Source organism: Pseudomonas sp. BF-B-30, assembly GCF_019956305.1.
Lineage (GTDB): Bacteria > Pseudomonadota > Gammaproteobacteria > Pseudomonadales > Pseudomonadaceae > Aquipseudomonas > Aquipseudomonas jessenii.
The window spans coordinates 1-46,582 of sequence record NZ_JAHBDG010000042.1 but is presented as its reverse complement, the minus strand read 5'-3'; the positions used below and the strand labels follow the sequence as shown (position 1 = coordinate 46,582).

The 46,582-nt window shown below is 61.6% G+C and carries 48 protein-coding genes; 22 read left to right on the top strand and 26 right to left on the bottom strand.

Going from position 1 to position 46,582, the window contains the following annotated elements; genetic code table 11:
• Nucleotides 1-234: 234 nt before the first annotated feature.
• Both KGB29_RS20545 and KGB29_RS20540 read right to left on the bottom strand, forming a co-directional pair.
• Nucleotides 235-1,113, bottom strand: coding sequence for an SDR family NAD(P)-dependent oxidoreductase (locus KGB29_RS20545; protein ID WP_150814203.1), 879 nt, complete (start codon nt 1,111-1,113; stop codon nt 235-237).
• Nucleotides 1,110-2,852 carry an FAD-binding protein gene (locus KGB29_RS20540; RefSeq protein WP_223616479.1) on the bottom strand — a complete coding sequence of 581 codons (1,743 nt, stop codon included), beginning with the start codon at nt 2,850-2,852 and terminating at the stop codon, nt 1,110-1,112. The genes KGB29_RS20545 and KGB29_RS20540 overlap by 4 nt, the downstream gene beginning before the upstream one ends.
• Nucleotides 2,853-3,118: 266 nt before the next feature.
• Between KGB29_RS20540 and KGB29_RS20535 the strand changes: the two genes are divergently transcribed.
• From KGB29_RS20535 to surE, 3 genes are all read left to right on the top strand, one after another.
• Nucleotides 3,119-4,696, top strand: coding sequence for a DUF1302 domain-containing protein (locus tag KGB29_RS20535; RefSeq protein WP_057714061.1), 1,578 nt, complete (start codon nt 3,119-3,121; stop codon nt 4,694-4,696).
• A 23-nt stretch (nt 4,697-4,719) separates the two neighbouring features.
• The gene (locus KGB29_RS20530) at nt 4,720-6,099 is read left to right on the top strand and encodes a DUF1329 domain-containing protein (RefSeq protein WP_057714060.1); all 1,380 of its coding nucleotides are present in this window, start codon (nt 4,720-4,722) and stop codon (nt 6,097-6,099) included.
• Nucleotides 6,100-6,178: 79 nt separating this feature from the next.
• A complete protein-coding gene (gene surE, locus KGB29_RS20525; protein WP_150814205.1) occupies nt 6,179-7,156 on the top strand; it encodes a 5'/3'-nucleotidase SurE in 978 nt (325 codons plus the stop codon).
• Between the two features lie 197 nt (nt 7,157-7,353).
• Here surE and KGB29_RS20520 read toward each other — a convergent pair whose 3' ends face one another.
• The 4 genes from KGB29_RS20520 to KGB29_RS20505 form a co-directional block, all read right to left on the bottom strand.
• Nucleotides 7,354-7,812: an REP-associated tyrosine transposase gene (locus KGB29_RS20520; RefSeq protein WP_150814206.1), complete on the bottom strand. Its 459-nt coding sequence runs from the start codon at nt 7,810-7,812 to the stop codon at nt 7,354-7,356.
• A 138-nt stretch (nt 7,813-7,950) separates the two neighbouring features.
• Nucleotides 7,951-9,066: a 3,4-dihydroxy-2-butanone-4-phosphate synthase gene (locus KGB29_RS20515; RefSeq protein ID WP_150814207.1), complete on the bottom strand. Its 1,116-nt coding sequence runs from the start codon at nt 9,064-9,066 to the stop codon at nt 7,951-7,953.
• Nucleotides 9,063-9,989, bottom strand: a complete 927-nt coding sequence (locus KGB29_RS20510) for an alpha/beta hydrolase (protein WP_150814208.1) — start codon at nt 9,987-9,989, stop codon at nt 9,063-9,065. The genes KGB29_RS20515 and KGB29_RS20510 overlap by 4 nt, the downstream gene beginning before the upstream one ends.
• Nucleotides 9,976-10,815, bottom strand: coding sequence for an SDR family NAD(P)-dependent oxidoreductase (locus KGB29_RS20505; protein WP_150814209.1), 840 nt, complete (start codon nt 10,813-10,815; stop codon nt 9,976-9,978). Before KGB29_RS20505 ends, KGB29_RS20510 begins: the two co-directional genes overlap by 14 nt.
• 146 nt (nt 10,816-10,961) lie before the next feature.
• Between KGB29_RS20505 and KGB29_RS20500 the strand changes: the two genes are divergently transcribed.
• From KGB29_RS20500 to KGB29_RS20485, 4 genes are all read left to right on the top strand, one after another.
• Nucleotides 10,962-12,005, top strand: a complete 1,044-nt coding sequence (locus tag KGB29_RS20500; RefSeq protein WP_057714054.1) for a Rieske 2Fe-2S domain-containing protein — start codon at nt 10,962-10,964, stop codon at nt 12,003-12,005.
• Nucleotides 12,006-12,141: 136 nt separating this feature from the next.
• Nucleotides 12,142-13,272, top strand: coding sequence for a helix-turn-helix transcriptional regulator (locus KGB29_RS20495; protein WP_057714053.1), 1,131 nt, complete (start codon nt 12,142-12,144; stop codon nt 13,270-13,272).
• An 87-nt stretch (nt 13,273-13,359) separates the two neighbouring features.
• A complete protein-coding gene (nudE, locus tag KGB29_RS20490) occupies nt 13,360-13,908 on the top strand; it encodes an ADP compounds hydrolase NudE (protein WP_150814210.1) in 549 nt (182 codons plus the stop codon).
• Between the two features lie 213 nt (nt 13,909-14,121).
• Entirely contained in the window at nt 14,122-14,289 is a 168-nt protein-coding gene (locus tag KGB29_RS20485; RefSeq protein ID WP_167362873.1) for a hypothetical protein, read from the top strand.
• Between the two features lie 62 nt (nt 14,290-14,351).
• Here KGB29_RS20485 and dmpG read toward each other — a convergent pair whose 3' ends face one another.
• From dmpG to KGB29_RS20465, 4 genes are read right to left on the bottom strand one after another with little or no spacing between them, the layout of a single operon-like run.
• On the bottom strand, nt 14,352-15,386 hold the full coding sequence (dmpG, locus tag KGB29_RS20480; RefSeq protein WP_057714051.1) for a 4-hydroxy-2-oxovalerate aldolase: 1,035 nt from the start codon (nt 15,384-15,386) through the stop codon (nt 14,352-14,354).
• A gap of 13 nt (nt 15,387-15,399) precedes the next feature.
• Nucleotides 15,400-16,308: an acetaldehyde dehydrogenase (acetylating) gene (locus KGB29_RS20475; RefSeq protein ID WP_090456759.1), complete on the bottom strand. Its 909-nt coding sequence runs from the start codon at nt 16,306-16,308 to the stop codon at nt 15,400-15,402.
• A gap of 19 nt (nt 16,309-16,327) precedes the next feature.
• The gene (locus KGB29_RS20470) at nt 16,328-17,119 is read right to left on the bottom strand and encodes a fumarylacetoacetate hydrolase family protein (protein ID WP_057714049.1); all 792 of its coding nucleotides are present in this window, start codon (nt 17,117-17,119) and stop codon (nt 16,328-16,330) included.
• Nucleotides 17,116-17,943, bottom strand: a complete 828-nt coding sequence (locus KGB29_RS20465) for an alpha/beta fold hydrolase (protein WP_150814211.1) — start codon at nt 17,941-17,943, stop codon at nt 17,116-17,118. The genes KGB29_RS20470 and KGB29_RS20465 overlap by 4 nt, the downstream gene beginning before the upstream one ends.
• Before the next feature lie 275 nt (nt 17,944-18,218).
• Between KGB29_RS20465 and KGB29_RS20460 the strand changes: the two genes are divergently transcribed.
• Together KGB29_RS20460 and KGB29_RS20455 are read left to right on the top strand one after the other, a co-directional pair.
• Nucleotides 18,219-18,995, top strand: coding sequence for an SDR family oxidoreductase (locus KGB29_RS20460; protein WP_090456762.1), 777 nt, complete (start codon nt 18,219-18,221; stop codon nt 18,993-18,995).
• A gap of 13 nt (nt 18,996-19,008) precedes the next feature.
• The gene (locus tag KGB29_RS20455; protein WP_150814212.1) at nt 19,009-19,503 is read left to right on the top strand and encodes an SRPBCC family protein; all 495 of its coding nucleotides are present in this window, start codon (nt 19,009-19,011) and stop codon (nt 19,501-19,503) included.
• 324 nt (nt 19,504-19,827) lie between these two features.
• Here KGB29_RS20455 and KGB29_RS20450 read toward each other — a convergent pair whose 3' ends face one another.
• The 7 genes from KGB29_RS20450 to KGB29_RS20420 are packed head-to-tail and all read right to left on the bottom strand — an operon-like array spanning nt 19,828 to nt 25,500.
• Entirely contained in the window at nt 19,828-20,262 is a 435-nt protein-coding gene (locus KGB29_RS20450; protein WP_150814214.1) for a nuclear transport factor 2 family protein, read from the bottom strand.
• Nucleotides 20,259-20,648: a steroid Delta-isomerase gene (locus tag KGB29_RS20445; protein WP_150814215.1), complete on the bottom strand. Its 390-nt coding sequence runs from the start codon at nt 20,646-20,648 to the stop codon at nt 20,259-20,261. The genes KGB29_RS20450 and KGB29_RS20445 overlap by 4 nt, the downstream gene beginning before the upstream one ends.
• Nucleotides 20,649-21,851 (bottom strand): acetyl-CoA C-acyltransferase, encoded by a 1,203-nt coding sequence (locus tag KGB29_RS20440; protein WP_150814216.1) that lies wholly within the window; start codon nt 21,849-21,851, stop codon nt 20,649-20,651. It abuts the gene before it with no gap.
• A 29-nt stretch (nt 21,852-21,880) separates the two neighbouring features.
• On the bottom strand, nt 21,881-22,339 hold the full coding sequence (locus tag KGB29_RS20435) for a MaoC family dehydratase (protein WP_154908787.1): 459 nt from the start codon (nt 22,337-22,339) through the stop codon (nt 21,881-21,883).
• 2 nt (nt 22,340-22,341) lie between these two features.
• Nucleotides 22,342-23,124 (bottom strand): SDR family oxidoreductase, encoded by a 783-nt coding sequence (locus KGB29_RS20430; RefSeq protein WP_150814218.1) that lies wholly within the window; start codon nt 23,122-23,124, stop codon nt 22,342-22,344.
• Nucleotides 23,125-23,137: 13 nt separating this feature from the next.
• Nucleotides 23,138-24,331 carry an acyl-CoA dehydrogenase family protein gene (locus KGB29_RS20425; RefSeq protein ID WP_154861412.1) on the bottom strand — a complete coding sequence of 398 codons (1,194 nt, stop codon included), beginning with the start codon at nt 24,329-24,331 and terminating at the stop codon, nt 23,138-23,140.
• A complete protein-coding gene (locus KGB29_RS20420; protein WP_150814220.1) occupies nt 24,328-25,500 on the bottom strand; it encodes an acyl-CoA dehydrogenase family protein in 1,173 nt (390 codons plus the stop codon). The genes KGB29_RS20425 and KGB29_RS20420 overlap by 4 nt, the downstream gene beginning before the upstream one ends.
• Nucleotides 25,501-25,672: 172 nt before the next feature.
• Here KGB29_RS20420 and KGB29_RS20415 point away from each other — a divergent pair, with 172 nt between their 5' ends.
• Nucleotides 25,673-26,317 carry a YceH family protein gene (locus tag KGB29_RS20415; RefSeq protein ID WP_057714038.1) on the top strand — a complete coding sequence of 215 codons (645 nt, stop codon included), beginning with the start codon at nt 25,673-25,675 and terminating at the stop codon, nt 26,315-26,317.
• A 195-nt stretch (nt 26,318-26,512) separates the two neighbouring features.
• On the opposite strand, the gene KGB29_RS20410 is transcribed toward KGB29_RS20415, so the two are convergent.
• Together KGB29_RS20410 and KGB29_RS20405 are read right to left on the bottom strand one after the other, a co-directional pair.
• Nucleotides 26,513-27,031, bottom strand: coding sequence for a cupin domain-containing protein (locus tag KGB29_RS20410; RefSeq protein ID WP_150814221.1), 519 nt, complete (start codon nt 27,029-27,031; stop codon nt 26,513-26,515).
• A 9-nt stretch (nt 27,032-27,040) separates the two neighbouring features.
• Nucleotides 27,041-27,859, bottom strand: coding sequence for a shikimate 5-dehydrogenase (locus KGB29_RS20405; RefSeq protein ID WP_150814222.1), 819 nt, complete (start codon nt 27,857-27,859; stop codon nt 27,041-27,043).
• A gap of 246 nt (nt 27,860-28,105) precedes the next feature.
• Here KGB29_RS20405 and KGB29_RS20400 point away from each other — a divergent pair, with 246 nt between their 5' ends.
• The 3 genes from KGB29_RS20400 to KGB29_RS20390 all read left to right on the top strand — a co-directional run bounded on the left by KGB29_RS20400 (nt 28,106) and on the right by KGB29_RS20390 (nt 29,196).
• A complete protein-coding gene (locus tag KGB29_RS20400; protein ID WP_150814223.1) occupies nt 28,106-28,459 on the top strand; it encodes a hypothetical protein in 354 nt (117 codons plus the stop codon).
• Between the two features lie 235 nt (nt 28,460-28,694).
• Complete coding sequence (locus tag KGB29_RS20395; protein WP_008052996.1) at nt 28,695-28,889, top strand: hypothetical protein; 195 nt, start codon at nt 28,695-28,697, stop codon at nt 28,887-28,889.
• A gap of 115 nt (nt 28,890-29,004) precedes the next feature.
• Nucleotides 29,005-29,196, top strand: a complete 192-nt coding sequence (locus KGB29_RS20390) for a hypothetical protein (protein WP_057714034.1) — start codon at nt 29,005-29,007, stop codon at nt 29,194-29,196.
• Here the strand turns inward: KGB29_RS20390 and KGB29_RS20385 are convergent.
• On the bottom strand, nt 29,193-30,254 hold the full coding sequence (locus KGB29_RS20385; RefSeq protein WP_150814224.1) for an AI-2E family transporter: 1,062 nt from the start codon (nt 30,252-30,254) through the stop codon (nt 29,193-29,195). The genes KGB29_RS20390 and KGB29_RS20385 overlap by 4 nt on opposite strands.
• 164 nt (nt 30,255-30,418) lie before the next feature.
• On the opposite strand from KGB29_RS20385, the gene yegQ reads away from it, so the two are divergent.
• On the top strand, nt 30,419-31,744 hold the full coding sequence (yegQ, locus tag KGB29_RS20380) for a tRNA 5-hydroxyuridine modification protein YegQ (protein ID WP_150814225.1): 1,326 nt from the start codon (nt 30,419-30,421) through the stop codon (nt 31,742-31,744).
• A gap of 103 nt (nt 31,745-31,847) precedes the next feature.
• Here yegQ and KGB29_RS20375 read toward each other — a convergent pair whose 3' ends face one another.
• Nucleotides 31,848-32,711 carry a LysR family transcriptional regulator gene (locus KGB29_RS20375; protein WP_150814226.1) on the bottom strand — a complete coding sequence of 288 codons (864 nt, stop codon included), beginning with the start codon at nt 32,709-32,711 and terminating at the stop codon, nt 31,848-31,850.
• 96 nt (nt 32,712-32,807) lie between these two features.
• On the opposite strand from KGB29_RS20375, the gene KGB29_RS20370 reads away from it, so the two are divergent.
• A complete protein-coding gene (locus tag KGB29_RS20370; RefSeq protein ID WP_150814227.1) occupies nt 32,808-33,719 on the top strand; it encodes a DMT family transporter in 912 nt (303 codons plus the stop codon).
• 162 nt (nt 33,720-33,881) lie between these two features.
• Here the strand turns inward: KGB29_RS20370 and KGB29_RS20365 are convergent, their stop codons facing one another.
• The gene (locus tag KGB29_RS20365) at nt 33,882-34,592 is read right to left on the bottom strand and encodes a FadR/GntR family transcriptional regulator (RefSeq protein WP_090456787.1); all 711 of its coding nucleotides are present in this window, start codon (nt 34,590-34,592) and stop codon (nt 33,882-33,884) included.
• A 278-nt stretch (nt 34,593-34,870) separates the two neighbouring features.
• Between KGB29_RS20365 and KGB29_RS20360 the strand changes: the two genes are divergently transcribed.
• The 3 genes from KGB29_RS20360 (at nt 34,871) to ampC (ending at nt 38,855) form a co-directional block, all read left to right on the top strand.
• Nucleotides 34,871-36,217, top strand: a complete 1,347-nt coding sequence (locus KGB29_RS20360; protein ID WP_057714028.1) for an MFS transporter — start codon at nt 34,871-34,873, stop codon at nt 36,215-36,217.
• 24 nt (nt 36,218-36,241) lie between these two features.
• Nucleotides 36,242-37,585, top strand: a complete 1,344-nt coding sequence (gene gudD, locus KGB29_RS20355; protein ID WP_150814228.1) for a glucarate dehydratase — start codon at nt 36,242-36,244, stop codon at nt 37,583-37,585.
• Between the two features lie 130 nt (nt 37,586-37,715).
• Nucleotides 37,716-38,855 (top strand): class C beta-lactamase, encoded by a 1,140-nt coding sequence (ampC, locus tag KGB29_RS20350; protein ID WP_150814229.1) that lies wholly within the window; start codon nt 37,716-37,718, stop codon nt 38,853-38,855.
• 148 nt (nt 38,856-39,003) lie between these two features.
• On the opposite strand, the gene KGB29_RS20345 is transcribed toward ampC, so the two are convergent.
• On the bottom strand, nt 39,004-39,555 hold the full coding sequence (locus KGB29_RS20345; protein WP_150814230.1) for a DUF4174 domain-containing protein: 552 nt from the start codon (nt 39,553-39,555) through the stop codon (nt 39,004-39,006).
• A 180-nt stretch (nt 39,556-39,735) separates the two neighbouring features.
• Between KGB29_RS20345 and KGB29_RS20340 the strand changes: the two genes are divergently transcribed.
• On the top strand, nt 39,736-40,104 hold the full coding sequence (locus tag KGB29_RS20340; RefSeq protein ID WP_057714024.1) for a VOC family protein: 369 nt from the start codon (nt 39,736-39,738) through the stop codon (nt 40,102-40,104).
• Nucleotides 40,105-40,124: 20 nt separating this feature from the next.
• Here the strand turns inward: KGB29_RS20340 and KGB29_RS20335 are convergent, their stop codons facing one another.
• On the bottom strand, nt 40,125-40,910 hold the full coding sequence (locus KGB29_RS20335) for a sulfite exporter TauE/SafE family protein (protein WP_057714023.1): 786 nt from the start codon (nt 40,908-40,910) through the stop codon (nt 40,125-40,127).
• A gap of 218 nt (nt 40,911-41,128) precedes the next feature.
• Nucleotides 41,129-41,878 carry a hypothetical protein gene (locus KGB29_RS20330; protein ID WP_150814231.1) on the bottom strand — a complete coding sequence of 250 codons (750 nt, stop codon included), beginning with the start codon at nt 41,876-41,878 and terminating at the stop codon, nt 41,129-41,131.
• A 207-nt stretch (nt 41,879-42,085) separates the two neighbouring features.
• Between KGB29_RS20330 and KGB29_RS20325 the strand changes: the two genes are divergently transcribed.
• Together KGB29_RS20325 and KGB29_RS20320 are read left to right on the top strand one after the other, a co-directional pair.
• On the top strand, nt 42,086-42,907 hold the full coding sequence (locus KGB29_RS20325; protein ID WP_150814232.1) for an aldo/keto reductase: 822 nt from the start codon (nt 42,086-42,088) through the stop codon (nt 42,905-42,907).
• A gap of 29 nt (nt 42,908-42,936) precedes the next feature.
• Entirely contained in the window at nt 42,937-43,407 is a 471-nt protein-coding gene (locus KGB29_RS20320) for a DUF1810 domain-containing protein (RefSeq protein ID WP_150814233.1), read from the top strand.
• On the opposite strand, the gene KGB29_RS20315 is transcribed toward KGB29_RS20320, so the two are convergent.
• Nucleotides 43,372-45,732 (bottom strand): DNA polymerase II, encoded by a 2,361-nt coding sequence (locus tag KGB29_RS20315; RefSeq protein ID WP_191626122.1) that lies wholly within the window; start codon nt 45,730-45,732, stop codon nt 43,372-43,374. The genes KGB29_RS20320 and KGB29_RS20315 overlap by 36 nt on opposite strands.
• A 330-nt stretch (nt 45,733-46,062) precedes the next feature.
• On the opposite strand from KGB29_RS20315, the gene KGB29_RS20310 reads away from it, so the two are divergent.
• The gene (locus KGB29_RS20310; protein WP_007976812.1) at nt 46,063-46,503 is read left to right on the top strand and encodes a CBS domain-containing protein; all 441 of its coding nucleotides are present in this window, start codon (nt 46,063-46,065) and stop codon (nt 46,501-46,503) included.
• Nucleotides 46,504-46,582 lie beyond the last annotated feature (79 nt).

Below are 46,582 nucleotides of genomic sequence, written 5' to 3'. Positions count from 1 at the left end.
CGATGAATTCCTTATCGGCGCTTTAGGTAGAAAGGGCGGAACGAGAAGTCTCCCACGGTCCGTACTGGCTAGAGTCGGAATCGAGCTGTTAGTCCCGCCCACCCCTTCAAGTCTAAACATACAAGCGGGCTTGCTCGCGAAGGGGTCATCAGCCTCAACATTATTGTTGACTGACATACCGCTTTCGCGAGCAAGCCCGCTCCCACAGGGTTTTGTGTTTTACCTGGTACCGAGTTAAACCACCCGCGCCGGATGCTGCTGGCGCGGGTCGCCGAGCATGGCGCGGTGGGACGGCGGCTGGCGGCCTTCGGCTTCGCTGATGCCGTAGCCAGGGGCGATTTCGGCGGTGATCAGGGTCTGCCCGGACAACGCCATCAACTGCGGATCATTGAGCAAGGCATGAATCACCCGCCCGTTGAATTGCGGGGTTTCGGCGTGGGCCAGAAACGCCTGGTACTGCTCGCCATGCTGTTCGCCGGCAATCTTCGTGCGTTCGGTCAGTTGCGGGCCGAGCCACAGCGACAATGCCGCCACGCCCTGCCCTTCGAAATCGATCGCCATGTCCGCCGCCAGCTTGTCGACGCCGGCCTTTTGCGCGCCGTACGCCGGGCCATGCATGTAGCACCCGGCACCGAACGACGAAGTGAAGCAAATCAGCCCTTGTGCACTTTTGAGCAACAGCGGCGCGGCGTAGAAGCTGGCGATGTAGGCCGAGCGCAGGCCGACGTCGAGAATGCGCACCAGGTCCAGCGATTTAGTCCAGAACGGCCCTGGTTCGATCAACTGGTCATGGATGAACGCGGCGTTGTTCACCAGCAGATCCAGATGCCCGCACTCATTTTCCACACGGGTAAACAGCGCCTGAACCTGCGCGTCATCGGCGTGATCACAGACCACCGCGATACCGCGCCCACCGGCGTCGGTGATCGCGGCGGCGGTGTCCTCCAGCGAGCCGCGCAAGGCATGCCCGTACAAATTCGACCCGCCCTGCGCCGGGGCGCGACCGGTGACATACACCGTCATGCCCGCCGCCCCAAGGGCCAGGGCAATACCCTGCCCGACTCCGCGACTGGCGCCGGTCACTACGGCGATCTGTGGACGCTGGTTGTTCATTCGACACTCCCGAACAAGGTTTTCGCCGAAGCGGTTTCGCTCTGGCGCTTGATGTGATTGGCTGCCAGGTAACCGAAGGTCATGGCCGGGCCGATGGTCGAACCGGCACCCGGATAGGTGCGGCCCATCATCGAGGCGGCGCTGTTGCCGATGGCGTACAGACCGTTGATCGGTTCGCCGTCTTCATGCAACACGCGGGCGTGCACGTCGGTCAGCAGGCCACCCTTGGTGCCGATGTCGCCGGCGTCGATGCGCACGGCGTAGAACGGCCCTTTGAGCAACGGCGCCAGGCACGGATTGGGTTGCACGTTCGGGTCGCCGTAGTAGCGATCGAACAGTGATTCGCCCTTGTGGAAATCCTCGTCGACGCCCTGCACGGCCATGCCGTTGAAACGCTGCACGGTGCGCACCAGCCCGCCAGCGTCGACGCCGATTTTCGTCGCCAGTTCTTCCAGGCTCGACGCCTTGTGGAAGTAATCACGCAAATGCTCGGGCAATTGCCAATCGCGCTGGGCATAGCCCGGCAACAAGGCGCCGCACGGGTATTTGCGGCGGAACTCGGCGTCGAACACCATCCAGCACGGCACGCTCGCGGCGCCTTCACGGTTGTTGGCGTACATCGCGTAAACGATATCGGTATAGGGCGCGGCTTCGTTGACGAAACGCTCCCCCGCCGCGTTGACCATCACGCACCCCGGCAAGGTGCGTTCAACGAACAGCGCCCGCTGTTTTTCTTCACCCTTGACGTAAGTGGTCGGCGCCCACCAGCTGTGCTCCATTAACGCGGTCCGAGCACCGATGGCCTGGCCAGCGCGAATACCGTCGCCGGTATTGTTGGGTGGCGTGGCACTCCAGTTGGCCCGGGACGGCTGCGGCAGGTACTGCTCGCGCATCGCCTGGTTACGCTCGAAACCACCGGCGGCGATGATCACCCCGTAGCGCGCCTTGACGTTGAGCAACTGACCGTTGCGATTGACCCGTGCCCCGCCGACCCGGTCGCCGACCAGCAGCAGCTCTTCGAATGCACAGTTGAGCCACAGCGACTTGCCGCGATCCTGCAACGAACAGCGCAAGGCACCGATCAAGGCATTGCCCAGGGTCAGGAAACGGTCGCGACGGGATAAACGCCGCCCCTCGCGATCACGCCAGTAGCGCCACATCACCCGCAGGGTCAGGCGCAACCAGCCGGGGCCACGGCACAGCAGCACTTGCGCCTCTTTCATGGTCATCGCCATGCGTCCCATCATCAGGGTGCCGGGGGACGGTGCGCGCATGCGCAAAAATTCTTCGCCGAGTTCGGCGGCATCGAACGGTTGCGGATCCATCGAACGATAGCCCGGTTTTCCGCCCTCGACTTCCGGGTAGTAATCGGCGTAGCGCGGTTGCGCCTCGAAGCGCACGCGGGTGTGTTGTTCCAGGTACTCGACCATCTCCCGGCCGTGTTCGACATAGGCTTCGATGCGCCCGTCGTCGATCTCGCCGTGGGTCACGGCGCGGATGTAGGCAATCGCTTCGGCCGCCGAATCACTGCCGCCAATGGCGTTGATCCGGTGGTTGTTGGGGATCCAGATGCCGCCGCCGGACACCGCCGAGGTGCCGCCGTACTCGCCGCTCTTTTCGATCAGCAGCGCATTCAGGCCCAGGTCGTGGGCGCGCAGCGCTGCGGTCATGCCCCCGGCTCCCGAGCCAATCACCAACACATCACAGCACTCGTCCCATTTGATCCCGGCAGTGTTCATGCGATCACCCTTGTTCAGCGCCCATCAGGCAGAAACCGCCACCGCCGGATCTTCGCCCGGTGCAGTCGGTCTCGGGATTGTTCGCCCCGTGCGCCGGGTGTTCATCGTCCGATAAGACTAAGGCCGGGACTGCGCCCGCCCCGTACAAATCGCTTAGTCCGCTTGGACGATGTTGCGCGCAAGTCGTGACTCCATAGTCGCCCACAGCACCAATCACTCCCCTGAAATGCAGGTCGGGCAGGTCTGACCTGGGCCATGAGGACGACATGATAAAAACAATAATCGCCCCACCAACACAGCACCCTCGCACACAGCTTGTTCTATTGATGCTGGCTGGTGGACTTAGCGCTCACGTTAACGCCATGAGCTTTCAGCCAAGCGAAGACTTGAGCATCGACTGGGACACCACACTGACCTACAGCCTCGCCTGGCGGACCGAGTCTCGCGATCACAAGCTGACCGCCAATGCCAACGGCAATGACGGCGACAACGCGTTCGACAAAGGCAGCCTGATCAACAACCGCAGCGGCTTTCTCACCGAAGCCAACATCAAGTGGCAAGACGACTACGGCGTGTTCGTCCGGGCGACGGGCTTCTACGACAACGTCTACGATCAGGACAACGACAACACCACCGGCACTTCCAACTGCTTCGCCGGCGGCCATTGCAGCAAACCCGACCGTTTCTCCCAGGACACCATCGACCAGCATCGCAATGAGTTGCGCATGCTCGACTACTACGCCTATGGCACCTGGGACGTGAGCGGCCATGCCCTCAACGCGCGCCTGGGTAATCAGGTGGTGAGCTGGGGTGAAAGTCTGTTCTATCCGGGTATTTCCGCGGCCCAGAGCCCGGTGGACGCGACCAAGGCGACCACCCCGGGCGTCGAGGTCAAGGAAATCCTGCTGCCGGTCGGCCAACTGTTCACCCAGTTCGCCCTGACCGAAAGCCTGGGTATCCAGGCCTACTACCAATACAAGTGGGAGAAAACCGAGCTGTTCGGCGTGGGTAGTTACTTCTCCACCACCGACTTCATCGACGAGGGCGGCTTCAACGACGCCTCCGGTTTCGTCACCCGCCTCAAGGACGACAAGCCGAGCGACAGCGGCCAGTACGGTGTGGCCTTCACCTACGCCGCGGAGTCACTGAACAACACCGAGTTCGGCCTCTTCTACTCGCGCTATCACGACAAGACGCCGTCGCTGGACTTTGCGACGAACCTGGGCCGCTACCAGGTGCGCTACTTCGACAACATCGACCTGTTCGGTGCGAGTTTCGCCACGGTGCTGGGCGATGTCAGCTGGGCCGGTGAAGTCAGCTACCGAGACGGCACGCCAGTGATGGTCGACAACGGTTTCTCCAGCCCCGTGCGCGGCAAGACCATACAAGCGCAAACGTCGATGATCTATGTGCTCGGCCCGACCTCCTTCGCCGACAACACCAGCCTGACCGGCGAGCTGGTCTACAACACCGTGGTCAGCAACGACGAGTCGCAGCCAGTGACCCTGGCCCCTGGTTTCGCGCTGCCGGGCACCGACAGCCTGGTCTATGACCGCGATGCCTGGGGCTACACGGTGCAGGCGAACTTTGACTACAACGACGTGTTCAGCGGATGGGACATGTCGGTGCCTGTCACCTTCAGCGCCGCCGCCCACGGCGACAGCTCGATGGTCGGCTCGATCAACGCCGGCCAGAACGATAACCGCGCCAGCATCGGCAGTTCGTGGCGCTACCTGGGCAACTTCACCGTCGAGGCCCGCTACAACGCCTACCTCGGCAGCGCCAACAACAGCCCGTTGGCCGACCGCGATAACGTCGCGCTCAACTTCAAGTACCGGTTCTGATTCCCCTGTCGGAGGAGCACAGCATGTCCAGATTCACCCAAACATTATTGAGCACTGCGCTGACCGTCGGCCTGCTCGGCAGTGGCCTGGCCTACGCCAAGGTCAGCCCCGAAGAAGCCGCCCGCCTGGGCCAGGACCTGACCCCGATGGGCGCCGAAAAAGCCGGCAACGCCGACGGCAGCATCCCGGCCTGGTCCGGCAAATGGCGCGGCCTGCCGCCAGGACTCAAATACGCCGGCCCCGGCACGCCGTACCCGGACCCGTACGCCGCGGAAAAACCGCTGTTCGTGATCGATTCGAAGAACATGGACAAGTACGCCGACAACCTGACCGATGGCCAGAAGGCGCTGTTCAAGCGATACCCGGATACCTTCAAGATCCCGGTCTACCCGAGCCACCGCGACTTCCGCCTTGATCAGCGCCTGGAAGACCAGATCAAGAAAAACGCCGTCACTGCCGAACTCGAGAATGACAACAACGACACCAAAAACGCCTGGGGTGCCTCGCCGTTCCCGATCCCGAAGAACGGCAGCGAGTTGATGTTCAACCATACCTTGCAGGGGCGCGCCAACACTGAAGAGGCCAACTACGGCCAGGCGGTGGTGTACTCCAACAAGGAAAAGGTGCTGGAAGAGGTCAACTACAAGATCTTCTCGATCTGGTCGAGCCCGGACAAAACCCTGGAGGCCGCGAACGGTGTATCCACCCACTTCCTGCTCACCACCCTGGAACCGGTGCGCAAGAAAGGCGAGATCGTGGTCGGTCACGAGTTCATCAATCCGACCGCCTCCCCGCGCCAGGCCTGGCAGTACAGCCCCGGCCAACGCCGGGTACGTCGCGCGCCGACCGTGGGTTATGACTCGCCGACCGGCGCGGGAGGTTTTCGCGTGTACGACGAAGACCGCTTGTTCAACGGTGCGCCAGACCGCTACAACTGGACCATCGTCGGTAAGAAGGAAATCTACATTCCGTACCACAACTACAAGATCGACGACCCGAGCGTAACGGCCGACCAGATCCTGGACACCACCGGCCACGTCGATCCGCAGTACATGCGCTACGAGAAACACCGCGTCTGGGTGTTGCAGGCCAACCTCAAGGAAGGTGCCCGCCACGTATACGCCAAGCGCGTGCTGTACCTGGACGAGGACACCTGGTCCGCGACCATGGCCGACAACTACGACAGCCGTGGCCAGTTGTGGCGCACCAACATGCAGACCTCGATCTACGCCTATGAGATGCAGCGCTACCACGCTCGTCTCGGCATCTACCACGACCTGATCGCCGGCTCTTACCTGGTTGACCGCATGCTGATCGATCAAAAGCCGGCCAAGCTCAATGCCACCGCCTTCACTGAAGACGAATTCACCCCTGGCAACCTGCGCAAACTCGGCACCCGCTAAACTCACCGCGCCCCGACCGAATCATTCGGTCGGGGCGTTGTGCTTTGTAAAATCCGCTGCGCCCACGGAAGACTTCGCCATGAACAAACTCCTCACCGGCATCATCGCCATGGCCAGCGTTGGCCTGTCGATGCAAGCCAACGCCCTGAACATCCTGCTGACCAACGACGATGGCTGCCGCGCGCCCGGCATCGATGCGATGTACCGGGCGCTGACCGCCGCCGGGCACAAGGTCACCCTGGTCGGCCCGTTGAACGACAGCAGCGGCATCAGCGCCGCCAGCGTGGTCGTACCCGGCCAGGCCCTGGCGGTGACCGAACTGGCGCCAGGCAAGTTTTGCGTCGGGCCACCACAGGACTACACCCCGCCCGCCGGCAAGACCTCCGCCATCGGCACGCCGGTGGATGCGGTCAACGTCGGCCTCGATGTGATCCTCAAGGATTCGCCGCCGGACCTGGTGGTGTCAGGCAGCAACTTCGGCGAAAACGTCGGCCCGCTGACGCAGATGTCCGGCACCCTCAACGCCGCCGTTCGCGCGATGTTCAAGGGAATTCCGGCGGTGGCGGTGTCCACGGGTATCGACATGGACCTGATCATCCGCGACCAGCAGGCCGGCTACCGCAAGACCCTCGGCGCCATGGACGACACGGCGCGCTTTGCCGTGAAGGTCATCGAACAGGCGGGCCTGGCCGGTACAGACGCCAAACAGGCCTGTGCCAGGAACAAACATCAGTGTGATTTGAACGTGCTCGGCCTGCCGGGCGTCAGCGGCCTGAACCTCAACTACCCGCCCCTCAAACCCGATGAAGTCAAAGGCGTGCGCTTTGCGCCGATCGGCAATTGGGATCGGGTCAACTTCACCTCCCAGCGCGGCGCCGACGGCGTGGTCCACGTCAACCTGGCTGCCCCGTCGACACCGACCGAAACCCAGCAAAAGGCCGATGCCTATCAACTGTGGCAAGGCCACGCGGTGATCACCGTGATCGACGGCAACATGACCGCGCCAGAGGCGGTGCAAGATCAGGCGAAGAAAATGTTGCGGGGTGTGAAGCCTTAAGCAAGCACGGAACGGTGTTAATCACAAAACCATTGCTCGCGATGAGGCCGACACATTCACCATTGATGTCGACTGACAGTCCGCCATCGCGAGCAAGCTCGCTCCCACAGGGTTACCGGGTGTACGCAACATCTGCGGCTATCCAAAAATCATTGTGGGAGCGAGCTTGCTCGCGATGGTGGCTACGCGGTTACGGATCAAACCCAGATCGCATCCCACAACGGATAGTCGCCAAGCTTCTCAACCAACCCAGCCCGCAACGGGTTCGCGACAACATATCGAGCAAGCTTGACCAGGTCCTCATCCCGCCTCAACGCCCGATCGTGATAGCCCTGCTGCCATAGACTGCCTTTACGTCCGACGGACATGTTCACGGCCCGCGTACTCAATGATTTGGTTTTTTGCATCAGCTGACTGAGTGAGCACTGCTGCAACTCGATCAACCAATGAAAATGATCGGGCATGACGACCCACGCTAAAGAGTTCGCCCAGTATTGTTCCCGTGCATATTGAAATTGCTTGACGACCAGCCTGCCCAAACCGAAATCCTTGAAAACCGGTTCTCGATCCAGCGTGTTGCTCGTCAACAGGTAAACCCTGTTGGGCTCGGCATAGCGGCCGATGCGCAGACGAAATGAAGCAGGTAAATCAGGCATTCCTTTGCCCCCTCCGTAGTGAATTCAGGAGCAAGGCTAGACCGGTGGATGCTTGGGCGTTGGGTCAACCTTTGACCGGATGTGACTAATCGATAGCTATCGCGAGCAAGCTCGCTCCCACTGGGTTTTGTGTTGGCTTCAGACTGTCGGCTGAAACGGCACAAACTCCGTCACTTCCAGATCAAACCCGGACACGGCGGTGTACGGCACCGGCGAACTCATCAGGCGCATTTTGCGCACGTTCTGGTCGCGCAGGATCTGCGCGCCAATGCCCAAAGTCCGTTGCGGAAACTGTGGCGCCCGGTGCTTGCCGCCGCTGCGCTGACGCAGTTGCTCAAGCACGCCCTCGGCGGATTCCTTTTGCGCCAGCAGCACCAGCACACCGCTACCGGCCGCCGCGATACTGGCCAGCGAACGCTCCAGCGTCCACTGTTGCGGCCCGCCTTCGCTTTCACACCCCAGCACGTCACGCAACGTCTCGATGCTTTGCACCCGCACCAACACCGGTTGCGTGCTGTCGATCCGGCCCTTGACCAGCGCCAGGTGCAGCGAGCCCTGGTAGGTGTCCTGATAGGTGGTCACCTGGAACTCACCGTGGCGGGTATGCAGCGGATACTCGCCGCCGCGCTCGATTGTGCCTTCATGCAGGATGCGGTAGTGAATCAGGTCGGCAATGGTGCCGATCCGCAAGCCATGACGTTGGGCGAACTCATGCAATTCGGCACCACGGGCCAGTTCGCCGTCCTCGTTGAGAATGCCCACCAGGGTTGCCGCCGGTTGCAGCCCCGCCAGACGTGTCAGGTCGCAAGCGGCCTCGACATGTCCGGCCCGCTGCATCACGCCACCGGGCAAGGCTTGCACCGGGAAGATATGCCCCGGTTGCACCAGGTCCGTCGGAACGCTGGCCGGGTCGACCGCCACCTGGATCGACCGCGCACGGTCCGCCGCCGAGATACCCGTGGACACCCCGGTGGCGGCTTCGATCGAGCGGGTAAAACCCACGCCATGTTGCGCCCGGGAGTTGGGCACCATCAGGTCCAGGCCCAGCGCGCGACAGCGCTGCTCGGTCAGGGCCAGGCAAATCAGCCCGCGTGCCTGCACCGCCATGAAAGTGACGGCTTCGGCCCCGGCCTGTTCGGCGGCCATCAGCAACGAGCCTTCGCCGTTGTGTTCGTCGTCGGTGATCACCACCATCCGACCGGCGCCGATGGCCTCGATCAGTTGCGGTACCGTGTTGAAAGCCAGGCCGTTCATTTGAGCGCCCCGCGCAGGTCGGCTGCCGCATCGGACAAGGCATGTGCCGCCCCTTCGACAAATGGCGCCATGCTGATAAAGCCGTGGATCATGCCGTCACAACGCTGTACGCGCACAGGCACGCCGGCCTCGCACAAACATTCGGCCATGGCCTCGCCCTCATCGCGCAACGGGTCGAATTCGGCGGTCATCAGGGTGGTTGGCGGCAATCCCGCCAGGCTCTCGGCACGCAACGGCGAGGCCAATGGGTCATCCGCCTGCCCGACGTCTTGCAGATACTGCTGCCAGAACCAGCGCATCATTGCGGCGGAAAGCAGGTAGCTCTCGGCAAAGTCTTCGAAGGACTGAGAGTCGCAACCCGCATCGGTGACCGGGTAAAACAGGCACTGATAGCTGATCTTCGGTCCTTGGCGTCGTGCCGCCAACTGACTGACCGCCAGCGCCAGATTGCCCCCGGCGCTGTCTCCGGCCACAGCCAGCCGGCTGCCATCGACACGCAATTCAGCCGCGTGCTCGACCAGCCAGCAGGTGGCCGCATAACAATCGAGAGGCGCAGCGGGGAACTTGCTTTCCGGCGCCAGTCGGTAGGCGACCGACACCACCACCGCTTCGGTCTGGCGGGCCAGCGAGCGGCAGAGATTGTCGTGGGTATCGAGGTTGCCCATGACAAACCCGCCACCATGGAAAAACACCAGCAACGGCAGGTCGGGTTCTTCCGATGGCCGGTACAGCCGTGCGTCCAGTTCCCCGTCCGCGCCGGCCACCCGCAAGTCGCGCACTTCGCTCATCGGATCGCCGGGGATGGCCGGCAGCAGGTTGTCGGAGAACTGCCGGTACTGAGCGGCATCGACCTGGCTGAAATCGGGCTCGGGGATGTCGCGAAATTGCTGGAGCACCCCAGCGATCTGCTTATCGAGCGGCATGGGCATCGTCCTCTACGTCGGCCATTTGAAACTGCGGATTGGTCTCGCCCAGGATGCTTTGTACCCGGCGCTCAAGGGCCGGCTTGAAACCCTTGTGGGGCAGGATCCAGAAGCGTTTTTGCGCGATGGCGGCGAACACTTGCGCGGCCAGTTCCGCCGGGGTCATGCCCTGGCGAATGGTGCTGTCGAGCAGTTGGCTGAAGTCGGACCCGGCAGTGTCCACCACCTGGTTCGACGCCATGATTTCACTGGCCACCGGCCCCGGGCACAGCACCGAAACCGATACCGGCGCACCGATCATGGCGAGTTCGTAATGCAGGGTTTCCGAGAGCGCGACCACCGCCTGCTTAGTCACGTTGTACGGCGCCATCAGCGGACTGCTGACCAGCCCGGCTAGGGACGCGGTGTTGACCACATGCGCTGCCCGACCCTGACTGAGCAGCAACGGCACAAAGGTGCGAATGCCGTTGATAACGCCGTTGAGGTTGACGTCCAGCATGCGCTGCCATTGCGTCTCGGTGATTTCCCAGCTGAAGCCGGTTTGCATCACCCCGGCATTGTTGAACAGCAGGTCGACCCCGCCAAAGTGCTCGACAGCCCGGTCACGCAAGCGCTCGACCTGTTTCACATCACCGACATCGGTGACGCAGGCAATCGCTTGCACACCGCTGGCCTTCAATTCGTCGCACAGGGCTTGCAGGCCCGCTGCATCCCGATCCGCCAGCACCAGGCGCATGCCCAGTGTCGCCGCGTGTTCGGCCAGGCCACGGCCAATACCACTGGCGGCCCCGGTAATCACCGCTACCGGCCCTTGTTCATTACTCATCGCCAACTCCTGCCATGGGTCCAATGGCGCCAGTAGAGCGGGCCTACTTAAAGCAGCCATCGTCCATTCAGACGATGCCCGCTTTTACAGGGGCGGCAGAATCCGTTACATGCGCCAACCCCGTGATCCCTTGGGAGAATAATAAGATGAGTACCCTGCACCGCATCGAAGCCAAACTGCTGGAAGACCGCTACGCCCGCGGCTGGCATTGCCTGGGCCTGGCCGCGCAATACCGCGACGGCAAGGCCCATCGCCTGGAGGTGTTCGGCACCCGTCTGGTGGCGTTCCAGGGTGAAGACGGCGAGCTGCATATTCTTGATGGCTACTGCCCGCACATGGGCGCCGACCTGAGCACCGGTTGCGTTGAAGGCAACTCGATCCGCTGCCCGTTCCACGCCTGGCGTTGGGGCGCCGATGGCGTGTGCGATGACATCCCCTACGCCAAGCGCATCCCGCCACGGGCCAAGATCAAAAGCTGGCCGATCATGGAAGAGAACCAGTTGCTGTTCGTCTGGAATGACCCCGAAGGCAACCCCCCGCTGCCGGAACAACGCATTCCGCGCATCGACGCCTGCTACAGCGACGAATGGGCGGCGTGGGAAGTCGCTGAGCTGCAGATCGACACCAACTGCCGCGAACTGATCGACAACATCGCCGATATGGCGCACTTCGGCACCGTCCATGGCGCACCGGTCGACGAGTTCATCAATATTTTCCAGGGCCACCTGGCCACCCAGATCATGCGCGCCCGCAGTGAGCGCCTGTCCGGTGACAGCGTGCTGACCACCGAAGCCACCTATTTCGGCCCGGCCTATCAGATCACCGAGATGAACGGTGCCATGAACGGCCAGCCGATCCACTCGATCCTGCTCAACTGCCATGTGCCGGTCGACCTCGACAGTTTCACCCTGCGCTACGGCGTGCTGGTGAAGAAGATCCCGGGCTTGAGCGAAGAGCAGAACCAGGCGATGGCCAAGGCCTACGTGGCGCAGGCGCAGGCAGCCTTCTACGAAGACGTGGCCATTTGGCACAGTAAGACCCGCGTCGATAACCCGCTGTTGTGTGATGGCGACGGCCCGGTCTATCAGCTACGCCGTTGGTACGAGCAGTTCTACACCGACGTCGAGGCACTGTCGGCGGACGTTGCCGAACACAAGAAGTTTGTCGTGCGCGCCAGCGAACGGGTCTGACGCCAGCGGCTTTTCGCCCGCCATGGGCCTGTTCGGCAGCCGCCGGTCAGGCCCTGAGCCCGAGCGTTGCAAGGAGTCGATACCGGCGCTTATTCTCGGCCACCGCCAACGCTAATAATAAAAACGGTTTTTCCCTATGCAGCAGAGCCTCAGCCTCGATACGTTCAGTGATTTGATCGGCAACCTCTATCAGGGTCCGCTGGAAACCATTCCCTGGGCTACTTTTCTCAATCAGCTCAATGTGCATCTGAACAGCAAGTACGTGACCTTCATCCTGCGTCCGCCCAGCGCCCACGTGGACGGCTTGATGGTCAACACCACCGGCACCTCGACCGAGGCGACCGCGTCGTACAACAAACACTTTTTCAGCCTAGATCCGTTTGTCGACCTGCCCAACCGTCAGGTGGTGACCCTCGCCGAGTTCGTCTCCAACGACGACTGGCAGAATTCCGAGTTCTACAAGAACTTCCTTGAACCGGTGGACGTGTTCCACATCCTCGGTGCCGACATCAACACCGTCGACGGCGCCCAGTGCCGCATTCGCATCAGCCGCGGACGTGACGACAAGCCGTTCGGCAATGAAGAAAAGGCCATGCTCACGCATTTCATTGCGCACCTGGAACGTTCGATCAAGATCCACATGCAGCTCAACCGCATCGAAGCCGAACGCAATCTGTACGCCGGCGCGGTGAACCAGATGGCGGTCGGCACGATCATCCTCGATGAGGCCGGCAAGGTACTGCAGACCAACCAGGTCGCAGACCGGCTGATCCAGGAAAAGGACGGCATCAAACTGGTCAACGATGGCCTGCAGGTCGGTACGGCCCGGGACACCCAAGAGTTCCGTCGCCTGGTCAAGCAGTCGCTGCTGTCGCAAAAAAGCAGCAACCCCTCGGTGGTCGAAGCCCTGCGCGTGCAACGGCCGTCCGGCAAAGCGGACCTGGGGATCATCGTGCGCTCGGTGCCATTGACCGACTGGAGCGAAGGCAAGCAGTGCCCGACCGTGGTGATTTTCATCAGCGACCCGGAACAACAATCCACCGCACCGCAGGAAATCGTTCGCGCGCTGTTCGACTTCACCCCGGCGGAAACCCAGCTGGCGATGTTGCTGGCCAACGGCTTGACCCTCGACGAAGCCTCGGAGGAGCTGGGCATCAGCCGCAACACCTCGCGGGCACACCTGCGCTCGACCTTCTCCAAGACCGGCGTGACCCGCCAGACCATGCTGGTGCGCCTGATCCTGCGCAGCGTGGCGACCCTCGGCTAGCCCTCATTGCCGCCCTCGTCCGCTCGGACGATGGCGGCTCCCGTTGCACAGCGCACAGTGTCTTTATCCCAAACAGGGGACTGCCCCATGCGCAACTGCCCAACCATCCTCAAGACTGAACTGCTGGCGCAAAGCGGCCACTTTCAGATCGAAGCCCTGCACCTGCAATTCAGCAACGGCCAGCAGCGGGTCTACGAACGCCTGCGCGGCACCGGTTATCGCTCGGTGATGCTGGTGGCGATGCCCGATCCAGAGCATGTGCTGCTGGTGCGCGAATACGCGGTCGGTGTGGAAAAAACCATTCTCGGCCTGCCCAAGGGCGGCGCCGAGCCCAATGAAGACTACTTGCAGGCGGCGCAGCGCGAGCTGAGCGAAGAAGTCGGAATGCGCGCCGAACGCCTCACTGAACTGGGCGAGCTGACCCTGGCACCGGGGCACTTGTGCCATCGCTACCGGGTCGTACTGGCCGAACAACTGAGCCCCTGCCAACTCGAAGGCGACGAACCCGAACCCCTGGAATGCCTGCGGGTACCACTGGCGCAAATCCCCGAACTGGTGGCCCGTGGCGAACTCCACGAGGCCAGGGCGATTGCGGCGCTGTTCATGGCAATAGGCGCCCTCGCCCGACGGGTCTGACACCACACAATACCTGTGGGAGCGGGCTTGCTCGCGAAGAGGCCGGCACAGTCGACATCTCCATCGCCTGACACTCCGCTTTCGCGAGCAAGCCCGCTCCCACAGGGGGGTTGCGCAGTTCTCAAGTCATCAACTAGTCCATTCGGACGAGGCGACTCGCGCGCCACCGCCATAACCTGTCTCTACAACAATAAAACCGTGTCGAGACTCATCATGCGCAAAACGACTTGTGCTCTGTTCATCATCCTCTGTGCCGGTGCTTCCACCAGTCTGTGCCAGCTGTTCAAGAACGAAGCCTACCGACCGACCACGGCTTACTTCAGCTGTTCGAGCTCGGCCATCAACTGCTACCCGCCCGTGGTGCGCAATCTGCTGCCTTGAGCACGGTTTCCAGCGGCCATAAAAAAACCACCGGATCGGTGGTTTTTTCGTTGCCGCATTAATCAGGTCGGCAGTACACCCCTGGCCCGCGACAGGGTCAGCGCCAGGTCTTCGATCATGTCTTCCTGGCCACCCACGGTTCCGCGTCGGCCCAGCTCCACCAGCAGTTCGCGAGCAGCGATGCCGTACTTCTGCTCGGCACGCTTGGCGAACAACAGGAACGAGCTGTAGACCCCGGCGTAACCCAGGGTCAGGGCATCGCGATCGAGGCGGATCGGCTGGTCCATCATCGGCACCACCAGGTCTTCGGCCACATCCATGATCTTGTACAGGTCGACGCCACTGTTGACGCCCATGCGCTCCAGCACCGCGACGAACACTTCCAGCGGCGTGTTACCCGCCCCCGCGCCAAGACCCGCGACCGAGCCGTCGATCCGTGCAGCACCGGCCTCGATGGCAGCCAGGGAGTTGGCGATGGCCATGCCCATGTTGTGGTGGCCGTGGAAACCGACTTCGGTCCCGGCGTTCAGTCCCGCACGCAGGGCCCCGATCTTTTGCGTCACTTCATCGGGCAGCATGTAGCCGGCCGAGTCAGTGCAATAGATGCAATTGGCGCCGTAGCTTTCCATCAACCGCGCCTGCTCCAGCAGTTTTTCCGGGCTGACCATGTGCGCCATCATCAGGAAGCCAACGGTGTCCAGGCCCATCTTCGCCGACATGCCGATGTGCTGGCCGGACACGTCCGCCTCGGTGCAGTGGGTCGCCACACGAATGGTCGACACGCCGTGTTCGTGGGCCATCTTCAGGTGGTCGAGGGTACCGATCCCCGGCAACAACAGGGCCGAGACCTTGGCCTGTTTCATCTTCGGAATCACCGCAGAGAAGTATTCCTCGTCGCTGTGGGCCGGGAAACCGTAGTTCAGCGAAGCACCGCCCAGACCATCGCCGTGGGTGATTTCGATCAGCGGCACACCGGCCGCATCGAGACCGGTGGCCACCGAGACCATTTGTTCGATACTGATCTGGTGCTGTTTGGCGTGCATGCCGTCGCGCAGGCTCATGTCATGCAGACGGACGCTCTTACCTTGCAAATTCATAGCGATTCTCCACTCAACGGGCAGGCAATTGCAGGGTGCCCTTGTGGGCTTCTTCGGCGAACATCTCGGCCGTGCGCAATCCGGCGGCGGTCATGATGTCGAGGTTGCCAGCGGACTTGGGCAGGAAATCGCCGAGGCCTTCGACCTCGATGAAAATCGACACCTTGCGCCCGTCGAACACCGGCCCGTTGATCAGCTTGTAGCCGGGCACATAGCGCTGCACTTCACGGACCATCTCCAGCACCGAGGTGCGGATTGCATCCTGGTTCGGCTCGTCATCGGTCAGGCAATGGATGGTGTCGCGCATCATCAGCGGCGGCTCGGCCGGGTTGATCACGATGATCGCCTTGCCGCGTCGGGCGCCGCCGATCTTCTCCACCGCACCGGCGGTGGTGCGGGTGAACTCGTCGATGTTCTGCCGCGTGCCCGGGCCCACCGAACCGGAAGAGACCGTGGCGACGATTTCGCCGTAGCTCACTGGCTGCACCCGCGACACCGCCGCCACCATCGGGATGGTCGCCTGGCCACCGCAAGTGACCATGTTGACGTTCATCGCCAGGCTCGACGCGTGCTCCTTGAGGTTGACCGGCGGCACGCAGTACGGACCGATGGCCGCCGGTGTGAGGTCGATCATGATCACCCCGAGCTCGTTGAGCTTGCGGCTGTTTTCCGCATGTACGTAGGCCGAGGTGGCATCGAAGGCAATGCGAATGTCATCGTCGAGGACGTGAGGCAGCAAGCCATCGACACCGCCGGCGGTGGTTTTGATGCCCATTTCCCGAGCACGTTTCAGGCCTTCGGATTCAGGGTCGACGCCAACCATCCACACCGGCTCGATCCATTGCGATCGGCACATTTTCATCAGCAGATCGGTGCCGATGTTGCCCGGGCCGATAATGGCCGCTCTGAGTTTTTTGCTCATGGGGGTCAAACTCCAAAAGTCAGGCGCAGAAAGACACCCGGGCACTGCCCAGGCCATCAATGGTCAGTTCAAAACGGTCGCCGGCACGGGCCGGTTCCAGCGGTACCAGCGAGCCGGACAGGATGATTTCCCCGGCCTTGAACGGAATGCCGAAGGCGCCCAGGGTATTGGCCAGCCAGGCCACCGCCGTCAACGGGTTGCCCTGCACCGCCGAACCCAGGCCTTCACTCAGGGGCTCTGCGTTTTTGAACACGCGCATGCGCAAGTTCGGCAGGTCCAGTTCGCGCGGATCCACCTTGCTGTCGCCCAACACAAACACTCCGCAAGAAGCGTTGTCTGCGACCGTGTCCTGGATGCGGATGCGCCAGTCGTGAATCCGCGAGTCGACGATCTCGAAGCACGGCATCACGTATTCGGTGGCGGCCAGCACGTCGGCTTCGGTGATGCCGGGGCCGACCAGGTCATGCTTGAGCTTGAAGGCGATCTCGCCCTCGGCACGGGGCTGGATCAGTTTGTTGGCGGACAGGGAAATTTGCGCATCGTCATCGAACGACATCTGCCGCGTGATAAAACCGAAATCCGGCTGATGCACGTTAAGCATCTGCTGCACCGCCGCCGAGGTCACGCCGATTTTCTTGCCGACGATCTGGTCACCGGCCGCCACCCGACGCTCAATGGCGTACAGGGAAATGTGATAGGCGTCTTCGATGCTGATCGACGGCCAGCGCTCTGTCAGCGGCGCCAGGGTGGAGCCGCTGAGCAGCGCCTGATAAAGCTCTTCGCCGAACTCACGGCGCAATTGCACGCTCATCCACGGGCCTCCTGAAAAAACGCCAGGCACTGGCGGTTGAAAAAGTCACGGTGCTCGACCTGGACCCAATGCCCGCACTCGCTGAGCATCACGAAACGTATTTGGGTGCAGTGTTCAAGCATGGTCTGGGCACCGGAGGACGGGCAGAACTTGTCGTTCATGCCCCAGAAACCGAGGATCGGGCACTGCAATTCAGCCAGGCGCGACGTCATGTTCGGCACCTGCATGGTCGACAGCACGCACACCGGTTGCTGCTGAACCACGGCGACGCGCTCGTTCACCGTTTCGTCGCTGATCAGGGTTTCGTCGAACAGTTGCAAGGCCAGCAGGCGACGCATGCCCGCCGCATCGTTCAGCTCACCCTTGGCGAAAGCCGCGCCCATTTTCTGGATGCCTTCCATCTGCAGGTAATACTGTTCTTTTTCCATCAGGCCACCGGGCGCCATCAGCACCAGACGACCGATACGTTGCGGTTGGTCGAGGGCCAGTTTGATCGCGATCGCGCCGCCCAGGGAGTTGCCGACCAGCACGCAACGCTGGATGTCGAGGGCATCGAGCAAACCGCTGAGGGCGGCGACAAAAAAGTCCAGGGTGTAGAGGGTGTCCGGCTTGTCTGAAGCGCCGTAGCCGGGCAAATCCGGGACGATCACCCGGTAACCGGCTTCGGCGAACACCGGGTAGTTCTGCTTGAAGTTGCTGTGACCGCTGGCACCCGGTCCGCTGCCATGGATGAAAATCACCGGTTCGCCGTTACCGGTGTCTTTGTAGTGCAGCTGCAAACCATCCGGCAGCGTAACGAAGTGCCCTTGCGCTGAAGCGCCCATAAGGTGTCCTCCCGGCCTGTTGTTGTAGCCGGATTATTCCGACGGGTCGGGCCATCAACATCGTCCGACAGGACTACCTACTAACTGTAGGAGCGAGCCTGCTCGCGATGGTCGTCAACGATGACGCTGGATACCTGACACCCCGCGGTGCTCTCAGGTCCATCGCGAGCAGGCTCGCTCCTACAGACAATCTCTAGTCCCTTTGGACGTTGGCCTGCCGGGGGTTGCAGACCTAGCATCGGTTACATTCCCGAGCGACAGAACGAGACACCCCCATGCTTGATCCAATGGACTTTCGCGGCAAAGTGGTACTGGTCACCGGAGGTGGCAAAGGTGTGGGTCGCGGCATCAGCCAGCGCTTTCTGGACTGTGGCGCCGAGGTGGTGATTTGCGGTCGCGAAGCACCACAAACCTTGCCGGCCAGCGCCGGGCGCGAGGCGGTGTTCGTGGCCTGCGACCTGCGGGATGTCGAGCAGTCCGGGCGCTTGATTACGCAGATCGTCGAGCGCTTCGGCCGCCTCGATGTGCTGGTCAACAACGCCGGCGGTTCGCCGAATGCCGACGCCGCCACGGCTTCGCCGCGCTTCAGCGAGGCAATCATCCGCCTGAACCTGATTGCGCCACTGAACCTGTGCCAGCAGGCCAACCAGGTGATGCAGGCCCAGGCCGACGGTGGCGCGATCATCAACATCTGCAGCGTCAGCGCCACCCGCCCCTCCCCCGGCACCGCCGCTTATGGCGCGGCCAAGGCCGGCTTGCTCAACCTGACGACCTCGCTGGCGGTGGAATGGGCGCCCAAGGTGCGGGTCAACGCCGTGACCGCCGGGCTGATTCTCACCGAGCAGGCGGCCATGCATTATGGTGACGACGCGGGCATTGCCAGGGTGGCCGCGACCATTCCGTTGCAACGCCTGGCGACCCCGGAGGATATTGGCGATACCTGCCTGTACCTGGCATCGACATTGGCCCGTTACGTCAGCGGCGCGGACATCGCGGTGCATGGCGCGGGAGAACGCCCGGCATTTCTCGATGCGGCTCAATCCCATCCATAAGAGGACTTTCGACATGCCCGTAGCCAGCCACAGCGTTGTGCTGAACCTCACGCGACAAGCCGCCTGGACCAAACTGCGCGACCTGAGCCTTGCCCCGCACTATGTACCAGGCCTGACCGGTTGCCAGTTTCATCCAGGCGCAACGGAAGGTATCGGCGCCAGTCGCCGGGTGTTGCGCAAGGGCGGTCAGTATCTGGATGAAAGCGTGGTGCAGTGGCAGGAAGGCACGGGGTTCGTGCTGCGGTTGCACAAGGGCGGCAATGACTCGCCCTTTCCGTTTCGCCAGGCGAGTTTCAGTTATGCCTTGCAAGCCGAAGGCAACGCGACCCGCATCACTCTGCAAATGAGTTACAGCCTGCGCGGTGGCAAGCTGATTGAAGGGTTGCTGGCCAAGGCCTTCAACAAGGTCGTTCGGCAGATTGCCGAGAACCTCAAGGCCTACTACGAAACCGGCCGAACGCAGAATCCGGATATGGCTGTCAGCACATCCAATATCAATGCTGCCTGACACACCGCCATCGCGAGCAGGCTCGCTCCCACAGGGGATTAAGGTGTACTCGCAATGCCGGCGTCACCACAAACACTGTGGGAGCGAGCTTGCTCGCGATGAGGTCGGCACATTCAACATTGATGTTGCCTACATGCCGCCATCGCGAGCAAGCTCGCTCCCACAGGGGATTGGGGTGTACTCGCAATGCCGGCGTCACCACAAACATTGTGGGAGCGAGCTTGCTCGCGATGAGGTCGGCACATTCAACATTGATGTTGCCTGACATGCCGTCATCGCAAGCAAGCTCGCTCCTACAGGAGCCACCTCTGGAGTGAGCAACTTTCAGGAACGCGCCACTTCCGAGTGAGCGGTAAAGCGGGTGGCGACGATCTTCCATTGGCCGGCGATACGCTGATAACGGTCCTGATAGAACCCACCCAACTGCCGCGTCGCCCCGCTCTCACCATCCAGGTTGAAATACCACAGGGCCCAACGGCCCTGTGCTTCATCTTCGCTTAGCACATCGATTTCCGGGTTGGCGCCGTGATGCAGGTCGATCACCCGCTCATGGCAGGCCAGTTCGCGGTACAGCGCGACAAAACTGTCGCGCTCACGAAAGATCCCCAGCGGGCCGTAATCGATCAGCACTTCACCTTCGGCGAAGCAGTCGGCAATCACCTCGACCTGCTTGAGATCGCAGGCGTTGAGGTAGCGATGCTTGAGCTGGCGAATATCCTCCAGCGCTTCCAGGCGGGCGATCCGCTGCTCCAGGTTCATGCTGCACCTCGCGTCGTCACATTGACCTCACTCCAGTAGGCTTTCATCGAGCGGACTTTGCCGTCGGTATCGAACTCCATCACGTCGATCACATGCAGCGAGCACGGTTGCCCGCCCCACTCCATGTCGACCCGGAACGGCATCGCGCCGCAACCGTTGAGGGTCGCGCGAACCGGGCCGGTCTGGGTTGCGGAGACTTTCATCGCCCCCAGTCCTTCACGGTAAAAACGCGCGATGGCGTCGATGCCCTGCAACGGCGCCTGGCCGACCGGGTCTTCAACGGTGGCGCCTTTGGCGTAGAGCGCGAGGATGCCGTCGATGTCGCCGGCATCCACCAATTCCACGTAACGCGCCATTGTCGTCTGGATATGTTGTGCGCTGATCATTCAGACCACCTCGAATAGAGCAGCAGCGCCCATGCCGCCACCGATGCACATGCTCACCACCACGTAACGCAAGCCGCGACGCTGGCCTTCGACCAACGCGTGGCCAACCATCCGCGCCCCGGACATGCCGAACGGATGGCCGATGGAGATCGCCCCGCCATTGACGTTCAGGCGCTCGGCCGGAATGCCCAGGGTGTCACGGCAATACAGCACCTGGCAGGCGAACGCTTCGTTCAACTCCCACAGGCCGATGTGGTCCATGGTCAGGCCATGACGCTTGAGCAATTTCGGAATCGCGTAGATCGGGCCGATGCCCATCTCGTCGGAATTGCAACCGGCGACGGCCATGCCACGATAGATCCCCAGCGGTTCCAGGCCACGTTTCTCGGCCATTTTCGCGCTCATCAACACCGAGGCCGACGCACCGTCGGACAACTGCGAGGCGTTGCCGGCGGTGATGAAACGACCCTTGTCGCTCCACTGACCGCCCGGCCACACTGGCTCCAGCGCCTTCAGGCTCTGGAGAGTGGTGTCGATGCGGTTGCACTCATCGCGCAGCAAGGTGACGGTTTCATAACTGGTTTCGCCGGTGGCCTTGTCGAACAGTGCCTTGCGGCTGGTCAGCGGTGCGAGCTCCCGGTCGAAGCGTCCGGCGCTCTGAGCCTGTGCGGTACGCAACTGGCTCTGGTAGCTGTATTCGTCCTGCTCGTCGCGGGAGATGCCGTAGCGCGCGGAGACGATCTCGGCGGTTTCGATCATCGGGATGTAGGCGTGCGGGTCCAGCTCGATCACCGAACCCGACTGATTGCGATACAGGTTCTTGTGCTTGTTCTGCACCAGGGAAATCGACTCCAGGCCACCGGCCACGGCGATGTCGATTTCGTCGCACATGATGCCCTTGGCGGCCATGGCGATACTCATCAGGCCCGACGAGCACTGGCGCTCGACGGCCATCCCGGCAACCGATGCCGGCAAGCCTCCGGCAATCGCGCACAGACGCCCCAGGTTATAGGACTGCGTACCCTGCTGCGCGGCGGCGCCGATGATCACGTCGTCCACTTCACCCGGTTCGATACCGGCACGGCGCACGGCTTCGCGCACCACATGTCCGCCCAGTTGCGGCGCTTCGGTGTCATTGAACGCACCGCGAAAGGCTTTGCCGATCGGTGTGCGGGCGGTGGAAACGATGACGGCTTCTTTCATGCTGGATTCCTCGAAAATGCTGTTGAAGGTCAGGCCGGGTAATAGCGACTGATGGTGTCGACCACGCAGCCGGGACGCTCCTCGCCATCGATTTCGACGCTGACGCGGATGGTCGCCTGTACGCCGCCCTTCACTTCCTCGACCGCGATCAGTTGCGCACTGCCGCGCACCCGCGAGCCGACGCGCACCACCGAGGGAAAGCGCACCCGCTCACAGCCGTAATTGACACCCATGGCCAGGCCACGGACCTCGACGATCTGCGGCAAGAACAGATTGACCAGCGACAGGCTCAGGTAGCCGTGGGCAATGCAGGCGCCGAACGGACCGTTGGCAGCCTTGAGCGGATCGACGTGAATCCACTGGTGATCGCCGGTGGCGTCGGCGAAACGGTCGATGCGATTCTGTTCCAGCAACAGCCAGTCGCTGGCGCCGAGTGATTCGCCCACGGCGTCGAACAAGGCCATCGGCGTGTCGAAAATACGTGGCATGGTCACGCCCTCTGGCTGGACACCGACAACACTTCGCCGGTCATGTAGGAGCTGTAGTCGCTGGCCAGGAACATCATCACGTTGGCCACCTCCCAGACTTCGGCGGCGCGGCCGAACGCTTCGTTGGCGGCCAGTTGATCGAGCACTGCCTGGGGCGCGGATTTGCGCAGGAAATCGTGCAGGGCAATGCTCGGGCTGACCGCGTTGATGCGGATGCCGTAGTCAGCCGCCTCGACCGCTGCGCAGCGGGTTAGCGCCATCACGCCAGCCTTGGCGGCGGCGTAGTGCGCCTGTTCTTTCTGCGCGCGCCAGCCCAGCACCGAGGCGTTGTTGACGATCACCCCGGCACGGCGCTCCATCATTTTCGGCAGCATGGCGCGGGTCATGCGCATGGTGCCGGTGAGCGTTACGTCGATGACCCGATGCCACTCTTCATCGGCCATGTCCACCAGCAACCGCGAGCCGCCAAGCCCGGCGTTGTTGATCAACACATCGACGCCTTGCAGGTCACGCTCGGCGCAGGCGATCAGCTGCTGTACCTGGGCTTCGTCGGCAACGTTGCAGACCTGGCCGAACACGTGTTGCAGCCCGGTGGTTTCGCGGATTTTCAGCACCGCTTCGGCCAACCGGCCTTCATGGATATCGCTGATCATCAGCGCACGGCAGCCTTCTTCGGCGGCACGCACGGCGGCGGAAAAACCGATCCCGGCGCCTGCGGCGGCGGTGATCAGCACCGACTTGCCGCGCAGCAGGCCGCGACCTTCAACATATTGAGGTACAGACATGAACTCTCTCCTTTCAGGCGCGCGGACGCGGCTCTTTAGGCATGCCCAGGGCACGCTCGGCGATGATGTTGCGCTGGATTTCGTTGCTGCCGCCGTACAGGGTGTCGGCGCGGCTGAAAAGGTACAGCGACTGCAAACGGGTCAACTGGTAAGGCGCGGCTTCGAGCAATTCCGCCTCGGCGCCGAGGACGTCCATCGCCAACTTGCCGAGGCTGGCGTGCCAGGTCGACCAGAACAGCTTGTAGATGGTCGCCTCTTTGCGCAGCGAACCGTCCTGGCTACCCGAGAGCATGCGCAGCGAGTTGTAGCGCATGATCCGCAACCCGCTCCAGGCCTCGGCCAGGCGCTGACGCAGGATCGGATCGCGGTCGGCGCCATTGGACTTGGCGATGGCGATGATTTCGTTGAGTTCGTTCTGGAACTGCATCTGCTGGCCGAGGGTCGACACACCCCGCTCGAAGCCCAGCAGCGCCATGGCGATCTTCCAGCCTTCGCCCGGCGCGCCAATGATGTTGGTGGCGTCGGTTCGGGCATCGTCGAAGAACACTTCGTTGAATTCCGAGGTGCCGGTGAGTTGCTCGATGGGTCGTACGGTTATTTCTGTCTGGGCCATGGGCACCAGCAGGAACGACAGACCACGATGGCCGACGCTACCCGGCTCGGTGCGGGCGATGACAAAGCACCAGTCCGATTCGTGGGCCAGGGAGGTCCAGACTTTCTGGCCATTGATGATCCAACTGCCGCTGGCTTCATCCAGCGTTGCGCGGGTCTTGACGTTGGCCAGGTCGGAACCGGCGCCCGGCTCTGAATAGCCCTGGCACCAGAACGACGTACCGCTGACGATCCCCGGCAAAAAACGCTGTTGCTGTTCGACCGTGCCGAATGCGGCGATGGTCGGCCCGGCCAGGCCTTCGCCGATATGCCCCATGCGGCCGGGGCCGCCGGCGCGGGCGTACTCTTCGTTGAAGATCACCTGCTGGGTGATCGACAGGCCGCGCCCGCCATGCTCCGGCGCCCAGCCGACGCAGGTCCAGCCGCCTTCGGCAAGCTTGCGCTCCCAGGCTTTGCGCTCTTCGGGAAACATATGCTCATCGCCCGGACCACCGCGAAAACGCAGGGCTTCGAATTCGCCGCAGAGGTTGGCGCTCATCCAGTCGGCGACTTCCCGACGGAAGCGTTCGTCCTGCTCGCTGAAACTGATTTTCATGGCTGCTCTCCCAGAATCACCGAAGCAATGCGCTCGCGATGCCAGGCCGGTAGCCCGAGGAAACTCTCGCTGGCGCGGGCGCGCTTGAAGTAGAGGTGCGGGTCGTATTCCCAGGTGAAACCGACGCCGCCGTGTAGCTGGATCGATTCGGACGCGCAGGAGAAGTAGGTCTCGGAGCACTGCGCCTTGGCCAGCGCCGCCGCCAGCGGCAGTTCGGCCGCGACCTGCGGATCACCCTGGGGATCGAGGACTTCCTGGGCCACGCACGCGGCGTAATAACTGGCCGAACGGGCGCATTCGACTTGCAGCATCATGTCGGCGGCGCGGTGTTTGAGGGCCTGGAAACTGGCAATCGGGCGACCGAACTGCTGGCGCTCCTGCATGTAGGCCACGCTGAGGTCGAGCACCTGCTGCGCGCCGCCGGTCTGCTCGGCAGCCAGGCCGATGCAGGCCAGTTGCAGGACTCGCTCAAGGTGCGACCAGCCGTTCCCGAACTCGCCCAGCAGGCAGTCGGCTTCAAGGTACAGGCCCTTGAGCTGGATCCGCGCCTGGCGCCGGGTCTGGTCCATGGTCGGCAGCATTTGCCGTTCGATACCTGCGCATACGGCGTTCACGGCAAACAGGCTGATGCCCTTTTCGCCAGTGGTTCCGGGTTGCCGTGCGGCAATGATCAACAGGTCAGCGCCATGACCATCGAGCACATGCTTGAGGGTGCCCTCTAGGACGAACCCCTCGCCCTCAGCCACCACCGTTGCCTGGACATCGTCGGCGGACCAGCCGTTGGCACTGCTGAACGCCAGGGTCGCGGTCACGCTGCCATCGGCAATCGACGGCAACCAGCGCTGCTTCTGTTGATCATTGGCCGCCAGCAACAGCGCAGGGGTGGCCATGCAGGCGGTGGCGAAAAATGGCGAGCACAGCAAACGCCGGCCCATCTGTTCCAGCAGGATCGTCAGCTCGACAAAGCCGAGGCCCAGGCCCCCATAGGTTTCGGGGATATGAATGGCCGGCCAGTACATTTCCTGGCACAGACGCTGCCAGAGGGCTTCGTCGAACCCCCGTTCGCTGACCATTGCCGCGCGCACGGCGGCAGAATCCGAGACATCGGCGAGGAAACCCTCGGCCGATGCGCGGATCATTTCCTGTTCGTCGCTGAATGCAAACTCCATCGCGGCGCCTTCTGCTCGTTTGGCGGGGCGCGCGTGGCGCAACACCCCTTTGAGCATGAAGTTTGGCGCCGCACGGACGCGGCAGAATCGTTAGCCTTGCCTAGTCCGAACGGGCGATGTCAAAGTGCGCCTACGCAAGTGAAAAACATGAATCGGCTAAGGATGCAGAACCATGAGCACTGAGCAAGAGACGACTTTCGACGAGCCACGGCTCAGCAGCACGGAAATCCGCATTCTGGGTTCGTTGATCGAGAAACAGGCCACCAGCCCGGAAACCTATCCCCTGACCCTCAATGCCCTGGTGATTGCCTGCAACCAGAAAACCAGCCGCGAGCCAGTGATGAACCTGACGCCGGGCCAGGTCGGTCAGAGCCTGCGCGCCCTCGAAGGACGCGGCTTCGCCAGACTGGTGATGGGCAGCCGCGCCGACCGCTGGGAACACAAGGTCGACAAGGCCCTGGAACTGGTACCGGCGCAGGTCATCCTGACCGGGCTGATGTTTCTGCGCGGCCCGCAGACCGTCAATGAACTGCTAACCCGCAGCGGCCGCATGCATGAATTCGAAGACACCGAACAGGTGGTGCATCAACTCGAACGCCTGATTGCCCGGGGTCTGGCCGTGCTGATTCCGCGTCAGGCCGGCCAGCGCGAAGACCGTTACACCCACGCCCTGGGCGACCCGGCGGATATCGAAGCGATCATGGCGGCACGGCAAAACCCGGCCGAGCGTGGCGGCAGCGGGGTTTCGGTTGAACGGATCGAAGAACTGGAAGCGCGAATTGCGGCGCTGGAAGAAAGACTGGCCCGGCTCGAATAACCTGGATGTTTGCCTGACACAACACTCCCACAATGGATCGTGGACCGACGGGCATGTGTGATTGACACAAAACCTGTAGGAGCGAGCCTGCTCGCGAAAAACGTCCAGACGACGCGCTCATTCAGACAGCACGCGTTATCGTTGACGTCCATCGCGAGCAGGCTCGCTCCTACAGTGGTTTGACGGTGCTCGTGGTTACTCGCCGTCCCAGTAATCCACCCCGTCCGCCTGCCGGGCCACCGCAACAAAGCCTGACGCATTACCCTCGACATCCACCTTGAAGTCATCCATCACGGCGTATTTACCGGAATCCGGGTATTCACAGATTTCCGGTGATTGCTGGGTGCTGACGGCCAGGTACCGCAACTCGCCGTTACTGGTATTGATGATCTGGTGCGCCTTTTCAGGCCCACCCGGTGGACAGGCGATCACATCACCGGCACGGATTGGAAACCGTTCGGATCCCAGGCGAACCTGCCCTTCCCCGGCCACGACGTAGAACATTTCCTCATTGACCCGATGACTGTGAAACGGACTGCCGCGCATGCCTGGCTCCAGCACATACAGGCGATAACCCAGTTTTTGCGCCCCCAGTTGCTGACCGACAAGGGCCAGGCGCTGTTGATAGCGACCGGCGGTTTCACCGGTCGGCGCAAACGCTTCGGGTAGCGGCTCAAGTTCGACCGAATCCAGATTGAGAATGGGGGGATGCATGGACACCTCCTAGCTGCGGGCAAACGCTACGGCCTTCTGGAATTGCTCGTCCGTCGGCCGTACACCGGTATAGAGCACAAATTGCTCCAGTGCCTGGATCGCGATCACTTCCAGCCCGGTGATGACCTGTTTGCCTTCGGCACGGGCACGCACGATCAGCGGTGTTTCCGAGGGTATCGCCACCACATCGAAGACAGTTTCCGCTTTTTCGATCACATCAGGCTCAAAGGCCAGTTGATCGGCCTCCGGTCCTCCCGTCATGCCGATCGGGGTGACGTTGACCAGCATCTGCGGGCGACGACTCCCCAGTTCGGCCTGCCACTCATACCCCAAAGACTGCGCCAGCGCCTGCCCGGCGCGCTCGTTGCGGGCCACGATCAGGCCGTTTTCATAGCCGCCATCGCGCAAGGCACTCGCCACGGCCTTGGCCATGCCGCCGCTGCCGCGCAAGGCAAAGGTCGAGTCCTTGGGCACCTGGTGTTTTTCCAGCAACTGGGCAACGGCGATGTAGTCGGTGTTGTAGGCCTTGAGATGCCCGTCGGTGTTGACGATGGTGTTGATCGATTGAATGGCGGCGGCAGATGCGTCGAGTTCATCCACCAGGGCAATGCAGGCTTCCTTGAACGGCATCGACACGCCACAACCACGAATCCGCAGGGCGCGAATGCCGGCAACAGCACCCGTCAGGTCCTGGCTGGCAAAGGCCTTGTAGTAAAAATTCAAGTCCAGTTGTTCATACAGATGATTGTGAAAACGCAGGCCAAAGTTCCCCGGGCGCCCTGAAAGGGACATGCACAACTGGGTGTCTTTGTTGGGGTTCATCTGCATGGGCAAGCTCCTTCAAATGCACTTTTCGGATGGACGGGATTAGCCCTCCATCGGGTTCTGATCGATCATGTAAGCGTGTTCGCACGGGCCTACACGGGTCGGTAAGAAAGTCGGTACAGACCTTACACAAAATTTACCTCGCGGCCGTGCTGTTTTTCAGAAAAACGCTGTCTTAGAAGTATCCCCGCGACAATCCTTGGGTCTATTGCAGACACAAGCGCCGGGTTGAAGAACCGAGGTACTATCATGATCCGTAAAGTCCCCACAGTAGCCTTGCTGATCGGCGCCCTCGCTATCGCAGGTCAGGCGCAAGCCGGGCATGGTAATGACGCGGCGGTATTTGGAGCGATCGTCGGTACTGCCATCGTCGGCTCGGCTCTGATCAACGCCAACCGCCCGGTCTATGTCGCGCCGCAACCGGTCTACTACCAGCCCGCGCCGGTTTATTACGCACCACCGCCTCCGGTTTACTACCAACCGGCCCCGGTCTACGTGCAACAACCGATCTACTACCGTCCGGCCCCGGTTTACTACGGACCACCCCGTGGTTACTACGGCCCGCCACGCGGCTACTACGGCCGACATTACGGTCGCTGGTAACAGACTCAACCGGCCCCGCTGAAACAGCGGGGCTTTTTTATATCCAATTGTCGGTCAAGGTCTGGATAAATCTCGCCAAGGTCGCTATCGGGACAGTGTCCGTGGCAGAAACAGGCAAGATGGACTTGACCCGATTTCTGCCCCGCGGCACAAAACGGTCATTTTTTTGTCATGTCAGTTCCGCAAGCTCGGTGCTGTCCGTCGAAAACAGGTTCATAACAACAAGGACGACCACATGCCAACGCAAAACCCGCACCGCATCGTCGGTCTGTGCACCTCCAGCAAGGTCTACAACGCACTGACCGAACTCAAGCACCTGGAAGGTCATCGCAGCGCCAAGTTTCTCTCGCTGCTGACGCAAAGCCTGGTGCGCAAGGGCCTGCTCAACGAGCAGGAAGTGGTTCATATGCTCGATCAGGTGGTCAGCTGACCGACCAACGGTCATTTACCCCCTCTGGCATCAATGACCACTATCGAAAACGTTGATTACCCCTCAAGGTACCCGGACCTTAAAGTAACTCCACAGATTGATGGAGGTACTTCTCATGTCCAAGGTTCAGATCATGTCCGTTATCGGCAGCGCCGTCCCCGCACAGCTCAGAGAGCTGGGCATGCTTGCCTGCTGGTACCTGGTGCAGGACGGCGTACAGATCAGCGGCCCGCTCACTTCGCTGCCCGCCGCCCGTGAGCTGTCGCAACGCATCGGCAGCGGCCAGTCCGGCAGGTTCAGCGCCTAAGGCAGCTGCACCCGCGGTTTGGTTTCGATGAAAATGTCCCAGCTCGACATGAACAGGGCCGCGATCAACGGGCCGATGACAAAACCGTTCAGCCCGAAAATCGCCAGGCCGCCGAGGGTCGAGATCAGGATCATGTAGTCCGGCATCCTGGTGTCCTTGCCCACCAGCAATGGCCGGAGCAGGTTGTCCACCAGACCGATCACCAAGACCCCGAACAATACCAGCACCACGCCCTGCCAGATCGCCCCGGTGAGCAGGAAAAACGCCGCCACCGGCACCCAGACTATTCCCGCCCCCACCGCCGGCAGCAACGACAGAAACGCCATCAACACCGCCCAGAGCAACACGCTGGGAACGTCCAGAAACCAGAAAATCAGACCGCCCAGCGCGCCTTGGGTGACGGCCACCAACAGGTTGCCTTTCACCGTCGCCCGTACCACACGATTGAACTTGAGCTGCAAACGGCGTTTCTGCTGCTCCTGCAACGGCACCGCCGCACGCACCTTGCGCGCCAGTTCCGCACCGTCACGCAGGAAGAAAAACAGCAGGTACAGCATGATGAAAAAGCTGACGATGAACTCGAACGTGCCCTGGCCGAAACTGAACGCCTTAGAGGCCAGCACCTGCCCGCCGGCCATCGTGCTCTTGACGATTTTCTCGTGCAGCCCGTTCAACTCGCCCATGCCGAAGCGATCCAGCAGATGCTGGAAATACGGCGGCAGGCTGTGCTTGAACTGCGACACATACCCGGCAATGTCGAGTTCGCCGCTCTCGACGCTTTTGTAGAGTGACGCGCCTTCCTGAACCAGCAAGGCACTGATGACGATCACCGGCAGAATCGCAATCACCAGGCAAATGCTCAATGTGCACAGCGACGTGAGGTTGCGTTGCCAGCCGAACTTCACTTGCAGCCGGCCCTGCAGTGGCGCAAAGAGGATGCCCAGGATCACTGCCCAGAACGCCGCGCCGTAAAACGGCAGCAGGATCCAGATGAAGGCAGCGCTCACCAGCACCAGCAAAACCATCAGCGATTTGTCTTGTGGGGTAGTTTCGTTCATGTCCGATCCGTGCCAGCCAGTCAGGACGAAAAATTTTCGCCTTGATGTTTAGTCCGCCACGGCTCGCGCGAGTGCCATCGGTTTGTTGATCAGGCATAGATCCAGGTCAATAAACCCTTGGCACAGGGCATTTACCCTGTGCGGCTTTTGCGACCGACACTGCCATGAACCTCACTGCGCCAGAACTGCTCGCCCCCGCCGGCACCTTGAAAAACATGCGTTACGCCTTCGCCTACGGCGCCGATGCCGTGTACGCCGGCCAGCCGCGCTACAGCCTGCGGGTGCGCAACAACGAGTTCGACCACGCCAACCTGGCCCTCGGCATTCGCGAGGCCCAGGCCCAGAGCAAGCGCTTCTACGTGGTGGTGAACATCGCGCCGCACAACGCCAAGCTCAAGACTTTCCTCAAGGACCTTGAACCGGTGATCGCCATGGCCCCGGATGCGCTGATCATGTCCGACCCCGGCCTGATCATGCTGGTGCGCAGGTACTATCCGCAGATGCCGATCCACCTTTCGGTGCAGGCCAATACGGTGAACTGGGCCAGTGTCGAGTTCTGGCAGCAGCAAGGCTTGAGCCGGATCATCCTGTCCCGAGAGCTGTCCCTGGAAGAAATCGCCGAGATCCGCGAGCAAGTGCCAGCCATGGAACTGGAGGTGTTCGTGCACGGCGCATTGTGCATGGCCTACTCCGGGCGTTGCCTGCTGTCGGGCTACATGAACCGGCGCGATGCCAATCAGGGCAGCTGCACCAACGCCTGTCGCTGGAAATACTCGGCGCAGCCGGCCACGGAAAACCAGCTCGGCGAGATCGTCCGGACATTCGAACCCGAACCGACCCTGGGCATCGGCGCGCCCACCGATCAGGTGTTCCTGTTGCAGGAAGCCAATCGTCCCGGCGAACAGATGCCCGCCTTCGAAGACGAACACGGCACTTACATCATGAACGCCAAGGACCTGCGCGCCGTGCAGCATGTCGAACGCCTGACCCACATGGGCGTGCACTCCCTGAAAATCGAAGGCCGGACAAAATCCCATTTTTATTGCGCGCGCACCACCCAGGTTTATCGCCGGGCCATCGACGATGCGGTGGCGGGCCGGGCCTTCGACCGCGGCCTGATGACCGACCTGGAGTCCCTCGCCCAGCGCGGCTACACCGAAGGTTTTCTGCGCCGGCATGTGCATGACGAATACCAGAACTACCAGAACGGCAGCTCGGTGTCGGAGCGCCAGCAGTTTGTCGGTGAACTGACCGGACAGCGGCGGGATCGCCTGGCCGAGGTCAAGGTGAAAAACCGCTTCGGCCTGGGCGATCACATGGAGCTGATGACGCCCAAGGGCAACTTCCACTTCGATCTGCATCAGTTGCAGAACGCCAAGGGTGAAGCGATCGACGTTGCGCCGGGGGATGGGCATACGGTGTATTTGCCGATACCGGATGCGGTGGAGCTAGGTTTTGGCCTGCTTATGCGGGACATCAACATGCCGTAACCCCTGTGGGAGCGGGCTTGCTCGCGAAGGGGGCGGCACATTCAAAGTCAATGTTGCCTGACACACCGTTTTCGCGAGCAAGCCCGCTCCCACAGGTACTGCGTCAGGCAAATTCCTCGCGGAGCATCGCCACAAACGCCTCACGCGCCGGGTGCACCCCGGCGTTTTCGTGCCAGTAAAACAGGTTGTCGACGGCGGTCAGCTCAGGAAACTCAAACCCTGCGCACCCTGCACCTTTGGCATATTGGTCAAAGATCCCCTTAGGCACCAGCGCCACGCCGGCCCCGGCGCTGACGCAACCGACAATCGCGCCATAACTGGCCAGGCTGACAATCGGCAGCGCCTGCCCCTTGCGCAACAACCAATGCTCCAGCGCCGCCCGGTACGGACAGCCCTGGGGCCACATGAACACGGTCTGGTCCTGCAAATCACTGATGTCCCGCAGCGGCCCCAGGGAGGTCGAGGCGATCAGCAGCAGTTCTTCGCGGTACATCGGCGTGCGCTTGAGGTGCGAACGCTCGACATCCACCGCCACGATGGCGCCGTCGAGCTTGTGATTGAGCGTGTCGTCGAGCAACTGCCCCCAGGAGCCGGTGGTCAGCTCCAGCGCCACCTGCGGGAAACGCTTGTGGAATTTCGCCAGCAGGCGCGGCAATCGCCCGGTGGCCGACGACTCGATGGCTCCGATGCGCAACGGCCCCGAGGGTTCGGCCGAAGGATCGACCGCGCGCTTGGCCTCGGCGGTGAGGGCAAGAATTTTCGAGGCGTAGGCCAGGAAGGTTTGCCCCGACGGGCTGATGCGCAGCCCTCGACCCTCACGCAAAAACAGCGCGACACCCAGTTCGGCCTCAAGGGCCTTGATCCGGGCCGTGATGTTCGACGGCACGCAATGCAACAGCTCGGCCGCGCGGGCGATGCTGCCGACATCGGCCACGGTCTTGAACATGCGAATCTGAGCCAGCTCCATACATCACCCACAGTGAACGGTTAGCGCAGTATAAGTCAGTTGTGGCGAACGATCCGCTTTCTGATACTCGGTGCATCCACCCACAGGTGCACGACCATGACGCCGCTCACACCCTCCCCCGTTTCACCCTGGAAAATCATTCTGGCCATGGCGTTTGTCGTGGCGTGCTGGGGCTACTCCCCGACCGGCATCCATATCGGCTTGCACGCCTATGACCCGGTGCACCTGGCGCTCCTGCGCTTCCTGCTCGCCTCTGTGTTCATGGCCGTGGTCGCGATGTTCAAGGGCATTCGCCTGCCGAGCCTGCGAGATCTGCCCCTGATGTTCGGCTTGGGCTTCTTTGCTGTGAGCCTGCACCACGTGGCGATCAACTTCGGGCAACAGGGTGTCAGCGCCGGCGCTTCGAGCGTCCTGGCCCAGACCACGCCGCTGTTCAGTACGTTGATCGCGCGCTTCGTGTTCAAGGATCAGGTGAGCCTGTGGCGCTGGGGTTGTGTGCTGCTCGGGTTGTTTGGCGTGATGATTGTGGTGGCGGGCGATCATGGCTTGGGCAGCATTGATGCCCATGGCTTGCTGATCCTGCTGGCGGCGGTTTCCTGGAGTCTCTACTTTGCCCTGCAAAAGCATCACACCGGGCGATACGACGGGCTGACGCTGGTGTGTTACACGGTGTGGTCCGGGACTGTGCTGTTGCTGGTCTACTTGCCCGGTCTGGCGGATCAAGTCGCCCAGGCGCCGCTGCGCGTGCAGTTTGCGGTGATTGCCCTGGGGATTTTCCCCAGTGCCCTGGCGTACCTGGCCTGGGCTTATGTGCTGGCGCATGTCGATTTGAGCCGGGCGACGATGACGCTGTATTTGACGCCGCCGACGGCGATGGTGATTGCGTCTTATGCGCTCGGCGAACGGCCGACGCTGATGATCGTGGTCGGCGGGTTGGTGGTGTTGGCGAGTGTGCTGGCGTTGAATCTGGAGCGGCGGGTGGTCATTGCTCAGGTTGTTCGGGTCTGATCCATGCTTTTTGCTGTCTGGGCTGGCGCCTTCGCGAGCAAGCCCGCTCCCACAGGTTCTGAGGTGTGCTCAAGAGCTGCGGCAAACATAAAACCCTGTGGGAGCGGGCTTGCTCGCGAAGAACGATGACTGGGTGTCACTGACAAAACACCCAAATCGCAGTCAGCTGGGCGAAAAACGGTCGCGACTGTTGGTCAGGTGCAGCCACATCGCCGCCCGCGCCGCGTCCGGGTCCTGGCGTTTGATGGCGTTGAGAATCGCCTCGTGCTCCAGGTTGGCCAACTGACCGAGCTTGCTCAAGTCCACCGCACCACGCTCGGCTGCATTGACACGGGTGCGCGGGATCATCGCACTGCCCAGGTGCTGCATGATTTCAGTGAAGCAGACGTTACCGGTGGCTTCGGCGATCAGCAGATGAAAACGCCGGTCCGCCTCGACACAGCTGTCGTTGTTGGCCAGCAGGTTTTGATAGTCGTCCAGCGCTTCACGCATCTGCGCCAGTTGCAGATCGGTGCGGCGAGTTGCCGCCAGCGCCGCCGCCTGGGTTTCCAGACCCATGCGCAACTCCAGAATACTGCGCACCCCCAACGCCGTATCGACATTCAGCCGCAGCCCCTGCTCCGGAGCGCGCTCGATCACAAACGTGCCAATCCCATGCCGGGTTTCCACCAGCCCTGAGGCCTGCAACTTCGAGATCGCCTCGCGCACCACCGTGCGACTGACCCCGTGCTCCTGAACGATGGTGTTTTCCGACGGCAGCTTGTCGCCGGGCAACATCTGGCCGAGCAGGATGCGCTGGGTCAGTTTCTCCACCAGATCATGGGCCAGGTTGTGGCTGCGCTTGCGGGCAGGTGCTTCGAGGTCTTCTTGCATGGGCGTGTCCGAAATCAGGGCTATCGAATCGTAGCACCGCGCCGGGCGGGAATTCCGAAAAATCTCGTTCAACTTGTATGACAACACTCAACAAAAGCCCATATTAAGTCGCTTAAAAGGCCACTCAGCACCACAAATGGAATTAAAAACCTCTGAATTACCGCCATTTCATTGGACAAACATGGTTGCAAGTTCAAAAAACCTAGTTGTATGATGTCTATCAACAACGCAACACCCAGCTTCACCCCGCATAAAAATAACGAGTGGGAGAAAACGCAGTGAATACATCCATCTCCGGGATGCACGACGACGCCAATTCAGCGCTGAAGTCCGCCATCGCCAAAGTCAAAAGACACGTCTTGCCGCTGTTCGTCATCATGTTCATCGTCAATTACATTGATCGCGTGAACATCGGTTTCGTCCGCTCCCACATGGAGCACGACCTGGGCATTGGCGCGGCCGCCTACGGCCTGGGTGCCGGTTTGTTCTTCATCGGTTATGCACTGTTCGAGGTGCCCTCCAACATCCTTCTGCAGAAAGTCGGCGCACGCATCTGGCTGACCCGGATCATGCTGACCTGGGGCCTGGTCGCCGCAGGCATGGCGTTCATCCAGAACGAAACCCACTTCTACATCCTGCGTTTTCTGCTGGGCGTGGCCGAAGCCGGGTTCTTTCCCGGGGTGATCTACTACTTCACCCGTTGGTTGCCCGGCGTGGAGCGAGGCAAGGCGATTGCCATCTTCCTCAGTGGCTCGGCGCTCGCGTCGCTGATCTCAGGCCCCCTGTCCGGTTTGCTCCTGCAAATCGAAGGGCTGGGCCTGCACGGCTGGCAGTGGATGTACTTCATCGAGGGCATGTTTTCGGTAGGGTTGTGCGTGTTCGTCTGGTTCTGGCTGGACTCCAGGCCCCACGACGCCAAATGGCTGAGCCGCGAAGAGCAGGACGCACTGGTCAAGGCCATCGACGACGAACAACTGGCCCGGGAAGCCGCCACGCCCATCAAGCCGTCGCTGGGCAAACTGCTCAAGGATCGCCAGATCATCCTGTTCTGCCTGATCTACTTCTTTATCCAGCTAACCATCTACGCCGCGACCTTCTGGCTGCCGAGCATCATCAAGAAGATGGGCGATCTGAGCGATGTCCAGGTCGGGCTGTTCAACTCGATTCCGTGGTTGCTGTCGATTGTCGGCATGTACGCCTTCGCTTCCTTGTCGGCCAAATGGAAACACCAGCAAGCCTGGGTCGCCACTGCCCTGCTGATCGCTGCTGCCGGGATGTTCATGTCCACCACCGGCGGGCCGGTCTTCGCCTTTGTCGCCATCTGCTTTGCAGCACTGGGCTTCAAATCGGCCTCGTCGCTGTTCTGGCCGATTCCCCAGGCCTATCTGGATGCGCGCATTGCCGCTGGCGTCATCGCGTTGATCAACTCGGTGGGCAACCTCGGCGGCTTCGTTGCGCCGACCACTTTCGGCCTGCTGGAAGAGCGCACCGGTTCCATTCAGGGCGGGCTGTACGGCCTGGCCGCGACTTCGATCATCGCCGCCATCATCGTGTTTGCTGCCCGCAACACACCGAAACCCGCACCTGCCGTGGCGCTGGGCAAACCCGCTCCCGACCACGCCTGAATTCTGCTTTTTAAGGATTGGAAAATGAACCCACAAGACACCGCAAAAGCCCCGGTCATCACCAGCATGCAAGTGGTTCCGGTCGCCGGCCACGATGGCATGCTGCTCAACCTGAGCGGCGCCCACGGCCCGTTTTTCACCCGTAACATCGTGATCCTCAAGGACAACGCCGGCCACACCGGCGTTGGCGAAGTGCCGGGGGGCGAGCGCATTCGCCAGACCCTCGAAGACGCGCGCAGCCTGGTGGTCGGCAGCCCGATTGGCACTTATCAGAAAATCCTTAATCAGGTACGCCAGACCTTCGCCGACCGCGATGCCGGTGGCCGCGGTTTGCAGACCTTCGATCTGCGCATCACCATTCACGCCGTCACCGGCCTGGAAGCCGCATTGCTCGATTTGCTCGGTCAGCACCTGGACGTACCGGTGGCCGCCCTGCTCGGCGAAGGCCAGCAGCGCGATGAAGTGAAAATGCTCGGCTATCTGTTTTACGTCGGTGATCGCAACGAAACCGACCTCGCCTACCGCTGCGAACCGGACGCCGACAACGACTGGTTCCGCGTGCGGCACGAGAAAGCCATGACCGCCGATGCGGTAGTCCGCCTGGCCGAGGCGGCTCACGCGCGTTATGGCTTCAAGGACTTCAAGCTCAAGGGCGGCGTGCTCAGCGGCAACGCCGAAATCGAAGCGGTCACAGCCCTTGCCGAACGCTTCCCCGATGCGCGCATCACCCTCGACCCGAATGGCGCCTGGTCACTGAAAGAAGCCATCCGCCTGTGCCGCGATCAGCACCACGTGCTGGCCTACGCCGAAGACCCGTGTGGGGCAGAAAACGGTTACTCGGGTCGAGAAGTCATGGCCGAATTCCGTCGCGCCACGGGTTTGAAAACCGCGACCAACATGATCGCCACCGACTGGCGGGAGATGGGCCATGCGATCCAGTTGCAGTCGGTCGATATCCCCCTGGCCGACCCGCACTTCTGGACGATGCAGGGTTCGGTGCGCGTGGCGCAGATGTGCCACGAATGGGGCCTGACCTGGGGTTCGCACTCTAACAACCACTTCGACATTTCCCTGGCGATGTTCACCCATGTCGCGGCAGCGGCGCCGGGCGAGATCACCGCCATCGACACCCACTGGATCTGGCAGGATGGCCAGCGCCTGACCAAGGCCCCGCTGCAAATCGTCGACGGCTGCGTGCAGGTGCCGCAGAAACCGGGGCTGGGGGTCGAGCTGGATATGGATCAGGTCGCCAAGGCTCACGAGCTGTACAAAGGCATGGGCCTGGGGGCGCGGGATGACAGCGTGGCGATGCAGTTCCTGATGCCCGGCTGGAAGTTCGACAACAAGCGGCCTTGCCTGGTGCGTTGAAGCGCCAAGCGCGTTGAATCAAGGGTTGCGCGTGGCCGCCTGATGGCGGCCAATTTTAAAAAGCGCTCGGAGCATGGCGCTTGAGCCCCTAAAATGACGCGCAACTGAATCAACGACGGATGAAACCAATATGGACAGGCTGAAAACCATCGCCGCTGGCATGGCGATATTCGCCGCGGGCCAGTGCGCCGCACAGGATCAAGTCGAGACAGTGGTGAACGCCGCTGTACAACCGGTAATGCAGGCCGAGGGTATCCATGGCATGGCCGTGGCGGTCACCGTCAACGGCCAGGCGCATTACTTCAACTATGGCGTCGCCTCGATAGAAACCGGCAACCCCGTCACACAAGACACCCTGTTCGAAATCGGCTCCGTCAGCAAAACCTTCACCGCCACCCTCGCCGCCTACGCCCAGGCCACCGGCAAGATGTCCCTGACCGACAAGGCCAGCCAGGTCCTGCCGGCCTTGCGTGGCAGTGCTTTCGACAACATCAGTGTGCTGCAACTGGGCACCTACAGCGCTGGCGGTTTACCCCTGCAATTTCCTGCTGAATCTGATTCGGCCGACAAAATGCTCGGCTACTACAAACAATGGAAACCGCTCTACGCCCCCGGCAGCCACCGACTGTATTCGAACCCCAGTCTGGGCCTGTTCGGCTACCTCGCCGCCCACAGCATGGGCCAGCCGTTTGATGACCTGATGGAGAAGACCCTGCTGCCAAAACTCGGCTTGCGGCACACCTATGTGCATGTGCCGCAGGATCAGATGGCGCTCTACGCCCAGGGCTACAACAAGGACGGCAAACCGGTACGGGTGGGGCCGGGCGCGCTGGATTCCGAGGCGTATGGGGTGAAGACCAGCGCCGCAGACTTGCTCAGCTATGTCGGCGCGAACATGAAGCCGGCGTCCCTGGAAAAGCCGTTGCAGCAAGCCATCGCCTTGACTCACAGCGGTTACTACACCGTAGGCGATATGACCCAGGGCTTGGGCTGGGAGATGTATCGATACCCGATCACACTGGATCGCTTGCTGGACGGCAACTCCACGCCAATGGCCATGCAGGCCCATGAAGTCCAGTGGCTGAACCCGCCGCAGGCGCAGCCGCAGAACGTGCTGATCAACAAGACAGGTTCAACCGGTGGCTTCGGGGCTTATGTGGCGTACGTGCCTTCGAAGGACATCGGTATCGTGATGCTGGCCAACAAGAATTATCCCAATGCGCAACGGGTCAGGATCGCTCATCAGATACTGAGTGCCCTTGCCCGATAGTTGCTGATCCATCTGTGGGAGCGAGCTTGCTCCGGGCGGCGCTCCGAGGATGGAGGTCTGACATTCAACATTTGTATCGACTGTTACGACGCTATCGCGAGCAAGCTCGCTCCCACAGAAAAGCCTGCCATTGTCGCCAGATAGAGGATCAATCATCCGGCATTTCAGGCGGCTTGGCGGGCTTGGCCGGTTTGCCAGGTTTTGTACCTTTGGCGCCTTTTGCCGCCGGCTCGGCTTCAGTGACGGGAGCGGCCACGGTCGCGGTAAATTCTTTCTCGGCCGCCGGCAGCTGATCGACAACGCTGAAAACATCTTCCAGCTTGATGGCGTCCGATTGGTCAAGTTTCTTTTCGCCGTCCTTGCCGACCAGAATCACCTTGGTCTTGGCGCCGGCCCCCAGCTTGAGCGAGCGGATCAGCGCCGCCGTGTCCTGTGGCCCGAGGTCCTTGCCGTCGCGCTGGCCCATCAGGTTGAGTACGGTGTAGAGCACCATGTTGCGGTCGGTGAAGCCCTTGCGGTTGGCCGGCTCATCCAGGGACTTTTTCAGGCTCACCCAGGTCGGATCAACCGTGCTCGGAGCGATGACGATCAGTGGCCGGGCCCTGCCCTTGTCCATGTCCAGCGGTGAGTCGCCATCGGCGGCGAATGAGGTGCCGGCAATCGCCAGCAAAGTAGCCAGTGTCAGTGACCTGATGAGCATGCGCATCTCCTTTTGATATTCACGCTCTAATGATTGCGCATCGCGGCGATCGTTCCGGGTGACATACCGCAAATATTGTTCGCCTTGCCCCAAGCTTAGGTCAGGGCGGTCATTGCGCAACAGGCTGGGCTAATCTGAAGACTCATGGCAACCAGCCTGACCCCTTGTGAGGACTTGCCCATGAGTACTCAGTTGAATCACACCATCGTCTGGTGCCGGGACAAGCAGGTTTCGGCGAATTTCCTGACGGGCCTCCTTGGCCTGCCTGCCCCCGAGCCCTTCGGCCCCATGCTGATCGTCAAACTGGATAACGGCGTATCACTGGATTTCTACGACAACGAGCCGCCGATTGCGTCTCAGCACTACGCATTCCTGATTGGCGATGAGGATTTCGATGCGGCCTTCGCACGCCTGCAAGCCAACGGTCAGCCATGGTGGGCCGACCCGGGCAAGCAGCGACTGAGGGAGATCAATGATTACGCGGGAGGACGGCGGGTGTATTTCGATGACCCGGACGGGCATCTGCTGGAAATTTTCACCCGCGAATGAAGCTGGCGCGGCGGCTTGATTCAGAACGCCAGTTTGTAGCCGATCAGCAACAGCATGGTCGCCAGGCAAGGGCGCAGCAATTCATCGGAGATGCGCCCGGTCAGGTGGCTGCCCAGGTAAATCCCCGGCAACGAGCCCACCAGCAAGTAACCCAGGACGTGCCAATCCATGTTGCCCATGCTGGCGTGGCCAAGGCCCGCGACCAGGGTCAGCGGCACGGCGTGGGCGATTTCAGTCCCTACCAGGCGGCGGGTCGGCAGCATCGGATAGAGAATGAACAGTGCCACGGTGCCCAGTGCACCGGCACCGATGGACGTCAGCGCGACCATGGCGCCAAGGACCAGCCCGGTGATGACCGTCATCACGTTCAAGCGCAATCCGCTGGGGTTGTAGTTGCCACCCGCACGTTTGTGGGCGAAGTCGAGCAGGCGCTTCTTGAACAGGATCGCCAGAGCCGTGGCGAACAACACGAACCCGAGGGCCTGCTTGATGATCGCGTTCATCGACTCGGGGGCGCTGTGCAGGGTACTGAGGAACCACAGCGTCAACGCCACCGCGGGCACGCTGCCCAAGGTCAGCCAGCCGGTGATCGCCCAGTCGATGTTGTTGTTCTTGCGGTGAACCAGTACGCCGCTGGACTTGGTGATGGCGGCGTACAGCAGGTCGGTACCGACCGCCGTCGCCGGGTTGATGCCGAATCCAAGCAGAATCGGGGTCATGAGCGACCCGCCACCTACGCCCGTCATGCCGACGATGAAGCCGACAACCAGCCCGGCAACGACCAACCCGATGTTCACTAAATCCATGAATACTTCCACAAAGATCGCAGGGGAAATCTGGCCCGCAGCATAGCGATATTTCTTATAACCAGTTATATCGATGCGATCTATCTTTATACCCTGAACTCAATTCCCCCCTGTGGGAGCGGGCTTGCTCGCGAAAGCGGTGGGTCAGTCGATATTAATGCTGCCTGACACTACGCCTTCGCGAGCAAGCCCGCTCCCACAAGGAATATGTGTCGTGCTCACTGCACCGGCAGGAAATTCAGGAACAGCAGGCTCTGGGCATAGTTCACGCCGATGCGCCGGTAGCGTTCGTCGAGCATCCGGGTCAGCAGGTCCAGCCGGGCGACGATCTTGCCGAACTCGACGGCAAAGCTCAGGTTGCTGCCCTCCTCCGAGATTTCGTTGGAGAACAGCAAGGGCTGGCCCTCTTTGTTCTGTCGCTGGCTGAGGATCCAGGTGGCGATTTCGATATTGCGCGCGGCATTGCTGACAAATACCGGGTTGATCGTGTCGGTCATGTAGAACTCGAGGCGATTGCCATGGGCGGTCACCAGCATGCTGCCGATGGCATAGATGAACGCCCCGACCCGGTCGCCCAGAAACTCCGGACTCATGGCAAAACGCAGGGCCGCGAGGTCCTTTTTGCCGCCCAGGGTCGGCAATGGTTGCTGCAGCTCAATGGCCATGCGCACTTGCTTGCCAGCGGTGCGGGCATCGAGGAAACCGGATTTTTTCAGCTCGTCGGGGTTACGCAGATAGAGCTTGCTCATCAGCAGGTAAAGGCTGTTGAGGTTGTCGCGCATGGTCAGGGTGGCCATGCGGTCGACGCTGGTCTGCAGGAACTCCTGGGGTTTGCCTTCGCGCATCTGGTTGATGATGTCGCCGCCCTGCTGCTGGCTGCAACCGGTGACGTAGAGCATCGACAGACCTGCAAGCAGCAGGCAATGACGGCGGAATCTAGTGGTGATCGTGGGTGAAACTCGAGCCATGGGTTCTTGGACTTGGGCATGGGCCGACGGTGGGGATCGCCGCAGGCTGCCATGGATAGAGCCGGACATTTCGAAAAAGTGCAGTATCGGCACAGAGCAATCGATCACCGGCAAGGTGCAGCTCAAGAGTTCGCAGCCTGCGGCGGAACCGATGGACTATTCTGGTGCCCACTGAAATAACCATCGGCATTCATAAAGGAGGTTTGCATGCGCACGCTTGAACTGGCTGGCACCAGGGTCCCGGTCATCGGCCAGGGGACCTGGCAGATGGGCGAAGACCGTTCACGGCACACGGAAGAAGTCGCGGCACTGCGCCTGGGTATCGAGCTGGGCATGACCCTGATCGACACCGCGGAAATGTACGCCGAAGGCGGTGCCGAGGAAGTGGTGCGCGATGCCATTGCCGGCCAGCGCGACAACGTCTTTCTGGTCAGCAAGGTGTACCCGCACAACGCCAGTCGCCTGGGCATTCCCCAGGCTTGCGAGCGAAGCCTGCGCAGGCTTGGCACCGATTACATCGACCTGTATCTGCTGCATTGGCGCGGTCAGTATCCTCTGGAAGAAACCGTCGACGCCTTCGAGCGCTTGCGCGAAGCCGGCAAGATTGGCCGTTGGGGCGTGTCCAACTTCGACCTCGACGACCTGCTGGAACTGGACGCCCCGACCTGTGCCACCAATCAGGTGCTCTACAACCTGGAGCAACGGGGCATAGAATTTGATTTGCTGCCCTGGAGCCAACAACGGCGGTTGCCGGTCATGGCTTACTGCCCGATTGGCCAAGGCGGTAAAATGCTCTTGGACGTCGCGCTCAAGCAGGTAGCTGCCCGTCACGGCGTCGCACCGGCTCAGGTGGCACTGGCCTGGATACTGCGTCAGGAAGAAGTGATCGCCATCCCCAAGGCGGTCCGACTCGAACATGTACGCCTCAACGCCCAGGCCGCCACGTTGCAGCTTGAGCCCGGGGATCTGGAGGCGCTGGACCAAGCGTTTCACGCGCCACAACGCAAACAGCGGCTGGCCATGGTCTGAACCACCGCAGCCTGTCAGAGAGCTTCGCCATGAGAAGCACCGACCACCTGGACCCGTTCAATCTGCAACGTTTTCTCCAGGCTCAGGACCCGGTATTCGACCGGGTTCAAAACGAGCTGAACAACGGACACAAGCGCAGTCACTGGATGTGGTTCATTTTTCCGCAGTTTGCCGGGCTCGGCGATAGCGAGATGTCGCGCCGCTTTGCCATCCGCTCGCGGGAGGAAGCCCTGGCCTACCTTGAGCATCCGTTGCTGGGCGCCCGGCTGCGTACCTGCACCCAGGAAGTGCTGAACATCCGGGAGCGCTCGGTAGCGGGGATTTTCGGTCATCCCGACGACCTGAAGTTTCATTCCTCGATGACCCTGTTTGCCCAGGTCGCCGATGCCGACAACCTTTTCCAGCAAGCCTTGAACCAGTACTTCCACGGCATCCTGGATGACTGGACCCTGTCGCTGATGGACTCAAAACAGGCCCAGTTGCCCCCCAATCAGGGTTGAGAAGTCGTCGTCGACAAACGGCAGTATCGCGTCCGCCACCGGTTGCAGCTGCCGGGTGATGTAGTGGTCGTAATCGATGGGCGCGCTGCGCACTTCCAGCGGTTCGGGGCCGGCGACGGTGATCACGTAGCTGATCCAGCCGCCGTTCTGATACTGCCGCGGGCGCCCCTGCCGGTCGTTGTACTCGTCGGCCAGGCGCGCCGCGCGCACATGGGGCGGTACATTGCGCTGATAGTCATCGAGGGTGCGGCGCAGGCGTTTGCGGTAGATCAGCCGGTCATCGAATTCACCGGCCAGGGTCTTGCGCACGTAGTCACGCACATAATCCTGGTAGGGCTTGCGCAGGAAGATCCGCGAATACAGCTCCTGCTGGAACTGCCGAGCCAGCAGCGACCAGTCGGTGCGCACGGTTTCCAGGCCTTTGTAGACCATTTCGTCGCTGCCATCGTCCCGGGTGACCAGCCCGGCATAGCGCTTTTTACTGCCTTCTTCGGCGCCGCGAATGGTCGGCATCAAAAAGCGCTTGTAATGGGTTTCGAACTGCAATTCGAGAACGCTCTGCAAGCCGTATTCCTGCTGCACGTGCTCGCGCCACCACTGATTGACGTGCGCCACCAGCGCCTGGCCGATCTGCGCCGCCTCCTGCTGGCCATGGGCGCGACGCAGCCAGACGAACGTCGAGTCGGTGTCGCCGTAAATCACCGCATGCCCCTGGGCTTCGATCAACTGGCGGGTGCGCAGCATGATCTCGTGCCCACGCAAGGTGATGGACGACGCCAGGCGCGTGTCGAAGAAACGACAACCGCTGGAGCCGAGCACACCGTAGAACGCGTTCATGATGATTTTCAGCGCCTGGGACAGCGGCGCGTTGTGTTCGCGCTTGGCGGTTTCCCGGCCTTCGGCCACCCGGGCGACGATGGACGGCAGGCAATTCCGGGTGCGGGAAAAGCGCGCGCCACGAAATCCCGGCACCGACTCGCTGTCGTCCGGGTGTTTGAGCCCCTCGATCAGCCCCACGGGGTCAATCAGGAAGGTACGGATGATCGACGGGTAGAGGCTTTTGTAGTCGAGCACCAGCACCGACTCGTACAGTCCCGGCTGCGAATCCATGACAAAACCGCCGGGGCTGGCTTCGGGTGGCTTGCCACCGAGGTTTGGCGCCACGAAACCCTGACGGTGCATCAGCGGCATGTACAGGTGCGTGAACGCCGCCACCGAACCGCCCATGCGATCGGCCGGCAAACCGGTGACGCTGGCTCGCTCCAACAGGAAGGTGAGCAACTCAGTCCTGGCAAAAATCCGCGTGACCAGTTCGCAGTCCTTGAGGTTGTATTTGGCCAGCGCCGGTTTGTCCTCGGCGAACATGCGATTGATTTCGTCCATGCGCTGGTACGGGTTGTCGATGGACTTGCCCTCGCCGAGCAAGGTTTGCGCGACGTTTTCCAGACTGAACGAGGGGAAACTCCAGGTCGCCGAACGCAGTGCCTCGATACCGTCGATGATCAGGCGGCCAGCCGCAGATGCGAAGTAGTGATTACCGCTGCCGTGTTCGCGCCACTGCATTTCCTCGCCGCCACGCCCCAGTTTCAACGGCACCGCCAGGCGCCGGGCGTGTTCGTGGAGCACCCGCAAGTCGAACTGCACGACGTTCCAGCCGATGATCGCGTCGGGGTCGAACCGGGTAAACCATTCGTTGAGTTTTTTCAGCAACAGGGTGCGCGAATCGCAGTATTCGAGCTGGAAATCCACCTGGCTGGCATCGCCATTAGGCGGACCGAGCATGTACACCTGGCGCTCGCCGCAGCCTTCCAGGGCGATGGAGTACAACTCGCCCTGGGCCGTGGTCTCGATGTCCAGGGACACCAGTTTCAGGCTCGGCCGGTAATCGGGGTCGGGCTTCATCTGCGCGTCGAGCAGCAGGCCCTCGGCATCCGGTGTGCCACTGAAGCGCACCGGCGCGGTGATGAAGCGCTCCATCATGTAGCGTTCCGGCGGGCGCACGTCGGCTTCGAACACCTCGACACCGGCCCGGCGCAGCGCGGTTTCCAGGCGCATCAACTGGCCATGTTGCTGGCAATAGAGACCGAGGACCGGGCGATGTTCGAAATCCTGCAGGGCCAGGGGCTTGAGCTCGACGTTTTTCTCGTCATGCAAAACACCTTCGGCGGGCTGACGCTGCGCAGCCGGGATGAACGCCACCGACGGTTGATGAGGCAGGCGGATACGCCGGGGACCGCTGTCGGTCGCCAGCCAGAATTCGACTTCCGTACCGGCCGGGGTGTCGCGCCAATGCCGGGTCAGGACGAAGCCCTGCTGTAGATCCACCACTGCAAACCTCGAAACTGATTCAGAGGGGGATTCTACGCGTCATCAGTTGCGATAGCGCGTTTGCCGCAGACCTGTCAGGCAGACACCGCCCTTGTGGGAGCGGGCTTGCTCGCGAAGGCGGTGGGTCAGTCAACATGAATGCTGCCTGACACTACGCTTTCGCGAGCAAGCCCGCTCCCACAAGGTGATTTCTGGCCTGAAAAGGAGACTTACCAAAGAAAAACCGCCAAATGACGTTTTTTGCGTGTTATCTGCCGCTTTCGCCCTTGCCCTGAACGCTTGCGTCTACGATTCTTCAAGAACAACGACAACACCCGAGTAACCACCATGAAAACCGTCGCCCAACTGCTCAAGCTCAAAGATCAGAAGAATCAGGAAGTGCACCAGATCAAACCCGACCACATGGTGCTCGAAGCGCTGATGAAGATGGCCGAGAAAAACGTCGGCGCCTTGCTCGTGGTGGAAAATGATGAAGTGCTGGGCATCATCAGCGAACGGGATTACGCGCGCAAACTGGTGTTGCACGGCCGCTCTTCGGTGGGCACGCCGGTGCGCGACATCATGGTGTCACCGGTGATTACCGTCGACACCCATCAAACCGTGGATACCTGCCTGGGCATCATGTCCGATAGACGCCTGCGTCACTTGCCGGTGGTCGAAGGCGGCAAATTGATCGGCCTGCTGTCGATTGGTGACCTGGTCAAGGAAGCCATTGCCGAACAGGCTGAACTGATTCGCCAGTTGGAACAGTACATTCGCGGGGAATAATTCGACACACCGAAGATCCCCTGTGGGAGCGGGCTTGCTCGCGAAGGCGTAGTGTCAGGCCTGTCTCTTATACACCTCT

Excerpts from the sequence above, each read along its gene's own strand:
- KGB29_RS20545 (WP_150814203.1), bottom strand. The coding sequence starts at position 1,113 with ATGAACAACCAGCGTCCACAGATCGCCGTAGTGACCGGCGCCAGTCGC.
- KGB29_RS20540 (WP_223616479.1), bottom strand. The coding sequence starts at position 2,852 with ATGAACACTGCCGGGATCAAATGGGACGAGTGCTGTGATGTGTTGGTG.
- KGB29_RS20535 (WP_057714061.1), top strand. The coding sequence starts at position 3,119 with ATGATAAAAACAATAATCGCCCCACCAACACAGCACCCTCGCACACAG.
- KGB29_RS20530 (WP_057714060.1), top strand. The coding sequence starts at position 4,720 with ATGTCCAGATTCACCCAAACATTATTGAGCACTGCGCTGACCGTCGGC.
- surE (WP_150814205.1), top strand. The coding sequence starts at position 6,179 with ATGAACAAACTCCTCACCGGCATCATCGCCATGGCCAGCGTTGGCCTG.
- KGB29_RS20520 (WP_150814206.1), bottom strand. The coding sequence starts at position 7,812 with ATGCCTGATTTACCTGCTTCATTTCGTCTGCGCATCGGCCGCTATGCC.
- KGB29_RS20515 (WP_150814207.1), bottom strand. The coding sequence starts at position 9,066 with ATGAACGGCCTGGCTTTCAACACGGTACCGCAACTGATCGAGGCCATC.
- KGB29_RS20510 (WP_150814208.1), bottom strand. The coding sequence starts at position 9,989 with ATGCCGCTCGATAAGCAGATCGCTGGGGTGCTCCAGCAATTTCGCGAC.
- KGB29_RS20505 (WP_150814209.1), bottom strand. The coding sequence starts at position 10,815 with ATGAGTAATGAACAAGGGCCGGTAGCGGTGATTACCGGGGCCGCCAGT.
- KGB29_RS20500 (WP_057714054.1), top strand. The coding sequence starts at position 10,962 with ATGAGTACCCTGCACCGCATCGAAGCCAAACTGCTGGAAGACCGCTAC.
- KGB29_RS20495 (WP_057714053.1), top strand. The coding sequence starts at position 12,142 with ATGCAGCAGAGCCTCAGCCTCGATACGTTCAGTGATTTGATCGGCAAC.
- nudE (WP_150814210.1), top strand. The coding sequence starts at position 13,360 with ATGCGCAACTGCCCAACCATCCTCAAGACTGAACTGCTGGCGCAAAGC.
- KGB29_RS20485 (WP_167362873.1), top strand. The coding sequence starts at position 14,122 with ATGCGCAAAACGACTTGTGCTCTGTTCATCATCCTCTGTGCCGGTGCT.
- dmpG (WP_057714051.1), bottom strand. The coding sequence starts at position 15,386 with ATGAATTTGCAAGGTAAGAGCGTCCGTCTGCATGACATGAGCCTGCGC.
- KGB29_RS20475 (WP_090456759.1), bottom strand. The coding sequence starts at position 16,308 with ATGAGCAAAAAACTCAGAGCGGCCATTATCGGCCCGGGCAACATCGGC.
- KGB29_RS20470 (WP_057714049.1), bottom strand. The coding sequence starts at position 17,119 with ATGAGCGTGCAATTGCGCCGTGAGTTCGGCGAAGAGCTTTATCAGGCG.
- KGB29_RS20465 (WP_150814211.1), bottom strand. The coding sequence starts at position 17,943 with ATGGGCGCTTCAGCGCAAGGGCACTTCGTTACGCTGCCGGATGGTTTG.
- KGB29_RS20460 (WP_090456762.1), top strand. The coding sequence starts at position 18,219 with ATGCTTGATCCAATGGACTTTCGCGGCAAAGTGGTACTGGTCACCGGA.
- KGB29_RS20455 (WP_150814212.1), top strand. The coding sequence starts at position 19,009 with ATGCCCGTAGCCAGCCACAGCGTTGTGCTGAACCTCACGCGACAAGCC.
- KGB29_RS20450 (WP_150814214.1), bottom strand. The coding sequence starts at position 20,262 with ATGAACCTGGAGCAGCGGATCGCCCGCCTGGAAGCGCTGGAGGATATT.
- KGB29_RS20445 (WP_150814215.1), bottom strand. The coding sequence starts at position 20,648 with ATGATCAGCGCACAACATATCCAGACGACAATGGCGCGTTACGTGGAA.
- KGB29_RS20440 (WP_150814216.1), bottom strand. The coding sequence starts at position 21,851 with ATGAAAGAAGCCGTCATCGTTTCCACCGCCCGCACACCGATCGGCAAA.
- KGB29_RS20435 (WP_154908787.1), bottom strand. The coding sequence starts at position 22,339 with ATGCCACGTATTTTCGACACGCCGATGGCCTTGTTCGACGCCGTGGGC.
- KGB29_RS20430 (WP_150814218.1), bottom strand. The coding sequence starts at position 23,124 with ATGTCTGTACCTCAATATGTTGAAGGTCGCGGCCTGCTGCGCGGCAAG.
- KGB29_RS20425 (WP_154861412.1), bottom strand. The coding sequence starts at position 24,331 with ATGAAAATCAGTTTCAGCGAGCAGGACGAACGCTTCCGTCGGGAAGTC.
- KGB29_RS20420 (WP_150814220.1), bottom strand. The coding sequence starts at position 25,500 with ATGGAGTTTGCATTCAGCGACGAACAGGAAATGATCCGCGCATCGGCC.
- KGB29_RS20415 (WP_057714038.1), top strand. The coding sequence starts at position 25,673 with ATGAGCACTGAGCAAGAGACGACTTTCGACGAGCCACGGCTCAGCAGC.
- KGB29_RS20410 (WP_150814221.1), bottom strand. The coding sequence starts at position 27,031 with ATGCATCCCCCCATTCTCAATCTGGATTCGGTCGAACTTGAGCCGCTA.
- KGB29_RS20405 (WP_150814222.1), bottom strand. The coding sequence starts at position 27,859 with ATGCAGATGAACCCCAACAAAGACACCCAGTTGTGCATGTCCCTTTCA.
- KGB29_RS20400 (WP_150814223.1), top strand. The coding sequence starts at position 28,106 with ATGATCCGTAAAGTCCCCACAGTAGCCTTGCTGATCGGCGCCCTCGCT.
- KGB29_RS20395 (WP_008052996.1), top strand. The coding sequence starts at position 28,695 with ATGCCAACGCAAAACCCGCACCGCATCGTCGGTCTGTGCACCTCCAGC.
- KGB29_RS20390 (WP_057714034.1), top strand. The coding sequence starts at position 29,005 with ATGTCCAAGGTTCAGATCATGTCCGTTATCGGCAGCGCCGTCCCCGCA.
- KGB29_RS20385 (WP_150814224.1), bottom strand. The coding sequence starts at position 30,254 with ATGAACGAAACTACCCCACAAGACAAATCGCTGATGGTTTTGCTGGTG.
- yegQ (WP_150814225.1), top strand. The coding sequence starts at position 30,419 with ATGAACCTCACTGCGCCAGAACTGCTCGCCCCCGCCGGCACCTTGAAA.
- KGB29_RS20375 (WP_150814226.1), bottom strand. The coding sequence starts at position 32,711 with ATGGAGCTGGCTCAGATTCGCATGTTCAAGACCGTGGCCGATGTCGGC.
- KGB29_RS20370 (WP_150814227.1), top strand. The coding sequence starts at position 32,808 with ATGACGCCGCTCACACCCTCCCCCGTTTCACCCTGGAAAATCATTCTG.
- KGB29_RS20365 (WP_090456787.1), bottom strand. The coding sequence starts at position 34,592 with ATGCAAGAAGACCTCGAAGCACCTGCCCGCAAGCGCAGCCACAACCTG.
- gudD (WP_150814228.1), top strand. The coding sequence starts at position 36,242 with ATGAACCCACAAGACACCGCAAAAGCCCCGGTCATCACCAGCATGCAA.
- ampC (WP_150814229.1), top strand. The coding sequence starts at position 37,716 with ATGGACAGGCTGAAAACCATCGCCGCTGGCATGGCGATATTCGCCGCG.
- KGB29_RS20345 (WP_150814230.1), bottom strand. The coding sequence starts at position 39,555 with ATGCTCATCAGGTCACTGACACTGGCTACTTTGCTGGCGATTGCCGGC.
- KGB29_RS20340 (WP_057714024.1), top strand. The coding sequence starts at position 39,736 with ATGAGTACTCAGTTGAATCACACCATCGTCTGGTGCCGGGACAAGCAG.
- KGB29_RS20335 (WP_057714023.1), bottom strand. The coding sequence starts at position 40,910 with ATGGATTTAGTGAACATCGGGTTGGTCGTTGCCGGGCTGGTTGTCGGC.
- KGB29_RS20330 (WP_150814231.1), bottom strand. The coding sequence starts at position 41,878 with ATGGCTCGAGTTTCACCCACGATCACCACTAGATTCCGCCGTCATTGC.
- KGB29_RS20325 (WP_150814232.1), top strand. The coding sequence starts at position 42,086 with ATGCGCACGCTTGAACTGGCTGGCACCAGGGTCCCGGTCATCGGCCAG.
- KGB29_RS20320 (WP_150814233.1), top strand. The coding sequence starts at position 42,937 with ATGAGAAGCACCGACCACCTGGACCCGTTCAATCTGCAACGTTTTCTC.
- KGB29_RS20310 (WP_007976812.1), top strand. The coding sequence starts at position 46,063 with ATGAAAACCGTCGCCCAACTGCTCAAGCTCAAAGATCAGAAGAATCAG.